This is a genomic window from Bacillus sp. JHAA (assembly GCF_036961585.1).
GTDB lineage: Bacteria > Bacillota > Bacilli > Bacillales > Bacillaceae > Bacillus > Bacillus velezensis.
Map to the genome: position 1 here is coordinate 1 of NZ_JBAMDE010000010.1, position 57,671 is coordinate 57,671.

Annotated in this window: 57 protein-coding genes, 2 tRNA genes and 2 riboswitches (1 of these 61 running past the window's edge); of the genes, 47 read left to right on the forward strand and 12 right to left on the reverse strand. The window is 46.8% G+C overall.

The annotated features are described in order from the left end of the window. Positions 1 to 19 precede the first annotated feature (19 nt). From V7728_RS18655 to tsaD, 7 genes are all read left to right on the forward strand, one after another. Positions 20 to 96: transfer RNA gene (locus V7728_RS18655), tRNA-Met, on the forward strand. Between the two features lie 11 nt (positions 97 to 107). Then, positions 108 to 184: transfer RNA gene (locus V7728_RS18660), tRNA-Asp, on the forward strand. Between the two features lie 182 nt (positions 185 to 366). Next, positions 367 to 1,344 carry a thiamine-phosphate kinase gene (thiL, locus tag V7728_RS18665; RefSeq protein WP_099566455.1) on the forward strand — a complete coding sequence of 326 codons (978 nt, stop codon included), beginning with the start codon at positions 367 to 369 and terminating at the stop codon, positions 1,342 to 1,344. Between the two features lie 15 nt (positions 1,345 to 1,359). Then, entirely contained in the window at positions 1,360 to 1,836 is a 477-nt protein-coding gene (gene tsaE, locus V7728_RS18670) for a tRNA (adenosine(37)-N6)-threonylcarbamoyltransferase complex ATPase subunit type 1 TsaE (RefSeq protein ID WP_007408853.1), read from the forward strand. Further along, entirely contained in the window at positions 1,817 to 2,506 is a 690-nt protein-coding gene (tsaB, locus tag V7728_RS18675; RefSeq protein ID WP_007408854.1) for a tRNA (adenosine(37)-N6)-threonylcarbamoyltransferase complex dimerization subunit type 1 TsaB, read from the forward strand. The genes tsaE and tsaB overlap by 20 nt, the downstream gene beginning before the upstream one ends. A 10-nt stretch (positions 2,507 to 2,516) precedes the next feature. After that, positions 2,517 to 2,972, forward strand: coding sequence for a ribosomal protein S18-alanine N-acetyltransferase (gene rimI / locus V7728_RS18680; RefSeq protein WP_003155993.1), 456 nt, complete (start codon positions 2,517 to 2,519; stop codon positions 2,970 to 2,972). Next, on the forward strand, positions 2,965 to 4,005 hold the full coding sequence (tsaD, locus tag V7728_RS18685; RefSeq protein ID WP_020955419.1) for a tRNA (adenosine(37)-N6)-threonylcarbamoyltransferase complex transferase subunit TsaD: 1,041 nt from the start codon (positions 2,965 to 2,967) through the stop codon (positions 4,003 to 4,005). The genes rimI and tsaD overlap by 8 nt, the downstream gene beginning before the upstream one ends. A gap of 222 nt (positions 4,006 to 4,227) precedes the next feature. On the opposite strand, the gene V7728_RS18690 is transcribed toward tsaD, so the two are convergent. Further along, entirely contained in the window at positions 4,228 to 6,156 is a 1,929-nt protein-coding gene (locus V7728_RS18690; protein WP_043021609.1) for an ABC-F family ATP-binding cassette domain-containing protein, read from the reverse strand. 139 nt (positions 6,157 to 6,295) lie between these two features. Here V7728_RS18690 and moaC point away from each other — a divergent pair, with 139 nt between their 5' ends. The 4 genes from moaC to tatC are packed head-to-tail and all read left to right on the forward strand — an operon-like array spanning position 6,296 to position 8,406. Continuing rightward, positions 6,296 to 6,808 carry a cyclic pyranopterin monophosphate synthase MoaC gene (gene moaC, locus V7728_RS18695; RefSeq protein WP_003155986.1) on the forward strand — a complete coding sequence of 171 codons (513 nt, stop codon included), beginning with the start codon at positions 6,296 to 6,298 and terminating at the stop codon, positions 6,806 to 6,808. Beyond that, positions 6,805 to 7,452, forward strand: a complete 648-nt coding sequence (locus tag V7728_RS18700) for a redox-sensing transcriptional repressor Rex (protein WP_003155984.1) — start codon at positions 6,805 to 6,807, stop codon at positions 7,450 to 7,452. The genes moaC and V7728_RS18700 overlap by 4 nt, the downstream gene beginning before the upstream one ends. A gap of 18 nt (positions 7,453 to 7,470) precedes the next feature. Then, on the forward strand, positions 7,471 to 7,641 hold the full coding sequence (locus V7728_RS18705) for a twin-arginine translocase TatA/TatE family subunit (protein ID WP_003155981.1): 171 nt from the start codon (positions 7,471 to 7,473) through the stop codon (positions 7,639 to 7,641). Positions 7,642 to 7,647: 6 nt separating this feature from the next. Next, positions 7,648 to 8,406 carry a twin-arginine translocase subunit TatC gene (gene tatC / locus V7728_RS18710; RefSeq protein WP_095352346.1) on the forward strand — a complete coding sequence of 253 codons (759 nt, stop codon included), beginning with the start codon at positions 7,648 to 7,650 and terminating at the stop codon, positions 8,404 to 8,406. A gap of 38 nt (positions 8,407 to 8,444) precedes the next feature. Here tatC and V7728_RS18715 read toward each other — a convergent pair whose 3' ends face one another. Both V7728_RS18715 and V7728_RS18720 read right to left on the reverse strand, forming a co-directional pair. Further along, a complete protein-coding gene (locus tag V7728_RS18715; RefSeq protein ID WP_003155975.1) occupies positions 8,445 to 8,636 on the reverse strand; it encodes a YdiK family protein in 192 nt (63 codons plus the stop codon). Further along, positions 8,633 to 9,367 carry a CPBP family intramembrane glutamic endopeptidase gene (locus tag V7728_RS18720; protein WP_099566456.1) on the reverse strand — a complete coding sequence of 245 codons (735 nt, stop codon included), beginning with the start codon at positions 9,365 to 9,367 and terminating at the stop codon, positions 8,633 to 8,635. Before V7728_RS18720 ends, V7728_RS18715 begins: the two co-directional genes overlap by 4 nt. Positions 9,368 to 9,603: 236 nt before the next feature. Between V7728_RS18720 and groES the strand changes: the two genes are divergently transcribed. The 4 genes from groES to V7728_RS18740 all read left to right on the forward strand — a co-directional run bounded on the left by groES (position 9,604) and on the right by V7728_RS18740 (position 13,407). Next, the gene (groES, locus tag V7728_RS18725) at positions 9,604 to 9,888 is read left to right on the forward strand and encodes a co-chaperone GroES (RefSeq protein ID WP_003155970.1); all 285 of its coding nucleotides are present in this window, start codon (positions 9,604 to 9,606) and stop codon (positions 9,886 to 9,888) included. Between the two features lie 41 nt (positions 9,889 to 9,929). Beyond that, positions 9,930 to 11,564 (forward strand): chaperonin GroEL, encoded by a 1,635-nt coding sequence (gene groL / locus V7728_RS18730; RefSeq protein ID WP_003155941.1) that lies wholly within the window; start codon positions 9,930 to 9,932, stop codon positions 11,562 to 11,564. Positions 11,565 to 11,981: 417 nt separating this feature from the next. Next, positions 11,982 to 12,554: a hypothetical protein gene (locus tag V7728_RS18735; protein WP_025284352.1), complete on the forward strand. Its 573-nt coding sequence runs from the start codon at positions 11,982 to 11,984 to the stop codon at positions 12,552 to 12,554. A gap of 463 nt (positions 12,555 to 13,017) precedes the next feature. Next, positions 13,018 to 13,407: a hypothetical protein gene (locus V7728_RS18740; protein ID WP_025284353.1), complete on the forward strand. Its 390-nt coding sequence runs from the start codon at positions 13,018 to 13,020 to the stop codon at positions 13,405 to 13,407. 197 nt (positions 13,408 to 13,604) lie between these two features. Here V7728_RS18740 and V7728_RS18745 read toward each other — a convergent pair whose 3' ends face one another. After that, positions 13,605 to 16,082, reverse strand: coding sequence for a tetratricopeptide repeat protein (locus V7728_RS18745; protein WP_099566457.1), 2,478 nt, complete (start codon positions 16,080 to 16,082; stop codon positions 13,605 to 13,607). Between the two features lie 200 nt (positions 16,083 to 16,282). Between V7728_RS18745 and gutB the strand changes: the two genes are divergently transcribed. From gutB to V7728_RS18785, 8 genes are all read left to right on the forward strand, one after another. Next, positions 16,283 to 17,344: a sorbitol dehydrogenase gene (gene gutB / locus V7728_RS18750; RefSeq protein ID WP_099566458.1), complete on the forward strand. Its 1,062-nt coding sequence runs from the start codon at positions 16,283 to 16,285 to the stop codon at positions 17,342 to 17,344. A gap of 73 nt (positions 17,345 to 17,417) precedes the next feature. Continuing rightward, the gene (locus tag V7728_RS18755) at positions 17,418 to 18,794 is read left to right on the forward strand and encodes an MFS transporter (protein WP_099567259.1); all 1,377 of its coding nucleotides are present in this window, start codon (positions 17,418 to 17,420) and stop codon (positions 18,792 to 18,794) included. A gap of 101 nt (positions 18,795 to 18,895) precedes the next feature. Further along, entirely contained in the window at positions 18,896 to 19,858 is a 963-nt protein-coding gene (locus tag V7728_RS18760) for a carbohydrate kinase family protein (RefSeq protein ID WP_099566459.1), read from the forward strand. Between the two features lie 232 nt (positions 19,859 to 20,090). Then, positions 20,091 to 20,408 (forward strand): YjdJ family protein, encoded by a 318-nt coding sequence (locus tag V7728_RS18765; protein ID WP_025284358.1) that lies wholly within the window; start codon positions 20,091 to 20,093, stop codon positions 20,406 to 20,408. A 113-nt stretch (positions 20,409 to 20,521) separates the two neighbouring features. Then, complete coding sequence (locus V7728_RS18770) at positions 20,522 to 21,208, forward strand: PspA/IM30 family protein (RefSeq protein ID WP_015239300.1); 687 nt, start codon at positions 20,522 to 20,524, stop codon at positions 21,206 to 21,208. Between the two features lie 50 nt (positions 21,209 to 21,258). After that, positions 21,259 to 22,284: a TFIIB-type zinc ribbon-containing protein gene (locus V7728_RS18775; RefSeq protein WP_007609808.1), complete on the forward strand. Its 1,026-nt coding sequence runs from the start codon at positions 21,259 to 21,261 to the stop codon at positions 22,282 to 22,284. Then, positions 22,284 to 23,045 (forward strand): TPM domain-containing protein, encoded by a 762-nt coding sequence (locus V7728_RS18780; protein ID WP_099566460.1) that lies wholly within the window; start codon positions 22,284 to 22,286, stop codon positions 23,043 to 23,045. Before V7728_RS18775 ends, V7728_RS18780 begins: the two co-directional genes overlap by 1 nt. Before the next feature lie 26 nt (positions 23,046 to 23,071). Next, a complete protein-coding gene (locus V7728_RS18785) occupies positions 23,072 to 24,076 on the forward strand; it encodes an SPFH domain-containing protein (protein ID WP_020955434.1) in 1,005 nt (334 codons plus the stop codon). Positions 24,077 to 24,117: 41 nt separating this feature from the next. Here V7728_RS18785 and V7728_RS18790 read toward each other — a convergent pair whose 3' ends face one another. The 4 genes from V7728_RS18790 to V7728_RS18805 all read right to left on the reverse strand — a co-directional run bounded on the left by V7728_RS18790 (position 24,118) and on the right by V7728_RS18805 (position 28,907). Next, a complete protein-coding gene (locus V7728_RS18790; RefSeq protein WP_099566461.1) occupies positions 24,118 to 26,049 on the reverse strand; it encodes an acyltransferase family protein in 1,932 nt (643 codons plus the stop codon). Between the two features lie 271 nt (positions 26,050 to 26,320). Continuing rightward, the gene (gene rsiV / locus V7728_RS18795) at positions 26,321 to 27,181 is read right to left on the reverse strand and encodes an anti-sigma-V factor RsiV (protein ID WP_012116981.1); all 861 of its coding nucleotides are present in this window, start codon (positions 27,179 to 27,181) and stop codon (positions 26,321 to 26,323) included. Continuing rightward, on the reverse strand, positions 27,181 to 27,678 hold the full coding sequence (locus V7728_RS18800) for an RNA polymerase sigma factor (RefSeq protein WP_003155802.1): 498 nt from the start codon (positions 27,676 to 27,678) through the stop codon (positions 27,181 to 27,183). Before V7728_RS18800 ends, rsiV begins: the two co-directional genes overlap by 1 nt. Before the next feature lie 188 nt (positions 27,679 to 27,866). Continuing rightward, positions 27,867 to 28,907: a 2,3-butanediol dehydrogenase gene (locus V7728_RS18805; protein ID WP_007408876.1), complete on the reverse strand. Its 1,041-nt coding sequence runs from the start codon at positions 28,905 to 28,907 to the stop codon at positions 27,867 to 27,869. A 363-nt stretch (positions 28,908 to 29,270) separates the two neighbouring features. Between V7728_RS18805 and V7728_RS18810 the strand changes: the two genes are divergently transcribed. Both V7728_RS18810 and V7728_RS18815 read left to right on the forward strand, forming a co-directional pair. After that, entirely contained in the window at positions 29,271 to 29,639 is a 369-nt protein-coding gene (locus tag V7728_RS18810; protein ID WP_007408877.1) for an RlpA-like double-psi beta-barrel domain-containing protein, read from the forward strand. Positions 29,640 to 29,704: 65 nt separating this feature from the next. After that, positions 29,705 to 30,751, forward strand: a complete 1,047-nt coding sequence (locus tag V7728_RS18815; protein WP_043021619.1) for a TolB family protein — start codon at positions 29,705 to 29,707, stop codon at positions 30,749 to 30,751. Between the two features lie 30 nt (positions 30,752 to 30,781). On the opposite strand, the gene V7728_RS18820 is transcribed toward V7728_RS18815, so the two are convergent. The 4 genes from V7728_RS18820 to gabP all read right to left on the reverse strand — a co-directional run bounded on the left by V7728_RS18820 (position 30,782) and on the right by gabP (position 34,484). Further along, entirely contained in the window at positions 30,782 to 30,940 is a 159-nt protein-coding gene (locus V7728_RS18820; protein WP_003155794.1) for a hypothetical protein, read from the reverse strand. Between the two features lie 98 nt (positions 30,941 to 31,038). Next, entirely contained in the window at positions 31,039 to 31,248 is a 210-nt protein-coding gene (locus tag V7728_RS18825; RefSeq protein WP_007408879.1) for a cold-shock protein, read from the reverse strand. A gap of 204 nt (positions 31,249 to 31,452) precedes the next feature. After that, positions 31,453 to 32,991: an outer spore coat copper-dependent laccase CotA gene (cotA, locus tag V7728_RS18830; RefSeq protein ID WP_025284363.1), complete on the reverse strand. Its 1,539-nt coding sequence runs from the start codon at positions 32,989 to 32,991 to the stop codon at positions 31,453 to 31,455. Between the two features lie 107 nt (positions 32,992 to 33,098). Then, complete coding sequence (gene gabP / locus V7728_RS18835) at positions 33,099 to 34,484, reverse strand: GABA permease (protein WP_007408881.1); 1,386 nt, start codon at positions 34,482 to 34,484, stop codon at positions 33,099 to 33,101. A gap of 386 nt (positions 34,485 to 34,870) precedes the next feature. Between gabP and V7728_RS18840 the strand changes: the two genes are divergently transcribed. The 22 genes from V7728_RS18840 to purN all read left to right on the forward strand — a co-directional run. Further along, positions 34,871 to 35,743 (forward strand): cation diffusion facilitator family transporter, encoded by an 873-nt coding sequence (locus V7728_RS18840; protein WP_099566462.1) that lies wholly within the window; start codon positions 34,871 to 34,873, stop codon positions 35,741 to 35,743. A 138-nt stretch (positions 35,744 to 35,881) separates the two neighbouring features. Continuing rightward, the gene (locus V7728_RS18845) at positions 35,882 to 36,844 is read left to right on the forward strand and encodes an AAA family ATPase (protein WP_007408884.1); all 963 of its coding nucleotides are present in this window, start codon (positions 35,882 to 35,884) and stop codon (positions 36,842 to 36,844) included. After that, positions 36,844 to 38,028 (forward strand): DUF58 domain-containing protein, encoded by a 1,185-nt coding sequence (locus tag V7728_RS18850; protein WP_099566463.1) that lies wholly within the window; start codon positions 36,844 to 36,846, stop codon positions 38,026 to 38,028. The genes V7728_RS18845 and V7728_RS18850 overlap by 1 nt, the downstream gene beginning before the upstream one ends. A gap of 18 nt (positions 38,029 to 38,046) precedes the next feature. Further along, positions 38,047 to 40,254, forward strand: a complete 2,208-nt coding sequence (locus V7728_RS18855) for a DUF4129 domain-containing transglutaminase family protein (protein WP_099566464.1) — start codon at positions 38,047 to 38,049, stop codon at positions 40,252 to 40,254. A gap of 163 nt (positions 40,255 to 40,417) precedes the next feature. Beyond that, entirely contained in the window at positions 40,418 to 41,959 is a 1,542-nt protein-coding gene (gene guaA, locus V7728_RS18860; protein ID WP_007408887.1) for a glutamine-hydrolyzing GMP synthase, read from the forward strand. Between the two features lie 104 nt (positions 41,960 to 42,063). Continuing rightward, a complete protein-coding gene (locus V7728_RS18865; RefSeq protein WP_099566465.1) occupies positions 42,064 to 42,597 on the forward strand; it encodes a sigma-70 family RNA polymerase sigma factor in 534 nt (177 codons plus the stop codon). Continuing rightward, positions 42,579 to 44,018, forward strand: coding sequence for a DUF4179 domain-containing protein (locus V7728_RS18870; RefSeq protein WP_099566466.1), 1,440 nt, complete (start codon positions 42,579 to 42,581; stop codon positions 44,016 to 44,018). The genes V7728_RS18865 and V7728_RS18870 overlap by 19 nt, the downstream gene beginning before the upstream one ends. Before the next feature lie 122 nt (positions 44,019 to 44,140). Then, positions 44,141 to 44,242: riboswitch (purine riboswitch) on the forward strand. Between the two features lie 131 nt (positions 44,243 to 44,373). Continuing rightward, positions 44,374 to 45,696 carry an NCS2 family permease gene (locus V7728_RS18875; protein WP_007408891.1) on the forward strand — a complete coding sequence of 441 codons (1,323 nt, stop codon included), beginning with the start codon at positions 44,374 to 44,376 and terminating at the stop codon, positions 45,694 to 45,696. 197 nt (positions 45,697 to 45,893) lie between these two features. Continuing rightward, positions 45,894 to 46,676, forward strand: coding sequence for a hypothetical protein (locus V7728_RS18880; RefSeq protein ID WP_099566467.1), 783 nt, complete (start codon positions 45,894 to 45,896; stop codon positions 46,674 to 46,676). A 138-nt stretch (positions 46,677 to 46,814) separates the two neighbouring features. Continuing rightward, the gene (locus V7728_RS18885; protein ID WP_012116994.1) at positions 46,815 to 46,988 is read left to right on the forward strand and encodes a Fur-regulated basic protein FbpA; all 174 of its coding nucleotides are present in this window, start codon (positions 46,815 to 46,817) and stop codon (positions 46,986 to 46,988) included. Between the two features lie 121 nt (positions 46,989 to 47,109). Continuing rightward, positions 47,110 to 47,664 carry a DUF2179 domain-containing protein gene (locus V7728_RS18890; RefSeq protein ID WP_007609840.1) on the forward strand — a complete coding sequence of 185 codons (555 nt, stop codon included), beginning with the start codon at positions 47,110 to 47,112 and terminating at the stop codon, positions 47,662 to 47,664. Continuing rightward, positions 47,661 to 47,858 (forward strand): NETI motif-containing protein, encoded by a 198-nt coding sequence (locus V7728_RS18895; protein WP_003155772.1) that lies wholly within the window; start codon positions 47,661 to 47,663, stop codon positions 47,856 to 47,858. Before V7728_RS18890 ends, V7728_RS18895 begins: the two co-directional genes overlap by 4 nt. A 78-nt stretch (positions 47,859 to 47,936) precedes the next feature. Further along, positions 47,937 to 48,038: riboswitch (purine riboswitch) on the forward strand. Positions 48,039 to 48,170: 132 nt separating this feature from the next. Beyond that, a complete protein-coding gene (gene purE / locus V7728_RS18900; protein ID WP_007609846.1) occupies positions 48,171 to 48,659 on the forward strand; it encodes a 5-(carboxyamino)imidazole ribonucleotide mutase in 489 nt (162 codons plus the stop codon). Then, positions 48,613 to 49,794: a 5-(carboxyamino)imidazole ribonucleotide synthase gene (gene purK, locus V7728_RS18905; RefSeq protein WP_059366750.1), complete on the forward strand. Its 1,182-nt coding sequence runs from the start codon at positions 48,613 to 48,615 to the stop codon at positions 49,792 to 49,794. The genes purE and purK overlap by 47 nt, the downstream gene beginning before the upstream one ends. Further along, entirely contained in the window at positions 49,794 to 51,086 is a 1,293-nt protein-coding gene (gene purB / locus V7728_RS18910) for an adenylosuccinate lyase (RefSeq protein ID WP_007408896.1), read from the forward strand. The genes purK and purB overlap by 1 nt, the downstream gene beginning before the upstream one ends. Before the next feature lie 75 nt (positions 51,087 to 51,161). Beyond that, complete coding sequence (purC, locus tag V7728_RS18915) at positions 51,162 to 51,881, forward strand: phosphoribosylaminoimidazolesuccinocarboxamide synthase (RefSeq protein WP_007408897.1); 720 nt, start codon at positions 51,162 to 51,164, stop codon at positions 51,879 to 51,881. Continuing rightward, entirely contained in the window at positions 51,881 to 52,135 is a 255-nt protein-coding gene (purS, locus tag V7728_RS18920; RefSeq protein ID WP_003155758.1) for a phosphoribosylformylglycinamidine synthase subunit PurS, read from the forward strand. Before purC ends, purS begins: the two co-directional genes overlap by 1 nt. Continuing rightward, the gene (gene purQ / locus V7728_RS18925; RefSeq protein WP_007408898.1) at positions 52,132 to 52,815 is read left to right on the forward strand and encodes a phosphoribosylformylglycinamidine synthase subunit PurQ; all 684 of its coding nucleotides are present in this window, start codon (positions 52,132 to 52,134) and stop codon (positions 52,813 to 52,815) included. The genes purS and purQ overlap by 4 nt, the downstream gene beginning before the upstream one ends. Beyond that, entirely contained in the window at positions 52,799 to 55,027 is a 2,229-nt protein-coding gene (gene purL, locus V7728_RS18930; RefSeq protein ID WP_099566468.1) for a phosphoribosylformylglycinamidine synthase subunit PurL, read from the forward strand. Before purQ ends, purL begins: the two co-directional genes overlap by 17 nt. Further along, complete coding sequence (gene purF / locus V7728_RS18935; RefSeq protein WP_007609856.1) at positions 55,003 to 56,433, forward strand: amidophosphoribosyltransferase; 1,431 nt, start codon at positions 55,003 to 55,005, stop codon at positions 56,431 to 56,433. Before purL ends, purF begins: the two co-directional genes overlap by 25 nt. Before the next feature lie 91 nt (positions 56,434 to 56,524). Beyond that, positions 56,525 to 57,565 (forward strand): phosphoribosylformylglycinamidine cyclo-ligase, encoded by a 1,041-nt coding sequence (purM, locus tag V7728_RS18940; RefSeq protein ID WP_015239317.1) that lies wholly within the window; start codon positions 56,525 to 56,527, stop codon positions 57,563 to 57,565. Further along, on the forward strand, positions 57,562 to 57,671 hold the start of the coding sequence (purN, locus tag V7728_RS18945; RefSeq protein WP_007408902.1) for a phosphoribosylglycinamide formyltransferase. Its footprint extends 478 nt past the window's final position; the window shows 110 of its 588 coding nt (coding positions 1-110); the start codon lies at positions 57,562 to 57,564; the stop codon falls past the right edge of the window. The genes purM and purN overlap by 4 nt, the downstream gene beginning before the upstream one ends.

Here is a 57,671-nt window from a genome sequence, read left to right on the forward strand (position 1 = left end):
TTTTCTAAAATTTTATCATCGCGGGGTGGAGCAGTTCGGTAGCTCGTCGGGCTCATAACCCGAAGGTCGCAGGTTCAAATCCTGCCCCCGCAACCAAAAAAATAAATGGTCCGGTAGTTCAGTTGGTTAGAATGCCTGCCTGTCACGCAGGAGGTCGCGGGTTCGAGTCCCGTCCGGACCGCCATTTTTATTGTAAACGAAACGATCATGTTTTCGTTTTTTTTGTGTTTTCTTTTAAATGCTGGCAGCTTGGTATCTAACCAAGCTTTCTTTTATATCGTTAAAGTCTTGGATATTGAAACATAATCCGATACACTAGAAAGAGCTGTATTTCACAAGAGCGTCAGAAAGGGAGACGGGAGATATATGGATGAGTTTGATTTGATTCACAGTATTACGCCGCATTCGCATTATCATCCTTCCGTCGATGTAGGGATCGGTGATGATGGTGCGGTTTATACAGCATCACCCCATATGCAGCAAATTGTCTGCCTTGATACAATGGTGGAGAATGTCCATTTTAAATTAGAGTATTCCTCTCCTCATGATATCGGTTATAAGGCGCTTGCTGTTAACATTAGTGACGTGGCGGCGATGGGAGGCATTCCGAAGTTTTATTTGGTGTCTCTGGCGGTTCCTTCTTGCTGGCAGAAAGCGGACGTCCAGGCAATGTATGAAGGAATGGCGGAACTGGCGAAACTATATCAAATGGATTTGATCGGGGGAGATACCGTCTCCGCTTCCGGTCAAGCTGTTATTACCGTTACTGTCATCGGAGAAATTGAGAAGGATCGCGCTTGTCTGCGAAGCTCGGCAAGACCCGGGGATGTTGTGTTTGTTACGGGGGATATCGGTTCGTCTGCAGCAGGACTGTCTCTTTTGTTGGGAGAAACACTTCCTTCTGCTTTTCACACGAGTGATTATTTTATCCGAAAACATAAACGGCCCGTTCCGAGAGTTCAGGTCGGCCGCTTCTGCTCTCAGCTTCAGCGCACGGCTCTGAATGATATCAGTGACGGATTGGCCAGTGAGCTGCATGAAATAGCTGCGGCAAGTTCAGTTACGATAGAAATTGAAGAACAACTTCTGCCGGTGCATCCGGATTTGCCTGAGGGAGATTCTGAGTGGAAGAAATGGGTGTTATTTGGCGGTGAAGATTTTGAATTGGTTGGAACGGTTTCTCAGCAAGAGTGGACCTCTCTGCTTGATTACTGCACTCAATCGGGCATTCCGATTGCGAAGATAGGAGCGGTAACTGAACGGAAGGAAGCATGGGTTCTTTTGACAGCCAATGATCAGAGACAAATCGTCCTTGAGAAAAAAGGATACAATCATTTTAAATAAGACGGGTGACTCACTTTGAAGACATTACAATGGAGAACGAAAAACCCCGAAGAAACGAAAGCCGTAGCCAAGCTTGCCGCTTCTTTGGCAAAGCCGGGAGACATTTTGACACTGGAAGGCGACTTAGGCGCGGGAAAAACGACTTTTACAAAGGGTTTTGCCGAAGGACTGGGAATCACGAGGGTGGTAAACAGCCCGACTTTTACAATTATAAAAGAATACCATGACGGTTCGCTTCCTCTATATCATATGGATGTGTATCGTATGGAGGATGAAAGCGAAGACTTAGGGCTTGAAGAATATTTTGAGGGACAAGGCGTCTGCTTAATTGAATGGGCTCATTTAATTCAGGATCAGCTGCCTGCTGAACGGCTGCAGATCGTTATCACAAGAGCCGGTGATGAGGCAAGGGACATTACCTTTACGGCTTGCGGAACACGGTATGAAACGCTTTGTGAGGAGATAAATAAACATGACAATACTGGCAATTGATACGTCAAATTACACGTTGGGTGCCGCGCTCGTTCGTGACAAAACGGTGATGGCGGAGTATATTACATATTTAAAAAAGAATCATTCCGTGCGGGCCATGCCTGCTGTCAATTCATTGCTGAAGGATTGCGGCCTAACACCGCAGGACCTTACGAAAATAGCGGTGGCGAAAGGACCGGGTTCGTACACAGGTGTCAGAATCGGTGTGACGCTGGCAAAAACATTGGCATGGTCGCTGAAGCTTCCGGTTTCCGCTGTCTCGAGTCTGGAGGTGCTGGCGGCTAACGGACGGCACTTTCAAGGACTGATCTGCCCGTTATTTGATGCCCGGCGCGGACAGGTATATACGGGACTTTATGAATATCAGGACGGCCGATTACAATCCGTTCTTCCTGATCAGAATGTCCTTTTGACTGATTGGCTCGGCATGCTGAAAGAAAAAGCGTCTCCGGTTTTATTTTTAGGGCACGATACAGCCATTCATGAAGAAACCATTCTGCATGAGCTGACATCTCAAGCAGTGATTGGAACGGCTGCACAGCATAATCCGCGGCCGTCAGAGCTGGCGTTTTTAGGCTTGGAAAAAGAGGAAGCGGATGTCCACAGCCTTGTTCCGGATTATTTGCGTCTGGCAGAGGCTGAAGCGAAATGGATGGAATCTCAAAAATAGGGTGATAGGGATGAAAACGAAAACGGCGATTCGAAGCATGCGTCCGGAAGATATTGATCAAATTTATGAAATTGAAACAGCATCCTTTACTTCTCCGTGGACGAAGGATTCATTTTATCATGAGCTTTTGGAAAATCCGTATGCTCACTATCTTGTCATTGAAAAGGACGGCTGTCTGGCGGGGTATTGCGGAATCTGGATTATTATAGATGACGCGCAGATCACGAACATAGCCATTAAGCCGGAATATCGGGGCCAATCATTGGGAGAAGCGCTGTTTCGCTCTGCGATAGAATTGTGCAGAGAAAAAAAGGCAAGAAGGCTCTCTCTCGAAGTCAGGGTCTCAAATCATCCCGCCCAATCCTTATATAAAAAATTCGGTCTTCAGGCCGGAGGAATCAGAAAACAATACTATACAGATAACGGAGAAGATGCGTTATTAATGTGGGTGACATTACATGAGTGAAAAACAAGATATTTATGTACTAGGAATCGAAACAAGCTGTGATGAAACAGCAGCCTCAGTCGTAAAAAACGGGAATGAAATTATTTCAAACGTTGTCGCTTCTCAAATTGAAAGCCATAAACGTTTCGGCGGGGTCGTGCCTGAAATAGCGTCCAGACATCATGTGGAGCAGATTACCCTTGTGATTGAGGAAGCTCTTTCAAAAGCGGAGATGGGCTTTGATGACCTTGATGCGATTGCCGTAACGGAAGGACCCGGACTTGTCGGAGCCCTGTTAATCGGAGTCAATGCGGCAAAGGCGTTAAGCTTTGCCCATCAAATACCGTTAGTCGGCGTCCATCACATCGCGGGCCATATTTATGCAAACAGGCTGATAGGAGAGCTTCAATTCCCGGCGCTTGCTTTGGTTGTGTCAGGCGGACATACGGAATTGGTTTATATGAAAGAGCACGGTTCATTCGAGGTTATCGGTGAAACGCTGGATGATGCCGCAGGCGAAGCTTACGACAAAGTGGCAAGAACGATGGGGCTTCCTTATCCGGGAGGGCCGCAGATTGATAAGCTGGCTGCTGTGGGAACGGATTCCATTCCGCTTCCGCGTGCGTGGCTGGAAGAAGGGTCTTACAATTTCAGCTTCAGCGGCCTGAAGTCAGCCGTGATTAACACGCTTCATAACGCCTCGCAAAAAAATGAGGTGATTCCTCCGGAGGATCTTGCCGCAAGCTTTCAGCAGAGTGTCATTGATGTACTGACGGCAAAAACCTCTAAGGCCGCGAAAGAATACGGGGTTAAACAAGTGCTGCTGGCAGGGGGCGTAGCCGCTAACAAAGGGCTGAGAGCCGCACTGCAGCAGGAATTCAGCCATTCGGGAGATCCCGAGCTTGTCATCCCGCCGCTTTCCTTATGTACGGACAATGCAGCGATGATTGCGGCTGCCGGAACCGTTGCTTTTGAAAAGGGGATTCGGGGCTCATATGATATGAACGGACAGCCCGGTTTGGAATTAACATCCTTTGATCGTCTCACGTTGTAAAACGTGAGGCTTTTTTTACTTATTAACAGATAATTCTAACATATCCACAGCATTGTGAATATATTCAGAAATCCAGGCTGGATAAGGGGCTGTAAGTTGTTAGTAAAGTGGATAAAGTCAGAAAATTTTGTGGATAGTGTGTATAACACGCTTACTTACATGGCTGACAAGGAGGATAGCTGTGGATAAAAAAGCACCCCTTAAAGAGGTGCTTGACTTTTTCTATTCTTCTGAGGAGAGTTCCTCCCATTCTGCTAATAAGTTTTCGAGCTCATGATTCAGAGCTTCATTCTCCGCGTGAATGGTCTGTACCTTTTCATGATCCTGATACACGTCAGGATCGCACAGCAGCTCCTCATTGGCGCTGATTTTCTCTTCGGCGGATGAGACGGCTGCTTCAATTTCTTCAATGCGTCTCAGGCGCTGCCGTTCTTTCTTCTTCCATTCTTTTTCTTCCTCGTAAGTTCTTTTCGTATCCTGTTTGACCTTGCCGGCAGGCTGAGCCTGCTCCTTTTCCTGCCGCTTCATTTCTTCCAGTTCCAGCTGCTGGGCTTTTTTCTCGGTGTAATAGTCATAGTCACCCAAATATTCTTCTGCATGATCCGGAGACAGCTCCAGCACCCTTGTGGCGATCCTGTTAATAAAGTAGCGGTCATGCGATACAAATAACAGGGTTCCCGGATAGTCGATCAGGGCGTTTTCCAGCACTTCTTTACTGTCCAGATCAAGGTGGTTTGTCGGTTCATCTAGGATGAGAAAGTTTGCTTTTTGCAGCATCAGCTTGGCAAGCGCGACTCTTGCTTTCTCACCGCCGCTTAGAGAACGGACAGGTTTCAGGACATCGTCTCCGCTGAACAGGAAGTTGCCGAGGCATGTCCTGATCTCTTTTTCCGGCATGTCCGGATATTCATCCCACAGCTCGTCCAGCACGCGTTTGGACGAGGTCAGTTCAGCCTGCTCCTGATCATAATAGCCGATTGTGACATTGGAACCGTACGTGATCGATCCGGATTCGGGGCTGAGCGTGTTCATAATGGTTTTCAGCAAGGTTGATTTGCCGATTCCGTTCGGTCCGACGAGGGCGGCGCTTTCGCCTCTTGTGATGCCGAAGGTCAGGTTTTTCAAGAGCGGCGGCTGGCCGTCATAGCTGATGGAAACATCCTGTACGCGCAGGACGTCGTTTCCGCTCTGTTTTGTAATGTCAAAACGGAAGGCGGCTGATTTTTCATCCCCGAGCGGCTTTGCCATGACGTCCATCCGTTCAAGCTGTTTTCGTCTGCTTTGGGCTCTTTTCGTTGTAGAAGCTCTGGCCAGATTGCGGTCGACAAAATCTTGAAGCTTGGCGATTTCGTCCTGCTGTTTTTCATACAGCTTCAGGTCTTTCTCGTACTGCTCGGCTTTTTGTTCTAAATAGGCGCTGTAGTTGCCGAGGTATTTTTTGCTTTCTGTCCGTGAGACCTCGTACACTTGGCTGACGACTTTATCAAGAAAGTATCTGTCGTGGGAAACGATCAGGATGGCGCCTGAATATCCCTGTAAATAATGCTCAAGCCATGTAAGCGTATCGATGTCGAGATGGTTCGTCGGTTCATCCAGAATAAGCAGATCAGGCTGGGTCAGCAGCAGCTTTCCGAGCGCAAGCCTTGTTTTTTGACCGCCGCTCAGGCTTTGCACTTTCACGGAATCGTCAAATTTTCCGAAGCCGAGGCCGTGAAGGATAGATCGGACATCCGCTTCATATTGATAGCCGCCTTTATCCTTGAAATCCTGCTGAAGCCTGTCATAGGTTTTCATCAGCGTCTCAAGCTCCGCGGGGGCGGCCGTGGCCATCTTTTCTTCAATAGAGCGCATTTCTTTTTCCATTGCTTTCAGGAAATCAAAAACGCTCAGCAGTTCTTCTTTTATGGTAAGCTGGGATTCCAAGCCTGTGTGCTGGGCAAGATAACCCATCGTTAATTCTTTCGGTTTGATTAATTCACCCTTTTCATATGAAAGGTGACCTGCGATAATTTTAAGGAGAGTTGATTTGCCGGCTCCGTTTCTGCCTACTATGGCGATGCGATCCCGAGATCTGACTTCAAGCTTTATATTGTTTAAAATAGGATCAGCGCCAAAAGATTTGGATAGCTGATTAATTTGTAAGATCATCATATTATTTCACCTCTGTTATAATAAGTTAAGTGTAGCTTATCAACCTGCTGTCAGCAAACAATACATCAGAATTGGAACATTATAGGATAAGACATCAGGGAGAAAATAGTGTATGATCAGAAGTAAGGAGAGTTTAAATATGAATGGATTTTCTCATTTTAATGAAGAAGGCCGTGCCCGCATGGTGGATATAAGCGATAAATCTTCAACAGTCCGTACTGCCGCTGCGATATCCAGCGTACACATGAAGCATGACGTGTACAGCAGAATCAAAAACCGCGAGATCGGAAAAGGAGACGTGCTGGCTGTCGCACAGGTGGCAGGAATTATGGCCGCAAAGCAGACGTCAGCGATTATCCCGATGTGCCACCCGCTTTCTTTAAGCAGCGTCGACATTTCATTCGGCTGGGAGGAAAAGGATTCCGAAGCCGTTCTTCATATACAGGCAAGCGTAAAAACGAAAGGGAGTACAGGTGTGGAAATGGAAGCGCTAACTTCCGCTTCAGTCTGCGCTTTGACCGTTTATGATATGTGCAAGGCGCTGGATAAAGGAATGGTCATCGGCCCGACCTGCCTCATGGAAAAGACAGGAGGCAAAAACGGTGATTTTAAAAGAGATGCATCTGAGTATAAAGTGGAGGACCAATCATGAACAAGGATCAATCAAAAATTCCACAGGCGACGGCAAAACGGCTGCCGCTTTATTATCGCTTTTTAAAGAATTTACACGCGTCAGGAAAACAGCGCGTTTCATCAGCTGAACTGAGCGACGCGGTAAAAGTCGATTCGGCCACGATCCGCCGGGATTTTTCCTATTTCGGGGCGCTCGGCAAAAAAGGATACGGCTATAATGTGGATTACCTGCTGTCATTTTTCAGAAAAACACTGGATCAGGATGAAACGACGAACGTCATTTTGATCGGTGTCGGGAATTTAGGGACGGCGTTTCTTCACTATAATTTCACAAAAAATAATAACACAAAAATATCTATGGCTTTTGATGTGAATCAGAGTAAAATAGGAACTGAGGTAGGCGGTGTGCCTGTCTTTGATCTTAATGATTTAGAGCTTCACATTAAGGATGAACCCGTGGCGATTCTTACCGTTCCTGCGGTTGCCGCCCAGTCAATCACCGACCGGCTCGTGTCGCTCGGAATCAAGGGGATCCTTAACTTTACGCCGGCCCGTTTGAATGTGCCGGATCACATTCGAATTCATCATATAGATTTAGCTGTAGAGCTTCAATCATTGGTTTATTTCTTGAAGCATTATTCTGTTTTGGAAGAAATTGAATAGCGAAAGGAGGAGCTGCACATGATCGGTCCTGGAAGCCTGGCGGTTATCGGTGTGGTAGCGGTGATTATTTTCGGTCCGAAGAAGCTTCCCGAATTAGGAAAAGCGGCGGGGGACACGCTTCGTGAATTTAAGAACGCTACTAAGGGATTAGCCGGTGAAGAAGAGGAAAAAAAGAAAGAAGAACAGTAAGATAGGATGACGCGTATGAGAGTGAATCAAATGACGCTTGTGGAGCATATTGCCGAACTTCGGAAACGATTGCTGATTGTGGCGTTATCCTTTACGGTTTTCTTTATTGCCGGCTTTTTTCTGGCAAAACCTATCATTGTGTATCTTCAAAAAGCCGATGAAGTAAAAGAGCTCACCCTTAATGCTTTTAACCTGACGGATCCGCTGTTTATCTTTTTGCAGTTCGCGTTTATCATCGGCATCATTTTGACTTCGCCGATTATTCTCTATCAGATTTGGGCGTTTGTCAGCCCGGGTCTGTATGAGAAGGAGCGCAAAGTAACACTCAGCTATATTCCGATTTCGATCGTGCTGTTTGTCGGTGGTGTGTCGTTTTCTTATTATATTTTATTTCCGCTGGTCGTTGATTTTATGAAGCGGGTCTCGAATGACCTCGATGTCAACCAGGTGATCGGGATCACCGAGTACTTTCATTTTCTGCTGCAGCTGACGATTCCGTTCGGACTGCTGTTTCAGATGCCGGTGCTGATCATGTTTTTAACGAGACTCGGTGTGATCACGCCGATGTTTTTATCGAAGATCAGGAAGTACGCGTATTTTGTGCTGCTTGTGATCGCCGCGATGATTGCGCCGCCTGAGCTGCTGTCTCACTTGATGATTACCATTCCGCTTTGCATTTTATACGAGGTCAGTATCCTGATTTCAAAAGCGGCGTATCGGAAAAGGCAGACCAGCAGTGAATCCGATCAGGACGTATCAGCATAAAAAAAGCCATTTCTCAATGATGAGAAATGGCTTTTCTTTTATTTTTGATTTTTTTTCACTTTAAATGAGAAAGCGAACATTTTAAACGAGATGCTGATATTATAAGCGGCGAAAACCATCAGCAGTATGGAATAAAAAGACCACATGCTTCCCGGAGAGCTTGCGGCCAAATACGTAAAGATACAGCCGACTGCGAAATAAATCAAGCCCCAAGTCATTGGGTTCCTCATACAAACAATCCTCCAATAATTAATTGCATTTGCTCACTATGCTGTTCAATATATTTTTGGGCGGGGCCGAGCTGCATGACCACGACAATGGTATTCATCATGACATGGGCGAATATCGGCACAATAATCCGTTTCGTCTGCACATACAAGAACGCAAAGGTAAAGCCCATGGCCGTATACAGCAGCAGGTGCGTGAGGTCTTGATGCACAATGCCGAAAATGACGGAACTGATCAGTCCGGCGATAATGAAATTCGTTTTTTCATATAATACACCGAAAATGATCTTCCGGAAAATGATTTCTTCAAGAATCGGCCCGACGATAGAAGAAACGATAATCATGAGCGGCATGGCTTTAATAATGCTGAGAATGGTTTTCGTGTTTTCGGAACCGCTGCCCACATGAAAGACATACTGCTCAATCATCCCGGCGATTCCCTGAGAAAATAAAGCGAGCCATATTCCCGCGACCGCCCAGAGAACGGACATGCCGGCGGATGCTTTCTTCCCGTTTCTTAATGTCTGCTTCGGCGCGGTTCTCAAAATCAAGAGAACGATAATCAGGCAGATAAAAAAGCTTACGACGGAATAAATCCCCTGAGCCATGGTGAGATTCGCATTCGTAGGGTGCCCGCCCGCATAGCCGAATTTGTACATTAAAGGAATGCCGATCAATGCGGAAAGCTGCATGATAACATATGTCAAAATGATATACCAATACTGTTTTCTCAAATGATATGTACTCCTTTATCCTATAAAATCAACTTATTTGTTCTTATTGTAACACAAGTGAACTTGACGTGAAAAAAGGAGAAAATCAGTGCGAGAGAGAATCATGTAAGCGTGAAAATTTTTTATTCTTATGACTTGAAATTGGAAGTGAGATTCTTTATTATAATAACTGTGTTAGCACTCTTTAGAGCTGAGTGCTAAAATTACATATTCATACTATTGAGGAGGTTATTACATTGTTAAAGCCATTAGGTGATCGCGTTGTCATTGAACTCGTAGAATCTGAAGAAAAAACTGCCAGCGGAATCGTATTACCGGATTCTGCAAAAGAAAAGCCGCAAGAAGGCAAAATCGTGGCAGCCGGTTCAGGTCGCGTGTTGGAAAGCGGAGAGCGCGTTGCTTTAGAAGTAAAAGAGGGCGACCGCATTATCTTCTCAAAATACGCCGGTACTGAAGTGAAATACGAAGGTACTGAATACTTAATCTTACGTGAAAGCGACATTTTAGCTGTAATCGGCTAAGCAAATAAATATTTTTAAAAATTCGAGGAGGTTTCGTTAACATGGCAAAAGATATTAAGTTTAGTGAAGAAGCACGCCGCGCTATGCTTCGCGGTGTCGATGCGCTTGCTGACGCTGTAAAAGTAACTTTAGGGCCAAAAGGACGCAACGTGGTTCTGGAGAAAAAATTCGGTTCTCCGTTAATTACAAATGACGGTGTGACAATCGCAAAAGAAATTGAACTTGAAGACGCGTTTGAAAACATGGGTGCGAAGCTTGTAGCTGAAGTAGCCAGCAAAACAAACGACGTTGCCGGTGACGGTACAACGACTGCAACAGTTCTTGCGCAGGCTATGATCCGTGAAGGCCTGAAAAACGTAACTGCGGGAGCTAACCCTGTCGGCGTGCGTAAAGGTATGGAACAAGCCGTAACCGTTGCAATCGAAAACTTAAAAGAAATTTCTAAGCCGATCGAAGGCAAAGAGTCTATCGCTCAGGTTGCTGCGATCTCTGCTGCTGATGAGGAAGTCGGAAGCCTTATCGCTGAAGCAATGGAGCGCGTAGGAAACGATGGCGTCATCACAATCGAAGAGTCTAAAGGCTTCACAACTGAGCTTGAAGTTGTGGAAGGTATGCAATTCGACCGCGGATATGCATCTCCTTACATGGTGACTGACTCTGATAAGATGGAAGCGGTTCTTGATAATCCTTACATCTTAATCACAGACAAAAAAATCACAAACATTCAAGAAATCCTTCCTGTGCTTGAGCAAGTTGTACAGCAAGGCAAACCATTGCTTCTGATCGCTGAAGATGTTGAAGGTGAAGCTCTTGCTACACTCGTTGTCAACAAACTTCGCGGCACATTCAACGCTGTTGCCGTTAAAGCTCCTGGCTTCGGTGACCGCCGTAAAGCAATGCTTGAAGACATTTCCGTTCTTACAGGCGGAGAAGTGATCACAGAAGATTTAGGTCTTGACCTGAAATCTACTGAAATCGGACAATTGGGACGCGCTTCTAAAGTTGTGGTAACGAAAGAAAACACAACAATCGTAGAAGGCGCCGGCGATACTGAAAAAATCGCTGCACGCGTTAACCAAATCCGCGCTCAAGTGGAAGAAACAACTTCTGAATTCGACAGAGAAAAATTACAAGAGCGTCTTGCGAAACTTGCCGGCGGCGTAGCTGTCATCAAAGTCGGCGCTGCGACTGAAACTGAGCTGAAAGAGCGTAAACTTCGCATCGAAGACGCCCTCAACTCAACTCGCGCAGCTGTTGAAGAAGGTATCGTTTCCGGCGGTGGTACAGCGCTTGTCAACGTATACAACAAAGTCGCTGCAGTTGAAGCAGAAGGCGATGCGCAAACAGGTATCAACATCGTGCTTCGCGCGCTTGAAGAGCCGATCCGTCAAATCGCGCACAATGCTGGTCTTGAAGGATCTGTCATCGTTGAGCGCCTCAAAAACGAAAAAATCGGCGTAGGCTTCAACGCTGCAACTGGCGAATGGGTAAACATGATCGAAAAAGGTATCGTTGACCCGACAAAAGTGACGCGTTCTGCTCTGCAAAACGCAGCTTCTGTAGCAGCAATGCTCTTAACAACTGAAGCGGTTGTCGCTGACAAACCGGAAGAAAACGCCGGCGGCGCAGGAATGCCTGACATGGGCGGCATGGGCGGTATGGGCGGAATGATGTAAAAAATTATGATCCCTGTTTGGACATAAGGGGTTGCCAGATGTAATGCCATACGAGGTCTCTCACAAGTTCAATGAATTTGTGAGGGGCTTTTTTTATTTCTATCATTCATCTCAAATTACGAATGAATGATGCTAATTTATTTAAGTTAGCATCGGCTATAGTACAAGATACTCTCAATTTTCCAAAAACAGATTTAATAATTCATTTGAAGCAGTTACTAAGGATGCAGAGTGCTATTTAAACACCAACAATCCTGTCTATCTGAAATTTAAACATCATTTTACTGTTAATAATTATACCCAAGAGGATGGTCAAACAATTGCACAAGCATTTGCAGATTGCCTTAAAGAAAAATAAAATCTGAATAATTAATTCTTCCCAAAAGTAATGCACATTATGAGGGGGCGCATATCATTGTGATACAGTTAAAGATTATATATAAGGCAGTATTAGTAATTTTAATAAGTGCCTGTTTATTATTGTTTAATGGATGGTATTTTCATAAATGTATTATTGATCCGCATTACTACCAATTAACAGATTTTTCGGAAGAAGATATTCAAATTTTTGAGCATTTTTATAATATTGATCTACCTTCAAACACGAAGTTTATTAAAGCAGAGCAATTTGAAACAGGGGTAGGTAATTATTCTGCGATTTTGTACGTAGCATTACCTGCCAAAAAGGTAAAGCCTTTAGTTTCTGACTATTCTTATATGCCTATCTTTTATAACAATAGGTATACAGTATTTTATGGTGTTAATATTACAAGCAGCAATAAGGAAACAGCACAAATTACATTTGGAGCAGACGATAGTTCGCTGAATGGTTCTTTATGGAGTAAGCAAGTAAGGAATCTCTTAGAATCGAAAGGGAAGTATATTGGCGTTTCAGATGAAACTTATGTTATTTCTGCGTTTTTAATTAACGTCGTTTTTATTGCATTACTTGTTTGGATCTTGAAAAAGAGCAGAAGAACTAGAGTTTGAATTAAGAAATATTTGAACTCACCAGCATAATGTAGATTAGGAATACTTAAGGGTATATCGGACAGAAAGAGTTTTCATTGCACAGATCTTTATTAAATAATAACACTAAACCAATTTTAAATGCAGTTCAAGGGTATTAGAATAGTCTTGTTTAATAGTATGGAAGGAAAGAGAAAGGGGAAACATGAGGAACTTATCATGCTGTTATTCACATTGTGTTTTCTACCCCATATCCATTGGGCGCTTGGAAGGACACCTTGGCAAAGGTTTTATAGATGATACTATACTTCAAATTTTAAGCTTCATTTCACAAAAATCTTAAATTTGCATTAATATTATAAATTTCTATCATACTTATTCATTTCTCGGAAGAAAGATATGGAAAAACCTCTGTTTTTTTTAGGAAAATATGTTATTATAATTTTGGATTTAAAATATTAAAAAGAAAAGAGGAATTCTAAAGATGAAAAAGTTAGTAATGACCCTGTTTACAGCAGTACTTTTGGGAGTTGCTATTTTCGCAGGTGGGTCAGAAGCCTTAGCTATGGATTCGAAAGGTACAATCAAATTTAAAACAGATGCTAATACATATACGAAAAGTGCTACTTCCATTGTAGTTACGGGTACTTTGGCTAGGGATTTAGATAATGGCTTTTCAGTAATTATCTTAAATAATAAAGGTAAAGTATTTGCCAGAAAAGATATTTCGCATAGTATTGGTTCACGTAATTTTCGTGTGAGTTTTTCAACGAAAAATCTTCCTGCAGGTAAGTATGATGTGCAAGTTGGACAGGATTGGGGAGGAAGATATTGGTCAGGTGAACTAAAACATTATATTACAGTACAGCATTAATACGGCTGTATAAGTATTAACCTCTTGTTGTTAAAAAGTTTAACTTTAGAAATTTGTTTTCTGTGAAAAATTAATTTTTCAATCAAGGTATCTTAATCAATTTACTGTACTGATAAAGATACCTTTTTATCTTTAAAAACAACAAGGTCATGAGTGTTTTTCAAAGCTCTTACCGCTAGCCGCAATGTATTTGTCTTTTAAATGAGAATATCCATTTGCTCCACCTCACCCCGAATCCCAATCCCAGGCTCCCACGAATCAATCAGACGAATCGCCTTTTGATTAGCTTCTATCGCTTTCGTAGTTTCTCCTTTTCGATACAACAGCTGTGCCATTCCGTAATGATAGTAAATCAGTTCAACTTGATTGGCGTTGTGTTTGTCATAGAGCATTTGTTCAAAGGCTTTTTCCGCTTTTTCGAGTTGATCACACTTTACGTAAGCCATGCCGAGGTTGAAATAGGCTTCTATCGTTTTTTCGCCGCCGTATGCGGCGCTGGTTGTGTTTGCTGCTTCGTATAATGTGATGGCTTCTTCGTAGTGAGAGCGGGCGAAACTCAGGTCGCCGCGGACCAGAAGAACCCTGTGCCGGATAATGGGCGAGACGGGCTGATCTTTGATGCCGTCCAGCATTGCTGCCGCTTTGTCCGGTTCTCCGATTTTTAACAGCAGCCTCGATTGCAGGGCGGTTCCCCATACTTTCAAGTCGTCGTGATCCGGCGCGCCTGATTGTTCGAGTATCTTCAGGCCGGCTTCTATTTGCCCGAGAGCTCCGTCTGAATCGTTGACTTCCATCAGCGCCCAGCCTGCCGTGTCGATCCGAAAGTAAGCTTCCCGCGTGTGTTCGCCTGATTGACGGGCGGCATCGGCAGCTTTTAATCCGTATTCGATTCGCAGGGGCAGGTTGATTCTGCTTAGAAAATGGCTGATGCGGATGATGAGTTTAATCAGGATGTCATGTTGTCCGGTTTCGCCCGACCATTCGATGACCTTTAGGATGTTCGGCCATTCCTTTTTCATTTGCTCTAAATTCCGTCCCAGCAAGTAGCTCCAATAGACAGAATTGGGCTGTTCCCGCTTTATATGGGTTTCCGCATAATCAATATAATAATGCGCCCAGCGGCTGCGGGCTTCTTTTGCAAATTCGTGATTTTCGGATAAGTGCTGTTCTCCGTAAGCGACAACGGTTTGATGGGCTGCGTATTGAATTCTACCTTCGTTTCGTTCCGGCTGTATTAAAGCATATGACCGCATTTGCTCAATCGCGTAATGAAACCGCCGGACGTCTAATCCGGCCGCTTGAGCCAAGCTTTTCTCATCAGGGGGCTTAGCGAAAAAGCAAAGCGTCTGCCATAGTTTTCGTGTGTCTTCATGACATCTGTCCCATGTGCGGCCAAAGAGAACCTCAAACAATTCCAATAATGAGTAGCCTGCTTGTTTAAGTTCTTGAATGAGCTGGGGAGCGGGGATATCGTCGTCTGACATGTAAGCGATGCTCAGTGCCATGGCCTTCGGGTTGCCGGCGGCTGCCGAGACGAATTCATTCTTAAGGTCAGGTGATAGCTCCAACAGCTGCTCCAGCTTTTCCCGTTTTTGCGGGAGGTTGCATGTTTGCAGACAGCGGTGCACTTCTTGATGGAAAAATTCAAGGGCATCTGTTTGTTCAAGGCCGCCCAGCTGGATGGCCGCCAGTTCCCCGAGGCCGTCCCGGTATGTCTGTTTTACGTTTTCCCGTGCCGTAAGGAGGACTTTTACGCCTTGCGGAAGGCCGATGATAAATTCGTGAATGTTACGTTCCGCTGTATCAATGCCGTCAACGATCAGCAATACCGGTGTTTCATTTGAATGAGCGGCTAATGCATTGCGGACGACAAACCGTTTTTCGTTGATGGATTTGTCGATTTGTTCTGCGCGTCCGAGCTGATAGGCGATCGTGTTTAAAAAATCGCTGAAGCTCAATCCTTTCCAGTCCGCGCTGATCCAGATGATGCTGTTGAATGCCGGCCAATCTGGTGAACCGCCGGCACAAAGGTAGGCTGCTTCAAGAGCGATCGTTGTTTTCCCCATGCCGGCCCAGCCTGTGATTAAACAGACCGGTGACTGGGACAGCATCCATTGCCGGATTGCTTCCATATCAAAGTTGCGTCCGATAAAGTTTCCGGTCCGGCGTGACGGTAAGTTATGCGTGACGGAGTTTCTTGTAAGCGCATTCGTTTCGTGGCTTAGTCTGTCATGAAACAGCCGCTTTACTGCTTTTTCAACATCGTCATCACTCGGTGCTCCGAATGATCCGTCTTTCCGGAGTATTTTTGCTTTTTTTAGACAAGACGCCGTCCAAACGGGCAATGCGGGCTTGATAACGGGAATCGTGGTGTTTTCCAGAAGGCCGGTCAGCCATTCAGGATCCATGTCAGTCTTTTCTATAATGATCCAGATCATGCCGAACAGCTTTCCGTCGTCAATTCGTCCGGGAATGTAGTTTGCGCCCATCTGTCCGATCCAGCTTTTGATCGTGTTAGAGGAAACGCCTAATCGGAGTGCGATTTGATCTATATAAGACTGCCCTGTTTTTTCGTTCTTTTTCCTTCTGACTTTATAATCAGGATGAAGTTTCAGCGATTTGACGGCAGGTGCCAGCAGTTCTGCAAATTGTGTCCGGTTTTCAAGTTCAGCCATTAGCCTGCACCTCCTATTAGTACTATTTTATCAATTCAGTGTTTTTTGTATATGAAAAAATAAAAAGTACAGTGCCGCTGTCCTTTTATACAGCAGGAAAGGCTGTTGAACGTATGGAAAAGCAGATAAAATAGGGGCAGTAATAGAGAAAACAAAAATGTATGCACTTACATTTCAGAGCAGAGAAAGGATTTTGCCAAATGACTCACACAGTGCCTCAAAACATGAAAGCGGCGGTTATGCACAACACGAGAGAAATCAAAATCGAAACAGTGCCCGTGCCTGAAATCAATCATGATGAAGTGTTGATTAAGGTGATGGCTGTCGGAATTTGCGGATCTGATCTGCATTACTATACAAATGGCAGAATAGGCAATTATGTAGTGGAAAAACCATTTATCCTCGGTCATGAATGCGCGGGAGAAATTGCCGCCGTCGGATTGTCTGTCGATCAATTCAAGGTGGGAGACCGTGTCGCCGTCGAACCCGGTGTCACATGCGGACGCTGTGAGGCGTGCAAGGAGGGGCGTTATAATCTTTGCCCGGATGTACAGTTTTTGGCGACACCGCCGGTTGACGGCGCGTTTGTCCAATATATCAAAATGCGCCAGGACTTTGTTTTTTCGATTCCGGATTCACTATCCTATGAAGATGCGGCTTTGATTGAACCGTTTTCTGTCGGCATTCATGCGGCCTCGAGAACGAAGCTTCAGCCCGGTTCAACGGTTGCGATTATGGGAATGGGGCCTGTAGGATTAATGGCCGTTGCGGCAGCGAAAGCATACGGGGCAGGCACAATCATTGTGACCGACTTGGAGCCGCTGCGGTTAGAAGCTGCGAAAAAAATGGGAGCGACTCATGTCATCAATGTCCGGGAACAGGATGCCGGTGAAGAAATCAAAACGATCACGAATGGCAGAGGCGTTGATGCTGCCTGGGAAACAGCGGGGAATCCGGCGGCATTGCAATCCGCACTGGCTTCCGTGCGCCGGGGCGGAAAACTGGCGATTGTCGGTTTGCCTTCTCAGAACGAGATTCCGCTCAATGTGCCGTTTATTGCAGATAACGAGATTGATATATACGGAATCTTCCGTTATGCGAATACGTATCCGAGGGGAATTGAATTTCTCGCTTCCGGCTTAGTTGACACGAAGCATCTTGTAACGGACCAATATCCGCTGGAGAAGACGCAAGAGGCGATGGAACGGGCCTTTCAATACAAAAATGAATGCTTAAAAGTGATGGTGTATCCAAATCGCTGAGTGAACGGGGAGGATCTTTGCATTCTCCCTCTTGCCTATCAAAAATGAAAACGGATTCTTGGGGTGGGAAATGATGATTGAAACAGAAAAAGCAGCGGCAGTAAAGACGAAATATCGCGGCCTGTCCTGGATGGAACGGATCGGCTACGGATTCGGCGATATGTCGTACAATATTATCTTTCAGTTTGTAAACGCATACTTGTTATTCTACTATACAGACGTCGGCGGCATTAAGCCTGCGGTCATCGCAGCTTTGTTTCTTATCGTAAGGGTGCTGGACGCTGTTTTTGACCCGATTATGGGCGTGATTTTAGACAAGACGAATACAAGATGGGGAAAGGCAAGGCCGTATCTTTTGTGGGTGGCGTTTCCTTTTGCGCTATTTACGTTCTTATGCTTCACGACCCCTCATTTCGGCGAAACGGGGAATATGGTTTATGCGTACATCACTTATATTCTGCTTGGGATGTCCTTCAGCATGCAGACGATTCCGGTCAACAGCTTAACGGGGCGGATGACGAATTCCGTGGAGGAACGGACGGTTCTGACGACGACCCGGATGATTTTAGTTTATATCGGAATTCTGTTATCGATTTCCTGTGCGACACCGCTTGCGGACGCCATCGGCGGGAAAGATCAGGCGTTTGGATTTCAGATGACGGCGCTTATCTATGCGGCGGTGAGCATCGCATTGAATCTGTTCAGTTTCTTTACTGTGCGGGAACGGATTCAGCCTGAAAAAAGAAAAAAACAAGGAGTGAAAAAGACGTTGTCTGTTTTGTTCCGAAACAAGCCTTTGCTCATTTTGGTTTCTGCATTTTTGGCGTTTGCGATTGGGTTTAACATTAAGCTCAGTACGATGGTGTACTATTTTACGTATAACGTCAGCCATAAGGAATTTGTGTTTTTAGGAACCGTGTTGTTTTTCGGCGCAGCGCTGATCAGCAATCTGTTTATTCCTTTCTTTTCTGAGAAGCGGGGCCGGAAGCAGGTTATGATCATCACGGCGGTGCTATCGCTGATTTCTTATGCGGGCCTTCAGTTTACATCGTATTCTTCGCTGCCGCTTATTTTCTTTTGGCTTTTCGTTTCGGGATTTTTCACGACGCCTTTAAATACGCTTGCTTGGGGAATGGTTGCCGATTGTGTCGATTATGCGGAATGGAAAACCGGAGTCCGGGCTGATGGCGTGGTGATCTCGAGCATGAGTTTCATCAATAAGCTCGGAGTTGCGTTAGCCGGGTCATTTTCGGCCGTTTATCTCGGAATCGCCGGATATGCCGCGAATACCGATCAGACGGCCTCGTCATTGAATGCGATTAAAAATATGAATGCGCTCATTCCGGGATTGTTCATTCTGCTGTCTATTATTCTTATTTCTTTTTATCCTTTAACTGAAAAAAAATATCAGCAGATGATGTCTGATCTGGAGCAAAGGGCTGCCAGATAAGTATACGTAAAATTTAAAATATTCTATGTAAACGGTTGTATTTATGACAGAAAGCACTATACTGAAACTATAATCGAGAATTGATAAATGAGTGTGATGATGTGAGAAGCCAATCTGTTATTTGTATTGGAGAATTGTTAATTGATTTCTTTTGTACCGATGTGGATGTTGATTTGACGAAAGGGCGCAACTTCTTAAAAAGTGCCGGCGGCGCACCGGCGAATGTGTCGGCAGCGATTGCTAAGCTGGGCGGAGACGCGGCTTTCAGCGGGAAAACAGGCAAAGATCCGTTCGGGTATTTTCTGAAGCAGACATTGGACGCCGTACACGTCGATACCTCTATGCTCGTCATGGATGAGAAAGCGCCTACAACGCTTGCGTTTGTTTCATTAAAACAAAATGGGGAGCGCGACTTTGTGTTTAACAGAGGAGCGGACGCTTTGTTTACGCTGGATGATATTGATCTGGAAAAGGTAAACGATGCCAAAATCCTTCATTTCGGATCAGCGACGGCATTGTTATCTGATCCGTTTTGCTCAGCCTATTTACGGCTGATGTCGATTGCGAAAGACAATGGACAGTTTATTTCCTTCGATCCTAACTACCGTGAGGATTTATGGAAGGGAAGAGTTTCAGAGTTTATAAATACCGCAAAAAAAGCTATTGCCATAAGTGATTTTGTGAAAGTCAGTGACGAAGAGCTTGAGATCATCAGCGGTGCGAAGGATCATAAAGAAGGTGTTGCGGTTCTTCATGAGCTCGGGGCCGGTATTGTGGCGGTGACACTCGGGAAAAGCGGGACCCTTCTTTCAAATGGGAAGGATATTGACATCATTCCGAGCATTCCGGTGACATCAATAGACTCAACGGGAGCGGGAGATGCGTTTGTCGGCGCGGCGCTGTATCAGCTGGCGCGCACGGATGAGATTCAGACGGCAGCCGATGATTTTGCGAAGCTGCGTGATATTGTCTCATTTGCCAATAAGGTGGGGGCGCTCGTGTGCACCAAAATCGGTGCGATCGATGCTTTGCCGAGTTTAAAAGAGGTTGAAGTATCACTGTAAAATATCGAGGATGCTTCTTGAAAGTCATCGGACTTCGGGAAGCATCCTCTTTATTTAGGTCTGAAACCCTTTTCGATATACGGTATACTTTAGAAAGGCATCCAGTAAATTGAACCGCTGTGAAGTTCATACAATAACTTTTTTATCAGTTCTGAGTAAAACCAAGTTTCTGCTGCTGCCGTCATGTATAGTGTGACGGCCTGTGATATTGAACCGCGGAGGAATGTTTTTCATGAAACATGTTTTTCTTATTGTGCAATGCGCGTTTTCTGTTTTTTGTTTTCTTTGTCTCGCCGCTGTCAATTGGTATCAGGGGAGTGAGCTTGTTTCTGATTCGTTTGATTGGAATTATACGGCTAAATTTTCAAAGCTTTTGAATGGGACGGATACGATTACAAGTCCGGAACAGATTTCGCAGCTGGATTTCTTTGTGTATGCGGCGAAGCATTACCCGTTAGTGAGCGGGTTGATGATCGCGCTTTTTATTTATTTTTTGTTCTCACTGTATCTGGTCGTAAAGAATTTCCGCCGGCACAAATGGGCTGAATGAGACTATTTTCATATAAAATACATAAATTTATGAGAAAATGAAACTTTTTTCGAAAAAAACAGTATAGATAACTATGAACTTGTTACTATTTAATTTTGGGAGGAAAATGAAAAATGAGTATTTTAGGAAGATTTAAAGACATCATGTCAAGCAATATCAATGCGCTGCTGGACAAAGCTGAAAACCCTGAAAAAATGGTTGATCAATATTTGCGGAATCTGAACAGTGATTTAGGAAAAGTGAAAGCGGAGACGGCTTCTGTCATGGCTGAGGAACAGCGGGCGAAAAGAGCGTTAACAGAATGCCAGGCTGATGCCGAAAAGATGGAAAGTTATGCGATGAAAGCGTTGCAGGCCGGCAATGAAGCCGATGCGCGGACGTTTTTGGAAAGGAAAGCGGCTGTTGAATCAAGACTGACTGAGCTGCAGACGGCTTATCAGCTCGCTTCTTCCAACGCGTCTCAAATGCGCAAAATGCATGACAAGCTTGTCGCTGATATCGGAGAGCTTGAGTCGCGCCGAAATGCCATCAAAGCGAAGTGGTCTGTGGCAAAGACGCAGGAGAGAATGAACAAATTGGGGTCCTCTGTGTCAAATGCGGGCCAATCGATGACAGCTTTCGGCAGAATGGAAGACAAGGTCAACCAAGCGCTTGATCATGCCAATGCGATGGCTGAGCTGAACGCGTCTCCGAAAGACGATATTGACGATCTGACGGCTAAATATGACAGCAATCAAAGCAGTGTCGATGATGAATTGGCGGCGCTTAAGCAGAAAATGCTTTTCAGTAAAGATCAATAGACAGCGGGCTGCAGCTTTGTCCGATATAAAGAGAAAGTGAGAGAAACAGAATGATCATTTCTTATAAATGCCCGAACTGCGGCGATGATATGGTCTTTGACAGTTCATCCGGCATGCTGACATGTCACAGCTGCGGGCGGCAGGATCAGATTGAGAGCCTGCCAAAAGAGTATATAACGACGAGATTTTCTGAAAATGAGGCGAACGAGTACCGGTGTGAGAATTGCGGTGCGGTATTAATGACTGAGGCGGAAACGACGGCCACGACGTGCGGGTTTTGCGGAGGAGCCGCCGTTCTCGCCGACCGATTATCGGGAAATCTCGCGCCTTCGATGGTGATTCCTTTTACGATCAGTAAAGAAGAAGCCATGAGCGCTTTTAAAAAGTGGTGCCGAAACGGCCGTCTGACACCGAAAGGATTTATGTCTGCTGATCGGGTGAAGAGCATAACGGGCATGTACGTGCCGTTTTGGATGTTTGATTTAAACAGCAAGGTTCAGGTCAATGCCGTTTGTACGAGAGTGCATCACTATGATGATGGAGAATACCGGGTGACGGAGACCGAGTATTACAACGCGTACCGCGATATCAATCTTGATTATCTCAAAATTCCGGTCGACGCTTCAGAAAAAATGAGTGATGAATTAATGGACAAATTGGAGCCTTACTCATACAGTGAGCTGAAGGAGTTTAATACGGCCTATTTAGCGGGATATATAGCGGAAAAGTACAATTATACCGATGACGATCTCTTTCCGCGGGCGAAGGATAAAATCAGCCATTATATTGATTCTTATATCAGATCCACCTTCTCCGGATATACGACGGCTGACATTACGGATGAGCAGATTCAGACCGATAAAATCAGCAGCTTTTACGTACTGCTTCCGGTCTGGATGGTCAGCTACGACTATGAGCGGGCTGAGCACATTTTTGCGATGAACGGGCAGACGGGCAAGGTTGTCGGCAAACCGCCGATCAGTGCCGGAAAAGTGGCCGCGTGGTTCGGCGGCATAACCGCCGGTGCGTTTTTAGCATTAAGACTCGTCTCACTTATGATAGGAGGCGGTTTTTGATGAAAGTATCGATAAAAAAAGCGTGTCTCTTCTGCTTCGTCCTTTTTCTGATGCTGTCTTTTGGTTTACATACATCGGCGTCTGCCGCGGAACAGAAGCAATATGTTTATGACAATGCTCATTTATTAACGAAGGATGAAACGAAGAAACTTGAGGAATTGGCCGGGAAGCTCGGGGCAAAGCGCCATACCGATTTTATCATTCTTACCGCAAACGGAACGGGCGGTAAGGACATCGAGCAGTACGCCGGTGATTTTTATGACAGTCATTTTAGCGGAAACACGGCGATTTTGACCATTGATATGAAAAAGCGGGAAGTATTTATCTCCGGATATAAAAAGGCGGAGACGTATTTGAATAACAGCCGGCTGAATACGATCAGAAATACGATCTCGTCAGATATTTCCGCAGGCCATTATGAAAAGGCGTTTCAGACCTACATCAAGTTGGCTTATAAAGATATGGGGAAAAGCCCGGACGACAAGTCTGACAATCTGCTGCTCACATGGTGGTTTCAGCTCATTATTGCCGCAGCCGCGGCCGGCATCGCCGTCACTGTGATGGTGTACAATTCCGGCGGCAAGGTCACCGTCACCGGCAGCACGTATATGGATCACGATACGTCTGAAGTGCTGAGCCAGCACGACACATATATCCGAACCGACGTTACAAGAGAAAAAAAGCCTGATAAAGATAATGACAATGACGGCGGAGTCACGAGGGGCGGCACGAGTTACAGCGGAAGCAAGGGAAGTTTTTAAATTATATGTAAAGGATTTGAGCATACATGGGTTTTTTCAGAAATCAGTTAGCAAATGTGGTGGAATGGGAAGAATTCAGAGATGACATGGTTTTCTATAAATGGAACAACCGTGAAATTAAAAAAGGCAGCCGTCTGATCATCCGGCCGGGACAGGATGCCATCTTTTTATACAACGGGAAGATTGAAGGGATTTTCCGTGATGACGGCGATTATGATATCGAATCAGAAATCATTCCGTTTCTATCTACACTAAAAGGGTTTAAGTTTGGCTTTAACAGCGGCATGCGGGCTGAAGTGCTGTTTGTGAATACGAAGGAGTTCACCGTGAAGTGGGGCACAAAAAACGCTATCAACATTCCGGCGGCAGGTATGCCGGGCGGTATGCCGATCCGCGCAAACGGCACATTTAACTTCAAGGTCATTGACTACATCGGATTGATTGATAAGATTGCGGGTGTCAAAGACAGCTATTTAGTGGAGGACATTAAAATCCGGATTACGTCTATTCTCGATCAGCTTTTGATGAAATGGATCACCAGAGAAGGAAAAGACATGTTCAATCTGCAGTCGAATTCCTTTGAAATCGGAAAAGGGATTCAAGAAGATCTTGATATGCAGCTGATCGGAGACGGCATGTCGATTACGGGCTTCAATATTATGAGCTTTAATTATCCGCAGGAAGTTCAGGATATGATTACGAAAAACGCTTCTTACGGCATGGTGGGCGATGTGAACCGCTATCAGCAGATTTCCATGACGGACGGAATGTCATCCGGCAAAATGAGCGGAAGCGGCGCCGCCTCAGACATGGCGGGCATGATGATGGGAATGAATGCGGCAAATCAAATGATGAACCAAATGAACCAAAATCAGCAGAACCAGCCGCAGCAAAATCAAAGTCAGCAGAATCAGGGGACGGCACCGGCGAACGGCTCGGAAGGAGCGGCTAAGCCGAAATTTTGTCCGAACTGCGGAACGAAAACGGAAGGCGCGAATTTTTGCCCGAATTGCGGACAGAAGCTTGCCTGACGATATACGAAAAAGAGGCCTTTTTGGGGCCTCTTTTTTTGTCATGATTTCATTGTTTGAACGATGAGGGATGTCAGCGCTTTAGACCCCTCAGGTATGAGATGGACGCCGTCCGGTGTGAAGTATTCAGGGTGCTGCAATGCTTTTGCGTGCCAATCGACAAGCGTCACATTTTTGCGAGACTCGGCCTGCCGGCGCAATGATTCGTTTACTTTGCTTTCCCACTGCCGCGGCACACGCGTGTTGACAAGATAGATATCGGCTTTTGAAAAAGAGCTGATCAGTGATTCAATTTGGCTGTTTGTGAAATAGCCGTTCGTCCCTAACTCGATGATGACCGCTTTGTTCGGCTGATTAAATGACGCATATTCCGAAGTGAGCTGGAGTGCTTGAGAGACTTGTCTTCCTACCTTTCCGTCGATGGTGACATGAGGGAGGGACTGCCGCAGGTATGACGCAATGTCCAGCATCACCGAGTCACCGATGGCCAGCACGTCTTGCTGAGGCTGTGTTTGTTTTGGATCAGCCGTTTTTTGGGATGACTGTTCCTTTTTCTCTTCGTTTTTCTTTGTGTTTGATTTGTCTGTTGGTTCTTTCTTGTTTTTGTTTGACGCGGTGTCCGTTTTTTCGCCGCCGTGTTTTTTCTTGCTGTCATCTTCTTTTGCCGGTTGATCGTGATCGGCCGTTTTGTGCGAAGAGGCGGCGGTTTCTTGCTGATCATTTTGCGCGTACGTCCATTGCGGCTGTTTTTTCTCTTCGGCTATCCCTGACAGCCCGCCCGCAAATACGAGAATGGCGGCAAGAATGAGGCCGAGCGACATTCTGCTGATGACAGAGGATGTCTTCCATTCCAGAAAGCGATTCAGAAACACGCGGCGTAAAAATGGCCGGAAGCCCGCAGTGCGGATCGGCTGTTCAATGAAATGGTAAGAAAGCTCGGCAAGAATGAAAGTGGCACCGATTCTGACGGCGCAGTGCCAATAAACCGGATTTCCGATTTCCTGCACGGGTGTGCTCAGTACGATAACCGGGTAATGCCAAAGATAGATTCCGTATGATCTCGTTCCGATCCAGCGAAGCGGCTTCCATGAAAGAACATGTCCCAAAAAGCTGCTCGGATGGCATAAACATGCGACAAGAACCGCTGCGGTGATGCTGATCAAAAGCATGCCGCCCTTGTACAGGAAGGGTTCATATTCATCCGTGTAAAAGACGCAAAGCAGCAGCGCGGCAAAAGCGGCAAGCTCCGTCCCGTGAAGCAGGTGTTTCATGCTGCTCGGCAGCCGTTTGGAAGATAATCGTTTCATCGGCCACACTAAAGCTAAAGCGCAGCCGATCAGCAATTCAAATGAGCGGGTATCCGTCCCGTAATAAATGCGGCTCGGATCTCCGCCGGGCACATACATCATACTCATTACGACTGCCGAACATAACGCGAGAAACATGACCGCGGCCGCAAGCCGGGCCCGTGTTTTACATATGTACATTCCCGCAAGCAGCAGGAAGGGCCATATGATATAAAACTGTTCTTCAATCGCCAGTGACCAAAGGTTTTTTAATGGCGAAGGGGAGCCGAAGCTGTCGAAATAAGAAAGCTGATGAAAGATAAACCACCAATTGCTTATGTAAAAAAGTGAGGAGACCGCATCCCCGCGTACGGTATGCAGGAGCTCGCTGTTAAACAATACGACCCAAATGACCGTCGTGATAATCATGAGATAAGCCGCCGGCAGAAGCCGCCTGATCCGGCGCACCCAAAAATCACGCAAATCAAGGGTGATGGCATTGCCTTGGGCAGGCAATATAATAGATGTAATTAAATACCCCGATAAAACAAAAAAGATATCAACACCGATGAAACCGCCGTCGGCCCAGTTAAAATTCAGATGATATGCGATAACTGCGAGGACGGCAAAGGCGCGAAGTCCATCCAGTCCGGGAATATAGCGGTGATGCAGTGACTTGTCTGACATGGTATTCCTCCAATAATGTGTGCGGAAATTCTCGCTGTTTTGCGGATGGCTATGGCAGATTTCTGTACAGTCTTCCATTTGTTCCGTTAATTAGACGCATTCGGAAGGGGATTTTGTTTCAGAAAAAATGAATGAAATGCTGTGATTTTCTTAAACTTTTCAGCCCCCGTCCGGTGTCTGTTATATGAAAAGGGTCCCATATGCATCTTGGCTGTTGCGGGACGAAAGAAAAAATCCATGATCTGCGGATATCATGGATTTTTTTCTTTCTTTATCTGATGTAGCGGTCTCCGACAAGCAGCTTGGAGATGACGGAGGTCGGTATTGTAAACTCTGTAACGCCCATATATCCGGGTGCCGCTTCATATTCGTCAAATGAAATAACAAGTTTGTGCTTATCTGTAATATAAAAATTCTGGTCGGCGCGGATGGCTTTAAAAGGCTCCGTCATATCATCATCTTCGACCCAGTATATTTTATTCGGATCTTCTTTCATCTGTTTTTTCATTTGTTCTTTAATATTTTCGCTGATGACTTTAATATAACGGTCATCTTTAAATAAACTCTTTAACGTAAGCACGGCCTCATTCTTTTTATCAATCGTGATGTAACGGCTTTGCGTATAAGATGAAGCTTGTGTTTTTTCGATATCACGGCGGATTGAGATCAAATCCGCTGTGTCAGTAACGGTTTCATAATCGCTGTAAATACTGAGGTGGCCTTTTTTGCTTTTTGAGGTCGCCTTCATAAATTCCTGATACAGCTCTTTGCTTTCTTTCATATAATGCCGATTGATGCTGTCTTCGAGTTTATGATCGGAAAGTCCGGACAGAGCGGGCGTTTTCACATCAATGCTTGATTGGTTCTTTTCTTCCTTCATCTCCGTGAATGTGATGGCTTGGACGACTTTGCCGATGACGGGGATTTTAGACATGGCTTGTGCGGCATCCGGATTGATATTGACAACGGCGGTAAATAAGACGGCCGCAGCGACTGCCGCGGATGTCGGCCACATCACGATTCGTTTTTTCTTCGGTTTCTGCTGAAGGGCTTTTTCGACAATGCTGTCCAGTTCCTTAGGAATGGGCACACTTTTATACTCTTCTCTTAATTGTTCTAATCTCTTTTCCATTAAGAAAGATCCTCCTTCGTCAGCTGAATGCGCATGAGCTTCAGCCCCCTGTAAAGGCGTGTTTTGACGGTGTTGATGTTTTCCCCCGTGATGTCCGCGATTTCTTCTAATTTCAGGTCTTCAAAGAAACGCAGAATGATAATGGTTTTATATTGATGCGGCAGGTCATCAAGCGCTTCGTGAAGGTCTGTGTCTTTGTAGTGATCTTCCTTTCCGCGGCTTAAAAACTCGATCGTTTCATCGTCCATCACTTTCAGTTTTTTCTGTTTGCGGAGAAAATCAATGGCCGTGCGCACTAAAATTTTATAAAACCAGCTTTTGATCACATCGGGGTTTTTGACGGATTCGACCGATGTCAGCGCTTTTTGAATTGATTCTTGAACAATATCTAACGCGTCATCCTTGTTCTTTACGTAACTGTACGCCAGCCGGTAAAAGTCTTCCTTGCGCTCAGTTATGCACGTCACAAGCGACGCTTTGGCTGTTTCGTTCTTCATTGCTTCAAAGGGCTCCTTTTTTAAAAATACGTATCATAGGCTGCTGCCTAAGGATAGACGGGACAGGGTGAAAAATAGTTTGCGCAGAGGGGATCATTTTTAAAAGGAAAAGGAAGGAAAGACGATGAGATGAAAAAAAGAGCCGGAACGGCTCTTTTTCGGATGTGTCTGTTATTCAGCTAAACGATTTAGTTCGGTTTGACTAAGATTTTCACTTGGTTTTTCTCTTTGATTAGAGCGCCGAAGCCTTCTTCAATCAGATCGTCGAGCACGATTTTTTTCGTGACGAGCTTATCTGCTGAGAAGTAGCCCTCTTTCATCAGTGCAAGAACGGAAGGGAAGATGTCACGGTATCCGATAATGCCTTTTACGGTCCGTTCTTTGATAACGATATCGTTCGGATGAATTTCCGCTCCTTTTTCCCAAATGCTGACGATAACCGTTTCACCGGCAATGTTTGTTGACTGGATCGCCTGGCGGAGAACGACAGGAACGCCTGTTACTTCATAAGAAACATCAACGCCTCCGTTTGTGCGTTTAGCGATTTCTTCAACGACATCGTCCGTTTTTGACGGATCAATGATGATAGCGCCGAGTTCTTTCGCTTTTTCCTGACGTTCCGGTGAAAGTTCAACCGCGTAAATATCTGTGGCGCCGGCCGCTTTCAAGGCTTCAATCACAAGCAGCCCGATCGGTCCGCAGCCAAAAACTGCCGCCTTGTCGCCCGCTTTTAATTTGCTTTGGCGGACGGCGTAAAGCGCTACCGCTGACGGCTCAACAAGTGCGCCCTGTTCGTAAGAAAGCTCTTCAGGAAGCTTAAACAGCAATTCTTCGTCAACGGATACATATTCAGAAAATCCGCCGCCGCCTCCGGCTAAGCCTAAGAATCCCATTTGTTCATCAAGGTTATAGGCTCCCTGATGTCCGTGTGTGGCAAAAATCGGTTCCACGACGACACGGTCGCCGACGCTGTAATTTTTGACGCCTTCGCCCACTTCAACGACTTCTCCTGAGAATTCGTGACCCATCGTGACGGGCGCCATTTCGTTTGTTAACGGATGAGGTTTGCCGACCGGAATAAAGATCGGGCCTCCCAAATATTCATGAAGGTCGCTTCCGCAAATCCCGCACCATTTGACTTTAATTTTGACTTTACCCGGTTCTGCTTTAGGTTCATCAATGTTTTCGATTCGAATGTCTTTTTGATTGTGCCATCTTGCCGCTTTCATTGATTATCACTCCTAGTCTGATTGAAACGAGTATAGGTACATGATCAATATGAACCACGGTTAAAAGGAATAAAGTGCCTGCTTCCTAAAGCCTGATTTCTCAAAATATATCATATTATGCAACTATCAATAGGCCTTATAAAAAGTCCATATTGAATGCAGAAATACTCTATGAATATTATAACGCTAATGAATTAAATTTTGTAGTATAATTTACCATGGAATTATATAGAACGGGAAATTGTGCCATCGTTATGTGCATGTCTCATCACGTTGTAATGAACATGTAAAGTGATTGAAATATTATAATCGTCTTCTTGGTGTATAATTTTGCCTAGAATAAAGAATCAGGAGGACGAAAGCTTGAAGAAGTTATTCTTAGCCTTATTGATTTTAGCAGGAAGCACGCTGGGAGCGATCAGTTACTCTTCTGATGCAAGCGCTAAAAAAGTGAACGGAAATATTACATGGTATAATGGAGTCGGTAAAAAAGGATCTTCCGGTAAAAAACTGGGACACTGGGATTGCGCGACAAAATTAGGATTTGACGTTCCGAGAAACGGAACGAAAATCAGAGCTTATGCGAAAGCAAAACCGAAAAAGGTTATCACCGTATACAAAAATGATGTAGGCCGTCTGCCGAATGCCGTATTGGATGTCAGCCCGAAAGCGTTCAAAGCGCTCGGATATCCATTAAGCAAAGGAAGAGTATCCGGACACTACAGCTATTAAAATAGACCATCTTAAAAAGCAAGGACACTGATTCTTGCTTTTTCTGATTGACGGAGAGATTGATAATGAAGAAGAAACGATGGATCTGGATGTTGCTGGCTGCCGTTTTGGCGGCGGCGGTCATCGCGTCCGTTTTACTGATTAAAGGAAAAAGCGACGGCGGCGGGAAAGCCGTTGTCTCCGGCGGCCATGACAAGCTGCTTGTTTCCATTACAGACAAAGATCTGATGACGAAATATTACAAGGACGGCCGCGTGCTGTACGAGGAAAAGCTTTCGGCATATCCGGCGTTTGCGCTGGATGACGCCCATCAGGTGCTCTATTTTGTCGGGAATAATGACCAAAATGAGATGCGTCTCTATAAGCTTGATCTGAAGACGAAAAAGAAGACGGTGCTTTATAAAGGAACGGCAAGCGCTGACAGTCTGTTTTTATCAAAGGATCTGACGCACATTTATTTCCGTCTCGGAAAAGCGGATGAAGATATTTTCCGTCTCGCATCTTTTGATTTGAAAACGAAACGTTATGAAAATCTGTATCCCGCCGCCGATGAGAAAGATGACAGTGTAAGCAGCTTCTTTTATAACCGGAGCCAAAACGATTTTGCGCTTCTGCATTATTCCGTAAAAGAGGATTATCAAAAAACGGATGAGGCAAATGAGAAGGGGATTGACCCTGAACCGACGAATATCCGGTTTGCAGCAGGAGCGGGCGAACACCTTCAGGATTTGACAAACCTTGAACAGTTTATCAGCGACGTGGCGGTGTCACCGGACGGAAAGAACCTTGTCTTTACATCTTATACCCAAAAAGGGACGGAACAAAAAGCGTCCATCCGTCTGATGAATGTCAAAACGAAAAAAGATGAAACGATTATCTCAAACGGGAAGGACTTCGCTCCGCTGATTGATGCCCAGCCTCAGTTTTCTAAAGACGGCAGCATCATTTATTTCATGGCGGAAGCAAAAGGCGCTAAGCGCCTGAAGGATGAAACGGGGCGGAATGCGAAGGTCCGGACCATTTATGCTTATCATTTGGATACGAAAAAATGCGAAAAAGTCTGGGAAAATGACAACGGCATTATCAACAGTTTTTCCGTCATCCAATCATGAAAAAAACACTCAGCGCCCGCTGGGTGTTTTTTAATGAACAAAGCTGGCTGCGGCTGAGGCGAGCCATTTGAAAAAACGGAGAATCGGAACGGCAAAATGAAGCGTTTCGATGAATGACTGTGCGGCAAGGTTCATTTTCCGCCGTTTTGCCATTTCCTTCAGATCTTTCTGCTGCCGATCGTTTTTCATGTTCATTGCTCCTTTGCATCATAAAAGGACATGATATCGCAAAGGCCTCTCATGAGACATGGAGGCCTTCTCTATGTTGAGACTCGTAAAAGGGAGGTCTAACTTGATGCCGTTTGATTATTGTTTTGGAGATTTACCAACGAACGGACGCCGTCGATCATTTTACTGCCGCAAAGGGGGCAAGTCGGGGTATCACTGCCGGCAAAATTCTTTCTGCTCCAGCCGATACAGTCCTCTTTTGTGCATTCCCACGTACTGACATCTTCTTTAGGCAGCGGTTCCTGATTACGTTTGTTGTAGTAAGACATAAAGTCACTTCTTCCCTTATGAATTTTCGTGCACTCCTTCATTGTCTCATACTTTTCCCTAATCTCCTAATTCCTTTTTCTATCCAGATTTCCAATGAGGGTGCATCGTCTTCCTGTTATTACAGTATATGCAAATAAGTGTCTTCTTATTTTTTCTTTTTGGATAAATAAAAAAGCCCCTTCTCTAAAAGGGGTGATATTTGTTTACTGCTTATCCGTGACGTCCATCGGTCTCATCATGTCGTAATCTTCATGTTCTAAAATATGGCAGTGCCATACGTAGCGTCCGCTGTAAGGAGCGAAGGTCGCCGCGATTCTGATGACCTCTCCCGAGTGCGCCTGCACGGTATCTTTCCAGCCTTTCTCACTTGGAGGAGGCGGGACGGCGGGGCCTGTATACACAATGTCGCCGAATTTGTTATAACGCTCTAAGTCAAAAGGACGCCGGTCAAGGATTTGGAAGGAAACAAGGTGCAAGTGTATCGGATGGGTTCCCCCCATCGGATTAATAATCGACCAGATTTCCGTTGTGCCGAGCTTCGGCGCTTCTGTCACAGGATCATGCCATCGCTTGTTATTCAGCGTCAAAACGGGCCGGCCGTATTTGTCTTGCGTATTTGTAAGTTTAAGCGTCCTGATATTGTGTATTCTCTTTGATGTCACATTAGGCATTGTTGAAAGATATTTAGGCTTCCGGCTTGTGTCTGCTCCCTTCAGCGCTTTTGTGACGCGGAATTGCATCACATTGGCGTCTGTATCCGGATCGGCGTCGCCCCCGCAGCCGGTGCCGTTCGTTAAAATGATATGTTCTCCGTCAAAGGCGGAGAAATCGATGAGCACATCATACCGCTCTGCCGGGGCTAAGCTGATAGATTGTGTTTTGACAGAGCGGGGAAGCAACCCGCCGTCAGAACCGATTTGGATAAACTTCCCGCCGTTATTGAGCGAGAGAGAAAATGTTCTCGTATTGGAGGCATTAAGGATGCGGAAACGATATGTCCGCGGTTCAACTTCCATATACGGCCACGCTTTACCATTGACGAGAATGGTATTTCCGCAAAAAAACGGGACGATGGAAGGGTCGGGCAGCGTTTCAGAAGGGGTAGCAGGCCCGCTCGGATAAGACAAGGAACCGTCGTCATTTAACGTGCGGTCCAAAATCATAAGCGGTACGTCGTACTCTCCGGAGGGAAGCTTCAGCTGCTTTTCTTTTCGCTCGCGGATGATATACATCCCGGCAAGCCCGGCGTACACATTGAGCCTCGTAATCGCCATGGCGTGATCGTGATACCATAACAGAGCCCCGCGCTGTTTGTTTGGATAATGGTATACCTCTCTCTCAAAATAAGGACCCGTTTCCTTAAAATCCTTTGTGAACCATGCTTCCGGGTAGCCGTCGCTGTCCGGCGGCGTTGCTCCTCCGTGTAAATGGACGACGGTTTTGACATCGGGTTCCTGATGGCCGCTTTCTGAATGGTGAATGGTATGATCCACGGGCAGAAAATGCTTATCCGGAAGGTCATTCATCCATTTAATATAGACGTTTTCATCTTGGTTCACGTCGATCGTCGGGCCGGGAAATAAACCGTTATACCCCCACAGCCGGGTCGGCGGGAGATCGCGGTGCAGCTTGTGAAAGCATTCCTTCATGGTGACTTCATAATACGTGCTGCCGTCTGATTTCTTCTGCGGCTGGAGTGTTTCGATAATCGGCAGTTCATCTGCAAATTTTTCTAGTGCCATTTTTCATCCTGTCCTTATCATTTATTGAAATCCTGTACTACAGTTAATGCTGCCTGGAACAGGTTGGTTAAAAAAACACCCGCCCTTTTTGAGGGGGGTGTTTGCGGTTATTGCGCAATCCGGCTTTCGGAGGCGCTCTCTTTCGGTTTTTGTTTTTTGCGGAATACATAGGAGGCAAGTACCAGCAGAGTAATAAATCCTGTCAGCAGAAATTCAGACCGCATTGAACTGATAAACAGCATAGATAACAAGATGGCGCAAATGGCGATGATCGTCAGGTAGGTTAAGTACGGATAGAACCACATTTTGATTTTAAGAGATTCAGGGTTTGTCCGTTCGATTTTCTTTCTCATTCTCAGATGTGAGACGGCGATGACGAGATAGACGAGCAGTGCGATCGCCCCTGATGAATTGACCAGGAACAAAAATACGGAGTCGGGAGAAAAGTAGTTCATAACAACGGCAATATAGGAGAAAAAGGTGCCGGCGATAATGGCTTGAACCGGTACGCCTCTTTTACTCAGTTTCATAAAACGCCGCGGCGCTTCATTTCGCTCTGCCAGTGAATACAGCATCCGTGACGTCGTATAAAGCCCGGAGTTCAGGCAGGACAGAACGGCTGTCAGGACGATGAAATTCATGATTTGAGCGGCTGCGGGAACCCCGATATGGCTCAAAACGGCAACGAAGGGGCTTTCCAAAATATTGGCTGAATCCCACGGCAGCAGTGTGACCACAACCGCAATGGAACCGACGTAAAAAATAATGATCCGCCAAACGACTGAGCGGGTCGCCTTCGTGACGGATTCGACCGGATTTGACGTTTCTCCCGCTGCGATTGCGACGATTTCAGATCCCATGAAAGAAAAAATGACAACGACGATGCCGAGCAGAACGGAACTTGGACCTTTAGGGAAAAATCCGCCGCTGCCCGCCAGATTTTCCAGCCCGACCGGTTTGCTGCCGGGGACGATTCCGAAAATGAACGCAAATCCCGCGATTAAGAAGACAACGATCGTCGCTACCTTCACTAAGGAAAGCCAGTATTCAAATTCGCCGAACGATTTAACTGAATAAATATTCGTCAGTGTTAACAGCACGGTCAGAAGCAGACTCGTCAGCCATAACGGAATGCCCGGGAACCAGTACTGTATGATTCCGGCGCCTGCAATGGCTTCAATGGCAATGACGATGACCCAGAAAAACCAATACAGCCATCCGATCGTAAAACCGGCCCAAGGACCGATGGCGTCATGCGCGTACTGTGAAAACGAACCGCTTGTCGGGTTGACGGAGGACATTTCCCCCAGCATTCTCATAATAAAAATCACTAATAATCCTGCTAAAGCGTAGGAGACAATCGCTCCGGGTCCGGTGGAATGAATGACGGATCCGCTTCCGACAAATAATCCGGCGCCGATCACGCCGGCAATTGAAATCATAGTCATATGCCGGGTTTTTAATCCCTTTGATAAAGAGTTAGGCTGATTCATTCTTTGCCTCCTTTTGGTTTGTTTATGCTGAATATTCCGACAAGTATTATTCTATCATAAATGCCACAGGCAGTTGAAAATGATGTAAGAAAATATGACATTTTTTCTCGTCCGTACAGCAGAAGGTGCCGGAAGGAAAAGAAATAATTTTCTGTTATTTCTGTGTTTTAATGGTTTTGAAAATAATTCCATGAACATGGGTTGGCGAGAATCCTTGATACGATTGGGATGAGAGGGGTTTTGTGAATGAAAATAAGTTTCCTGAGCGCATAAATGTTCCATGCTTACTATTTTTCTGTGGAAAGTGAATCATGTTTCTATAGACCCACTGTGTCCTCGCTTTGTATGATAATGAAGGAAAAATTGAACGGGAAGGAGGATTTTCAGTGGAGAGATATCATGAATTGAAAAAAGGCGAAACCGGAGCGATTGTCAGTATTGGCGCATATGCGGCATTGTCGGCTGTGAAGCTTGTGATCGGTTATTTGTTTCACTCAGAAGCGCTTCAGGCCGACGGTTTAAATAATGCGACTGATATCGTGGCATCCGCGGCTGTTTTCATCGGTTTGCGCATCTCTCAGAAACCTCCTGACGAAGATCATCCTTACGGCCATTTTCGGGCGGAGACCGTCGCGTCACTCATTGCTTCCATTATTATGATGCTTGTCGGAATGCAAGTGCTGTTCAGCGCCGCGCAATCTATTTTTTCCGTTAAAGAGGAAACACCGGATATGATAGCCGCCTGGACGGCCGCGGGGAGCGCCGTGGTGATGCTGATGGTCTGCCGCTATACGAAAGGGCTTGCGAAAAAGGTAAACAGCCAGGCCCTTTCAGCTGCGGCCGCTGATAATAAATCAGATGCGCTCGTCAGTATCGGCACGTTTATCGGAATTTTTGCTTCACAGTTCCATTTGGCTTGGGTGGATACGGTTACCGCGTTTATCATCGGGCTGATCATCTGCAAAACCGCGTGGGATATTTTTAAGGAATCCTCTCATTCGCTGACTGACGGTTTTGATGTCAAACATATTTCTGATTATAAAAAGACGATTGAACAGATTGCGGGCGTCAGCCGTTTAAAAGATATTAAAGCGAGATATCTGGGCAGCTCCGTTCATATTGATGTCGTCATTGAAGTGCCGTCAGATCTGAACATTAAAGAGAGTCATGAGATCGCAAATGAGGTAGAACGCAAGATGAAAGAGGAACATGCCATTGACCATTCACACGTTCATATGGAGCCTCTCCAGCTGAAATAAAGCTTCCTTTCTAAAGGGAGCTTTTTCCTTTTTCAGACTGGAAACAATTCGCTGGAAACGTTTTTTTATACTGTTTATATTTTGTGGTAAAGTTAGGTTACGATAATTGAAATTTGAGAGATGACTAGGAGGAGAAGAATGGCTTATAAAGAAGAGCTGCATCCGCTGCTGGAGAAAGCCGTTGAGCATATTGAAAACATCATCATAGGAAAACGGGATATCGCCATACTCAGTCTGGCCGCCATTCTCGCAAAAGGGCATGTGCTGCTGGAAGACGTGCCGGGAGTCGGAAAAACGATGATGGTCCGCGCTTTGGCCAAGCTGATCGGAGCTGACTTTAAGAGGATTCAGTTCACGCCGGATCTTCTGCCGTCAGATGTGACGGGTGTCTCTATTTATAATACGAAAACGATGGAATTTGAATACCGCCCTGGACCGATCATGGGGAATATCGTGCTGGCTGATGAAATTAACAGAACCTCTCCGAAAACGCAGTCTTCCCTGCTTGAGGCAATGGAGGAAGGGAATGTTACGATTGACGGAAAGACAATGCGGCTGGCTGAGCCGTTTTTCGTCATGGCCACACAAAACCCGGTTGAATATGAAGGAACGTATCCGCTTCCCGAAGCCCAGCTTGACCGGTTTTTATTTAAGCTGCGCATGGGCTATCCGACTGCCGAGGAAGAGCTTCAAGTTCTGTCTTTGCAGGAAGGGCGCAATCCGCTTGAAACAATCGAGCCCGTCATTTCTAAAGAACAGTTTATCAGCCTTCAGCAAAAATTGGAGCAGGTGCGGGTGGATGATGGAATTAAAGCGTATATCGTCGGCATTACTCAGCATACCCGCCGGCATCCGTCCGTACATCTGGGCGTAAGTCCGCGCGGTTCAATCTCATTAATGAAAGCCGCGCAGGCGTACGCGCTGCTTCATGACCGCGATTACGTCATTCCTGATGACGTCCAGTATTTGGCTCCGTATACGCTGCCGCACAGAATGATCTTGACCGCCGAGGCGAAATTTAACGATGTGACCCCGGAAGCGGTTATAGAAGACATCATGCAAACGGAAAAAGTCCCCGTTCAAAGGATGTCGGTCCGCTAATGAGAAAGAAGATGCATTGGCTTCTATATGGCTGGAAGCTGCTTATGTTGGCCGTACTGACGGCGGCTGTCTTTTCTTATGCCATGTTTCAGGGCGGATTTGTGAGCTGGTTTTTATTTTATGCGTTTTTGCCGTTTACCGTTTACGCCGGGCTGGTCGCTGTGTACCCGCTGCGGGCGTTTCAGGTGACGCGTGACGTGTCCTCTGCCCAGTTAACCTCAGGCGACAGGCTGTCTGTCACCATCAGGCTGACGAGGCGCCTGCCGTTTCCGCTGACATATATGGTCATTGAAGATGTGATGCCGGAAACGCTTGGCGAGAGGCGCAGTGCGAAACAGCTCGTGTTTCCGTGGTTTCAAAGGAAGCTGACGTTACAATATGAGCTGCCGCAGGTGCCGCGCGGAGAGCATCATTTACATACGATAAGAGTGCGGACGGGAGATGTTCTCGGGCTTTTGGACAAGACGGCGTCGTTTTCCGTTACGGATACGGTTCTGGTTTTCCCGGCGTACGGGTCTGTTCACTATAAGCCGCAGGTCTCATCCGGAGAAGAGGGTGCGGCTGCCGGCGCTCCGTTTCAGGTACACCGCTCCGCAATGGCTGCGAGCGTCAGAAATTATCAGCCGGGCGACCGGTTTTCCGCACTTGACTGGAAAACATCGGCGCGGCGAAATGAGCTGATGACGAAGGAATTTGACCCGCTGCAGAGTGTGAATATGATTCTCCTTTTGGACTGCAGGCCGTCCCCATCGTTTGAAGCCGCGGTATCAGCTTCGGCATCCCTGCTTTACACGGCGCTTGTGAAGGGCTCTCCCGCAGGATTTATTTCATTGGGGAGCGACCGGACCGTATTTCCCGTCCGGGAGGGAGACCGGCATTTCAGAAAGATGCTGCGTTACCTGGCATCAGCTTCAGAATCGGAAGAAGCCGATGCAGGCGGGCGTTTAGGAAAAGAGCTGGCGGATCCGCGCGTCCGCAAAGCTTCCATTGCCGTCGTGACGGGCAGTCTTACAGAAGACCTTCTCAAACAGGCTGAGCCCGGCCGTGCTGACATGACGGTGTTTTTGGCGAAAGAAACGAATGCCGCGCTTTCGGAGAAAGAACGGAAACTCGCTCTCATCTTCGCTCAAAAAAATATTAAGGTGCAAATGATCAGGGACAAACGGGTGTCCCATGTTGTTTAGAAAGAGAGGTGGCGCGCCATGCCGCATGACGAGAACCAGGGAAGCAGGCTGAGTCTGCTGCTGTTTTATTTTCTCGCTTTTTTATTGTTATGGGAATGGCTCAGGCCGCTGCACAATTTTACAGATACAAAACATACCGGTTTTTTCATCGTTTTTATCGGTTTGGCATTTCTGCTGTCATTCTTCCGGATGAGGTGGTACGTCACCGTGCCGTCCTGCATTCTGTTTACGTTGATCAGTATTCACATCCTGTTTTATAAAGGTTCGGTTTTTCAGCCGGAATGGCTCGTTTCTTTTTTGCGGGACGTGATGCAAAATGCCCGCCACATCGGGACCGGAAGATGGAATGATATGAATCCGTCATTCCGCACATTGCTGTTTTTTGTGCTTTTATGGCTGCTCGTGTATTTGCTGCATTACTGGGTGATCTATCAGCGGAAAATATTATTCTTTTTTATCATGACGGTGGCGTATATCACCGTGCTTGATACGTTTACTCCTTATGATGCCGCGTACGCCGTCATCCGGATCGTCTTTATCGGCTTTTTGATGATGGGGCTTTTGTATATGGAGCGCATCCGGCTTACGGAACACATAGCGTTTAAAAAAAGATTGATACTCAAATGGTTTCTGCCGCTGATGCTGTTTATCTGCGCTTCCGTCGTGTTCGGTCTGGCGGCTCCGAAATCAGACCCGAACTGGCCGGACCCCGTGCCGTTTCTTAAAAAAATAACAAACCACAAAGAAGTGCCCGCCGCCGAAAGCAAAATCGGCTACGGCAATCATGATGAAACATTGGGCGGCCCTTTTCAGCAGGATGATACGCCGGTTTTCACATGGAAGGGAAAAGAACGGGCGTACTTCCGGGTGGAAACGAAGGATACATACACGGGGAAAGGCTGGGTGGAGACCGATCAGGGCATGTCCTATAAACTGAACGGCGGCAACGTGGAAGATATATGGTTTGACCGGAGTGTGCAGACGAGACGGTATACGGCACAGGTGTCCATTGATGAGAATTATCTCTATAATCACGTCATGTATCCGATCGGCGTCTCCAATATTAAACCGAAGCACTCGATTCAGCTTGAAATGAACGGAAACACCGAGCAAATTACGCCGGTCAGTGAACAAGTGGGCAACATCCGCAATATGGGACGGTACACGGTGACTTTTCAGGCGCCCGTCTTTAAGCTGAATGATCTCAGAAAAGTGAAAGTGAAACGATACCGTGAGCAGAATCAATTCAATGACCGGTATTTACAGGTCCCCGACAGCCTTCCGAAAAGAGTGAGACAGCTTGCGGACAGACTGACGCGGGATCATCATAATATGTTCGATAAAGCGAAGGCGATCGAGGATTATCTCGGATCTTCCGCATTTTCGTATAATACACAGGATGTCGCGGTTCCGGAGCACAATCAGGATTATGTCGATCAATTTCTGTTTGAAACGAAAACAGGATATTGTGATAACTTTTCATCGGCAATGGCCGTGCTGCTCCGCTCTGCGGGAATTCCCGCCCGTTGGGTGAAGGGCTATACATCCGGCGAATATAAAGGGGCAGGCGACCATAACGGCCACATTTATGAAGTCACAAACAACAACGCCCATTCGTGGGTAGAAGTGTATTTTCCCGATCAGGGCTGGGTGACGTTTGAGCCGACGAAAGGCTTCACCAATCCGACGGAGTTTACGTCAGAGCAAAATCATACCGCGGCAAAAGACAGCGGAGGCTCAGCGGGAAATTCGGATGAACCGTCTGACAAGCAGCGTCAGGAAACAAAGCCGGAAAAAGAGGAAACACCGAAAAAGCGGGATCACAGCGCGGCACCGCAGCCTGTGATCCGCAACAAAACCGCGGCACAGCTATGGTCGTATGCAGCCATCGTCATCGTGATTTCAGCCGCGGCGGCACTCGCCTGGCTGCTCCGGACGCGCTGGATTCCGCACGTTACAGCAGCCAGATTGAAGCGGCGTACGGATGAAGACGTCTTTTTCGACGCATATGCCGCGCTGCTCCGCCAGCTGAAACGAAAAGGATTCAGCAGGGGAGACGGAGAAACACTGCGCGATTTTGCTGCGAGGATTGACGAGGCGCACCATACAAACGACATGTCCGAGCTGACGCTGCTCTATGAGCGGGCCTTATACCGCAGGGATAATGCCGCAAAGCTTTGGAATGAATCGGGACAGTTGTGGGAAAATATAATTAAAACAAGATAGTCTTGACCGCATATCGTCCTGTTGTTAGAATAAATGAATGTTAAATGGGAGCCCGGGAGCGTTAAAAAGCCGGGCTTCCGTACAAGTCTTGCGCGACAGAGGGCTGAACGTTTGTCCTCCGTTTTTTCTGTGTCAAAAACTTAGAGGAGATTAGGTGACAACCATGACGAAGTTAGTGAATGAAATGATTCTTGTTCTTGATTTCGGCAGTCAGTATAACCAGCTGATTACCCGCCGGATCCGTGAATTTGGCGTATATAGCGAGCTGCACCCCCATACGTTGACAGCTGAGGAAATCAAAGAAATGAATCCAAAAGGAATTATCCTTTCAGGCGGACCGAACAGTGTATATGATGAAGGATCTTTCCGCTGTGACGAAAAAATCTTTGAACTCGATATTCCTGTATTAGGCATCTGCTACGGCATGCAGCTGATGACTCATTATCTCGGAGGAAAAGTCGAGGCGGCAAGCCAGCGCGAATACGGAAAAGCGAACATTCAGATTCAAGGAACTCCTGACTTGTTCAAAGATCTTCCGGAAGAACAGGTTGTGTGGATGAGCCACGGCGATTTGGTTGTAGAAGTTCCTGAAGGCTTCACTGTTGACGCAACAAGCCATCACTGCCCGAATTCAGCGATGAGCAAAGCGGACAAGAATTGGTACGGCGTTCAGTTCCACCCGGAAGTGCGCCACTCTGAATACGGCAATGATCTTCTGAAAAACTTTGTATTCGGCGTTTGCGATTGTGAAGGCAAATGGTCAATGGAAAACTTTATCGAAATCGAAATGCAAAAAATCCGCGAAACAGTCGGAGACAAGCAGGTTCTATGCGCGCTAAGCGGCGGTGTTGATTCCTCTGTTGTGGCTGCTTTGATTCATAAAGCGATCGGCGACCAGCTGACTTGTATTTTCGTAGATCACGGCCTTCTCCGTAAAGGCGAAGCGGAAGGCGTCATGAAAACGTTCAGCGAAGGCTTTAATATGAATGTCATTAAAGTTGATGCGAAAGACAGATTCTTAAACAAGCTGAAAGGTGTTTCTGATCCAGAGCAAAAACGCAAAATCATCGGCAACGAATTCATTTACGTGTTTGATGATGAAGCGGACAAGCTGAAAGGCATCGATTATCTTGCGCAAGGAACGCTTTACACGGATATTATCGAGAGCGGTACTGCAACGGCGCAAACGATCAAATCGCATCACAATGTCGGCGGACTTCCTGAAGATATGCAGTTTGAACTGATCGAGCCGCTGAACACCCTTTTCAAAGACGAAGTGCGCGCGCTCGGCACAGAGCTCGGCCTTCCGGATGATATCGTATGGCGTCAGCCGTTCCCGGGCCCTGGACTTGGCATCCGCGTACTCGGCGAAGTAACGGAAGAAAAACTTGAGATCGTTCGTGAATCAGACGCGATTCTTCGTGAAGAAGTGGCGAACCACGGCCTAGAGCGCGACATCTGGCAGTACTTCACGGTTCTTCCTGATATCCGCAGCGTAGGCGTCATGGGAGATGCGAGAACGTATGATTACACAATCGGTATCCGTGCCGTAACATCAATTGACGGCATGACATCTGACTGGGCGCGTATCCCTTGGGATGTGCTTGAAGTGATTTCGACACGGATCGTCAATGAAGTGAAACACATCAACCGCGTCGTGTATGACATTACGAGCAAGCCGCCTGCAACGATTGAGTGGGAATAAATGAAGATAAAAAAACGTCTCTTTTAAAAAAGAGGCGTTTTTTTTTCATCTTTTTGAAACCGTTTTGCCCTGATTCATATCTAACAGCATAGGAGGTGGATAAGGTGAAGGAAGAACGATTGATCAAAAAGGCGAAAAAAGGTGATGCCGCAGCCTTTGAAAAACTGATCACAGCTCATCAGGAGACTTTATATAAAACAGCTTATCTCTATTTGCATCATAAGGAAGATACACTGGACGCTGTTCAGGAAACGGCTTACAAGGCTTTTCTTCATATCGCGCAGCTGAAGGAGCCGAAATATTTTAAAACGTGGCTGATCCGGATTTTGCTTCATACGATTTTTGCGATGAGGAAAAAGCACGGAGACGTCATCCCGTTTGAGCAGCAACACGATACACGCGCGGAGAATAAGAACATTGAAGAATACATAGATCTTCGGAATGCCCTGGAAACCCTTGACGAACATATACAGCTGACCATTCAGCTTTATTATTTTCAAGATTTCTCGATTGCTATGATCGCTGAACAGACCGGTATGGCGGAAGGCACTGTAAAAACGCATCTGCACAGGGCGAGAAAAGCATTGAAGCAGGAGCTGGAAAAGGAGGATAAACATATATGGAAAAGCATCAAATGAAGCAATTGTATCAGGACATTGACGTGCCGAAAGCTGAATTGAAAAACGTGATACACAGCGCCGCTGTCCGTGCCGGAAAAGAAGGGGCCGTCAGACGGAGATGGGGACGAAAAGTGATAAACGGACTCGCGGTTGCTGCTGCTTTGTTTATTCTGTATCTGTCCTCAGGTTTATTCATGCCCTCCGTTAATACGGCTATGGGAAACATCCCTGTTGCCGGGCAGATTTACAGGGTATTTCAGGATAAGGCAGGTTCTGCGCTGTTTAAAAGCAATTTGGTGACAAAACTGAATGAGAAAGCGGAATCACGCGGAATCACGGTGACAGTGAAAAGTGTGTATTACGACAGCGGACAGCTCGTTTACAATTTTACCGTTGACAATTTGAAATCTAATGAGGAGGATATTCCTTTTGAAGTAGATTATAAAGACAGCCGGAATATATTATCTTTGGATTATGACAGTCAGGGCATGAAAAAAGTGAAAGACGGGCAGTACGGGGGGCAGCTTCGCTTTTTTGCGGACGGCCCAAAGATGAAAGACGGTGATAAGCTTCCGCTTGTCATTACACAAATCAAGGATATTCCCGGAAACTGGCGCTTTACACTCCCGATTAAAAAACAAAAGTCCGTTTCTCTTGAAGGAACGAAAGCTGTGAATGTAAACGGGTTATACCGCTTTTTCGATATCCGGGCGGAAAACGGAACGACGGGATCGGCTCTCCTGTATTCAGTCGACTTTCAAGATGCAGCTAAAAATGATGCCATCTCGATTTACGAGGCATCAGATGATGCCGGAAACCATTATGAAATGACGATGTCGAATATTGAACTTGGCAGCAGAAAGAACCTTCCCGGCGGCGGGAAAAGAATACGCGGCCAAACTCAATTCAGCAAACCGATAGACCCGAAAGCGAAAACACTTTTCATAACGGGCGATGTAAAATCAGAATCAGAGCCTGGAGAAATCGTCCCTCTGAAAACAAAACTGCCCGTCAGTTATAAAACGAAACATCATCATGTCGGCATCACCATCAAAAAGATCAAACAGCAAGGCAGACGGGTAATTGTCGATTATCAATTCAGCGGAATTGATGTAAGCAAAACGGATAAAGATCAGCTGATGAATGTCGGTGAATCAATCGGTCTCGGCAATACGAAAAAAATGAAAACCTGGCCATCGCTTAATGAGTATAAAAAAGGCTATTATCTGAAAGGAAATAAGGCGAAAGTCACGAATCTTAAAACGGGTGAAATGGAATCCGTTTTTGAATTAGATGATTCATCCGATAAAGACTATTCGTTGCGCGATTTTTCATTCGATTCATACGCTTTGTACGTCAATCAAACGGTTATGAACTTGCTGGCGGATGATAAGGGGATCACATTCGCGGTGCCGGTTCGGCCTGCTGACGGAAAATGATGTCGGGAAGGCGGCTTTTGCCGTCTTCCATTTTTGGTCAATTAACGAATAAACCAAATTTTTTTAACGGGATTGTTCGTTTTTTTATTGAGTTTTCAAAATTGAATTGATACAATAGACTCAGAAATCAAATATGCAGATATCGTATAATGGCGGGGATATGGCCCGCAAGTTTCTACCAAGCTACCGTAAATGGCTTGACTACGGATCAATCTCAATCGTTTGATATAAATAATCCATTCTTATTTATTCAGACTGAACGTATGTAGTCAAGCGTCCCAAATGTATTTGGGGCGTTTTTTATTTGGCGGATAACGGGCAGAATAAATGGGAGAGAATGAAGGAGGCAATTGGCTTGAAGCAATTTTTTCAGTTTGATGAGCTGGGGACAAGCTATCGTAATGAAATCATCGGCGGTTTAACGACCTTTTTGTCAATGGCGTACATTCTGTTCGTCAATCCGCTGACATTGTCTTTAAACGGTGTGAAAGGATTTCCCGAAGCATTAAAAATTGATCAGGGCGCGGTGTTCACCGCTACAGCCTTGGCGTCTGCGGCCGGCTGTATTTTAATGGGGCTCATTGCAAAGTATCCGATCGCGATTGCGCCGGGTATGGGATTAAATGCGTTTTTTGCTTTCTCTGTCGTACTCGGCATGGGGATTTCATGGCAGGCTGCGCTTTCCGGCGTCTTGATTTCCGGAATTATCTTCGTGGCGCTTTCGCTGACGGGACTGCGGGAAAAAATCATTAATGCGATTCCGCCTGAGCTGAAATTGGCGGTCGGCGCGGGTATCGGTTTGTTTATCACATTTGTCGGTTTGCAGGGTTCGGGCATTATTGAAGCGAACTCATCGACTTTGGTGTCTATCGGCAATATTCACAGCGGCCCTGTGCTGCTGACGGTTTTCGGTGTTATTGTGACGGTCATTCTGATGGTGCTTCGCGTAAACGGCGGCGTATTTATCGGAATGCTTCTGACGGCGGTTGCCGGCATGGTCTGCGGACTGATTCCGGTTCCGACGCACATTGTCGGCAGCGTGCCGAGTCTTGCGCCGACTTTCGGACAGGCGTGGATGCATCTTCCGGATATCTTCTCCGTCCAAATGCTGATTGTCATTTTAACGTTCCTGTTCGTCGGGTTTTTCGATACGGCCGGAACGCTGGTGGCTGTAGCGACACAGGCCGGGCTGATGAAGGAAAACAAACTTCCGCGTGCGGGAAGAGCGCTTCTGGCGGATTCAACATCAATCGTTATCGGAGCCGTACTCGGTACGTCCACAACGACTTCTTATGTTGAATCCAGCTCAGGCGTTGCGGCGGGGGCGCGCTCCGGCTTCGCGGCTGTTGTGACGGGCATTCTCTTTTTGCTGGCGATGTTTTTCTCGCCGCTTCTGTCAGTTGTCACCACGAATGTGACGGCTCCGGCTTTAATTATTGTCGGCGCGCTGATGGTGGCGCCGCTCGGGAAGATCGCCTGGGATAAATTCGAGGTGGCTGTGCCGGCATTCTTAACGATGATTATGATGCCGCTGACGTACAGCATTGCGACGGGGATTGCGATCGGTTTTATATTCTACCCGATTACAATGATCTGCAAAGGAAAAGGAAAAAGCGTTCACCCGATTATGTACGGGCTGTTCGTCATCTTTATCCTGTATTTCATCTTCTTGAAATAACGGAAAAACCGGCTGAGTTAAGCCGGTTTTTTGTTTTTGTCCTATTCCGTAAAACCAATACATACTATAAAACGTCATGTGGGTGTCCGGGTGAAGAAAACCGCTTGACTGTTTAAGGACGCTTCGGTACCTTATATAAGTGTTTTATTTTCTTGTTTAACAAATTCCGCCGTATTTTTTTGATAGGAGTTGCTGACATGACGGAAGAAAGAAAAGAAACGTTGGAAGAAGAAAAACAGCATCAGGGGACTGATGAAGAACCGCTGTCGAGAATGTCCAGAAATGCGGGACGTTATCAAAAGCAAAAGAAAAAAGATAAGGAACGGCGCCCGGCTCCGGCTTTTACGGAAAAACTCGCTTCTGCATGGGCCGCGGTCAAACGCTATTGCCGTTTCGCGCTGCGCATTTTGACATCACCGGTGAAGGTCGTTGGGGAAGACGGCTTTTCCCGCTTTAAATATGCTCTTATTTCAATGCTTGTATTCAGTATCTTTTTCTCAATCGGAAATTGGTTTCAGCTGAGGGCAAGCCAGCAAAGGCCTCTCGGATACGGGGAGCGGCATCATACGTTTTTTGACGGCTTTACCGTCGTTCTCGTGTATACGCTCGTCTTTTTTGCCGCTGCGGCCGGCGCGGTCTGGCTTGTATCACGCTATATGATGAAACAGAAAATCACGATGCGGGATGCGGCCGCGGGGGTCGGATCGCTTTTGGTTCCGGCTGTCGCCAGCTCTATCGTGTGGATGATTTTCGCGATATTGAATCTGCCGGTCATCACCGTGGTGTTTACGGCGCTGACCTTGTTTCTGGCCGCCTCGGCGATGGTGCAGTTTGTGCAGATTCTTTACAAATCGGCTGAAAAGCCTGCGGCTGACGTGATGTACTGTATTTCCGCGGCGGTCATCATCATGCTCATTTTTACGGCTGTGACATGGCCGCTCATTTCAGAGTACTTTACTGCTTCGCTGATCCCTTTATAAGTCGAAATTTGTCTTTCACAATGTTTACAAATTTTTCTAATAAAGCGTGTTGTTTTGAAGACCCGGCCGAGATATGATGAGAGCAACAGCAATTCGAAAGCGGCACTACTCTTTATGATTCGGAAAGGGATGATGAAGATGGCCCCGTTGTTGCGAGAAGCCATTAATCGGAAAAAACAGCATCTGAGGACAAAGCTGATCCGCTCAGGGTTTTACCAAAACCATGTTCAGGAACTGTCCGGATACACGCTGAGTGAGCTTGAGAAGGAATATGAAGCCGTCAAACGATTGAAAAAAGCCGAGCTTCACTGATAAGAGCTTGAAAGTCTGCCTTGCGGGGCGGGCTTTTTTTTCTTTTGAAAATGATCAAAAGAGGGTAAACTATCCTTAATTGAAAGATTGGCTTTTCAAATTATCAGAGGAGGGGGAATCAATGATGCAGACGATTTTATCCAACAGTATAGGTATGGTTCTCATTATTCTCATCATTAACATTATATATGTCTCTTTCTTTACGATCAGGATGATTCTGACATTAAAGGGACAGCGCTATTTCGCCGCGGGCATCAGTACGATTGAAATCCTTGTGTATGTGACCGGCCTGAGTCTCGTGCTCGGCAATCTGAATCAAATTCAAAACGTCATTGCCTATGCACTCGGCTACGGCCTCGGCGTCATAGTGGGAATGAAAATTGAAGAAAAACTGGCGCTCGGCTATATTACAGTCAACGTCATTACGAAGGAGCTCGATCTGGACCTGCCGAAACAGCTCCGGGAAAAAGGATACGGGGTTACAAGCTGGGTTGCGGGCGGACTTGAAGGAGACCGGACCGCCATGCAGATACTGACACCGCGCAAATATGAGCTTCAGCTTTATGATACGATTAAAACGCTTGATGAAAAAGCGTTTATGATCGCCTTTGAGCCGAAAACGATCCATGGCGGATTCTGGGTGAAAGCAGTGAAGAAGAGGAGAATTAAGGAATGACAAAGCCAAAAAAGAAACGGTTTGAAGTAACGGAACATGAAACGATTGACACCATTCTCACTTTAATGAAGGAAGAGGGCTATATGCCCGTCCGGCGGATGGAAGAGCCGATCTTTACAGAAAAGAAAGAAAATGGATCAATTCAAGTCGTTCCTTGCGGGAAAAAAATCGTATTTGAAGGGAAATTGATCTAAACACGAACATTAAAAGAAAGAATTTTTATATCGTTCGATAATGTCGTTGACATTATCCAAGTCCGTTGTTAAGATAAACATGAAATCAAAACACGACCTCATATAATCTTGGGAATATGGCCCATAAGTTTCTACCCGGCTGCCGTAAACGGCCGGACTATGCAGGAAAGTGATAAACAGCTGACATGGATATCGCAGAAGCGAACGACTGACGATACGCGCGCCATGCCCGGTTTGTATTGCTTCCTCATAGTTGCAATATAAGCCGGGCTTTTTTTTCTGAAAAACAAAGCATGAGAAGGTGGGAACAGAATGCAGCCGCTAGCAGGAATCATCATGGGAAGCACCTCCGATTGGGAGACAATGAAACATGCATGCGACATACTTGACGAACTTCACATTCCTTATGAAAAACAGGTGGTATCCGCGCACCGGACGCCTGATTTGATGTTTGAATATGCAGAAAGCGCCAGAGACAGGGGTTTAAAAGTCATTATTGCCGGAGCCGGAGGAGCGGCGCATCTGCCGGGAATGACGGCGGCCAAAACGACGCTGCCGGTGATCGGCGTACCGGTTCAGACAAAATCGCTTAACGGGCTTGATTCTCTTCTGTCTATCGTACAGATGCCCGGCGGCGTGCCGGTCGCGACGACGGCGATCGGGAAAGCGGGCGCAGTGAACGCGGGTCTGTTAGCCGCGCAAATTTTGTCGGCATTTGACGATGACATTGCGGATAAACTAGAGGCGAGAAGAAATGCGACAAAACAAACGGTGCTGGAAAGCAGTGATCAGCTTGTCTGATAAAAAAACGATTTACCCCGGCGCCGTCATCGGCATTATCGGAGGCGGACAGCTCGGAAAAATGATGGCTGTCGCCGCAAAACAGATGGGCTATAAAGTCGCTGTCGTCGATCCCGTGAAAGACTCGCCATGCGGACAGATCGCCGATATTGAGATTACCGCCCAGTACAATGACCGTGAAGCGATTCATAAATTGGCCGGAGTCAGTGACATCATTACCTACGAATTTGAAAATATCGATTACGAGGCGCTTAACTGGCTCAAAGAACATGCATATCTTCCCCAGGGAAGTGAGCTGCTGCTCATCACCCAAAACAGGGAAACGGAAAAAAAGGCGATCCAGTCAGCAGGCTGTCAAGTCGCGCCGTATCGTATCGTAAACAGCGGACGGGAGCTTGAGGAAGCCGTTCAGGCACTGGGGCTCCCGGCGGTGCTGAAAACATGCCGCGGCGGATATGACGGCAAAGGCCAATTTGTCATTAAGGAAGAAGGACAGACAGATGAAGCGGCTGCGCTGTTAGAAAACGGCACGTGCATACTTGAAAGCTGGGTATCGTTCCGGATGGAGCTTTCCGTTATCGTGACGAGATCGGTGCACGGTGAGATTTCAACCTTTCCGGCTGCTGAAAATATCCACAAAAATAATATTCTGTTCCAAAGCATCGTACCCGCGAGAGCGGAGGAAACGGTTCAAAAGCGGGCAGAGGCGCTTGCCGTTCAGCTCGCGGAGAAATTGGAACTTGTCGGGCCCCTTGCGGTGGAAATGTTCGTCACGGAAGACGGAGACCTTTTGATTAATGAACTGGCTCCGCGTCCTCACAATTCAGGGCATTATACGCTCGACCTTTGTGAAACGAGCCAATTCGAACAGCATATCAGAGCGGTCTGCGGACTTCCTCTCGGCAGAACCGATCTTCTCAAACCGGGAATGATGGTGAATCTGCTCGGTGATGAAGTGAAGCTTGCGGAGGAGCATACGGAGCTTTTAAAGGAAGCCAAACTGTACCTGTACGGAAAACATGAGATTAAAAAAGGCCGCAAAATGGGGCATATGACATTTTTGCGGAAGCCTGATGAAACATGGATTCAGGACATCACGAACATATGGATGAAAAGAGACGGAGGACGAGCATAATGATCGAACGTTATTCAAGACCTGAAATGTCCGCGATCTGGACGGACGAAAACAGATACCAGGCATGGCTGGAAGTCGAGATTTTAGCCTGTGAAGCCTGGGCTGAGCTTGGCGTCATTCCGAAAGAAGACGTCAAAGTCATGCGCGAAAACGCGTCTTTCGACATCAACCGCATTTTGGAAATCGAGCAGGATACGCGCCATGACGTCGTTGCATTCACCCGCGCGGTTTCAGAATCATTAGGCGAAGAAAGAAAATGGGTTCACTACGGCCTGACGTCAACAGATGTCGTGGATACCGCTCTTTCCTATCTATTAAAACAGGCGAATGAGATCTTGCTCAAGGACATTGAGAGATTTGTTGACATTATAAAAGAAAAAGCGAAAGAACATAAATACACGGTCATGATGGGCCGCACGCACGGCGTACACGCGGAACCGACGACATTCGGCCTGAAACTCGCGCTTTGGCACGAAGAAATGAAACGCAACCTTGAACGTTTCAAGCAGGCAAAAGAAGGGATCGAAGTCGGGAAGCTTTCCGGCGCGGTCGGCACATATGCAAATATTGATCCGTTCGTAGAACAGTATGTCTGTGAAAAACTCGGCCTGAAAGCGGCGCCGATTTCCACTCAGACATTACAGCGCGACCGACATGCGGATTACATGGCGGCACTGGCTTTGATCGCGACGAGCATTGAAAAATTCGCAGTGGAAATCCGCGGTCTGCAAAAGAGTGAAACACGTGAAGTGGAAGAGTTTTTTGCAAAAGGACAAAAAGGCTCATCGGCTATGCCTCATAAACGCAATCCGATCGGGTCGGAAAATATGACGGGCATGGCGCGCGTGATCCGCGGGTACATGCTGACGGCATACGAAAATGTACCGTTATGGCATGAGCGTGATATTTCTCATTCATCAGCTGAGCGCATCATTCTTCCTGACGCGACAATCGCGCTGAATTACATGCTGAACCGATTCAGCAATATCGTCAAAAACTTAACGGTATTCCCGGAAAATATGAAACGCAACATGGACCGCACACTCGGTTTGATCTATTCTCAGCGCGTGCTGCTTGCTTTAATCGACACGGGTCTGCCTCGTGAAGAAGCATATGACACGGTTCAGCCGAAAGCGATGGAAGCATGGGAAAAACAAGTGCCGTTCCGCCAGCTTGTCGAAGCGGAGGAAAAAATCACGTCCCGTCTCACACCGGAACAGATTGCCGATTGCTTTGACTACAATTATCATTTGAAAAACGTCGACTTGATCTTTGAGCGTTTAGGTTTATAGAAGAAGCCAGCCGGAGGCGGCTTCTTCAGCTGCCATAGATTGAATATTCCCAACATTCGGGTTAGGAGGCCTTCCGTGAATATTGTGAACAATAATCTTCTTTATGAAGGAAAAGCGAAACGGATTTATCAAACTGAAGACGAACAGATTCTCCGCGTGGTCTACAAGGATTCCGCAACAGCCTTTAACGGTGAGAAAAAAGCGGAGATCAGCGGAAAGGGCCGTCTGAACAATGAAATTTCAAGCCTGATTTTCAAACATCTGCACGCCAAAGGAATTGACAACCACTTTGTGGAGCGTGTTTCAGAATCAGAGCAGCTTATCAAAAAAGTGAGCATCATTCCGCTTGAAGTCGTGGTCAGAAACATTGCCGCCGGAAGCATGTCGAAACGTCTCGGCATCCCGGAAGGAACTGAGCTTCCGCAGCCGATTATCGAATTTTACTACAAGGATGACGCGCTGGGTGATCCGCTCATCACAGAAGATCATATCTGGCTCTTGAAAGCAGCGGCTCCTGAGCAGGTGGAAACGATCAAATCGATTACAAAACAGGTGAATCAAGAGCTGCAGCATATTTTTGAAGACTGCGGCGTCAGATTAATAGATTTTAAGCTGGAATTCGGCTTAGACGCAGAGGGACGGGTTCTTTTAGCGGATGAAATTTCTCCTGACACGTGCCGTCTGTGGGACAAAGACACAAACGAAAAGCTCGATAAAGATTTGTTCAGACGGAACCTGGGAAGCTTAACCGACGCATATGAAGAGATTTTCAAAAGACTGGGAGGCATTTCATAATGTATAAAGTGAAAGTTTATGTCAGCTTAAAAGAAAGTGTGCTCGATCCTCAAGGAAGCGCGGTGCAGCATGCATTGCACAGTATGACCTACAATGAAGTGCAGGATGTGCGCATCGGAAAATACATGGAGCTGACGATTGAAAAATCTGACCGCGATCTTGACGCGCTCGTGAAAGAAATGTGTGAAAAGCTTCTTGCCAATACAGTCATTGAAGACTACCGATATGAAGTTGAGGAGGTTGTCGCACAGTGAAATTTGCGGTGATTGTGTTACCCGGCTCCAACTGTGATATTGATATGTTCCACGCCGTAAAAGACGAACTCGGCGAAGAAGTCGAGTATGTCTGGCACGAGGAAACAAGCCTTGACGGATTTGACGGCGTGCTCATCCCCGGCGGGTTTTCATACGGCGACTACTTGAGATGCGGCGCCATCGCCAGATTCGCAAACATCATGCCGGCTGTGAAAAAAGCGGCTGCCGAAGGAAAACCGGTTCTCGGCGTCTGCAACGGATTCCAGATTCTGCAGGAGCTCGGACTTCTGCCCGGCGCGATGAGACGCAACAAAGATTTAAAGTTCATCTGCCGACCGGTTGAATTAATCGTGCAGAACGGCGGCACGTTATTCACATCTTCCTATGAAAAAGGACAATCGATTACGATTCCGGTTGCCCACGGCGAAGGCAATTTCTACTGTGATGACGAAACGCTTGAAAGATTAAAAGAAAACAATCAAATCGCCTTCACATACGGCGGCGATATTAACGGAAGCGTCAGCGGCATTGCCGGCGTCGTGAATGAGAAAGGCAACGTATTAGGCATGATGCCTCACCCTGAGCGCGCAGTCGATGAACTGCTCGGCAGCGCAGACGGTCTTACATTGTTCCGGTCTATCGTGAAAAATTGGAGGGAAACTCATGTCGCTACTGCTTGAACCAAGTAAAGAACAAATAAAAGAAGAGAAACTCTATCAGCAAATGGGTGTCAGTGATGACGAGTTCGCACTCATTGAATCTATTATCGGAAGATTGCCGAACTACACGGAAATCGGGATTTTTTCCGTCATGTGGTCAGAGCACTGCAGCTATAAAAACTCAAAACCGGTTTTACGTAAATTCCCGACTAGCGGCGAACGCGTGCTGCAGGGTCCCGGAGAAGGCGCGGGAATCGTTGACATCGGTGACAATCAGGCGGTCGTGTTCAAAATTGAATCTCATAACCATCCGTCAGCGATTGAGCCATACCAAGGTGCTGCGACGGGAGTGGGCGGCATCATCCGTGACGTTTTCTCAATGGGCGCCCGTCCGATAGCTGTATTAAACTCTCTTCGATTTGGTGAGCTCACTTCACCTCGTGTGAAGTACTTGTTTGAAGAAGTAGTGGCGGGAATCGCGGGATACGGAAACTGTATCGGAATTCCGACGGTCGGCGGAGAAGTGCAGTTTGACGCAAGCTATGAGGGCAACCCGCTTGTCAATGCAATGTGCGTCGGCTTAATTGATCATAAAGATATTAAAAAAGGCCAGGCGAAAGGTGTCGGCAACACGGTCATGTACGTCGGCGCTAAAACGGGCCGCGACGGCATACACGGCGCTACTTTCGCATCGGAAGAAATGTCAGATTCATCTGAAGAAAAACGTTCCGCGGTGCAGGTCGGCGATCCTTTCATGGAAAAACTTCTCCTGGAAGCATGCCTTGAAGTCATCCAATGCGACGCCTTAGTCGGCATTCAGGATATGGGGGCGGCCGGTCTGACAAGTTCGAGTGCTGAAATGGCAAGCAAAGCCGGCTCAGGCATTGAAATGAACCTTGATCTCATTCCGCAGCGGGAAACAGGTATGACCGCTTACGAAATGATGCTTTCTGAGTCTCAGGAACGCATGCTTCTCGTCATTGAACGCGGACGTGAACAGGAAATTGTCGATATTTTTGATAAATATGATCTTGAAGCGGTTTCCGTAGGTCATGTTACGGATGATAAAATGCTCCGCCTCCGCCATAACGGAGAGGTTGTTTGCGAGCTTCCGGTCGACGCGCTGGCGGAAGAAGCACCTGTATACCACAAGCCGTCAGCAGAACCCGCGTACTACCGCGAGTTTCAGGAAACGGAAGTTCCCGCGCCTGAAGTAAAAGATGCGACAGAGACGCTTTTTGCCCTGCTGCAGCAGCCGACAATCGCCAGCAAAGAGTGGGTGTACGATCAATATGACTACATGGTGCGCACAAATACGGTGGTCGCTCCGGGCTCTGACGCGGGAGTGCTCAGAATCCGCGGCACGAAAAAAGCGCTGGCGATGACGACGGATTGTAACGCCCGTTATTTATATCTTGATCCAGAAGAAGGCGGAAAAATCGCCGTTGCCGAAGCGGCGCGCAACATCGTATGCTCCGGCGCCGAACCGCTTGCGGTCACGGATAATCTGAATTTCGGAAACCCGGAAAAACCTGAAATTTTCTGGCAGATCGAAAAAGCGGCCGACGGCATCAGCGAGGCGTGCAATGTTCTCAGCACACCCGTCATCGGCGGAAACGTATCACTTTATAATGAATCGAACGGAACGGCGATCTACCCGACGCCTGTTATCGGCATGGTCGGCTTAATTGAAGATACCGCTCATATTACGACACAGCATTTCAAACAAGCGGGGGATCTTGTATACGTGATCGGCGAAACAAAACCTGAGTTTGCCGGAAGCGAACTGCAAAAAATGACAGAAGGCCGCATTTACGGCAAAGCGCCGCAAATCGATCTTGATATAGAGCTGTCACGCCAAAAAGCATTGCTTGACGCGATTAAAAAAGGCTTCGTTCAATCCGCGCATGACGTATCAGAAGGCGGCTTAGGCGTAGCGATTGCAGAAAGCGTCATGACGACGGAAAACCTTGGCGCCAACGTGACTGTAGCAGGAGAAGCGGCATTATTATTCTCTGAATCTCAATCCCGCTTCGTCGTTTCAGTGAAAAAAGAACACCAAGAGGCGTTTGAAGCGGCTGCGGCTGATGCGGTTCATATCGGCGAGGTAACGGCTGACGGACTTCTGGCGATTCAAAACCAGGACGGACAACAATTGGTTCACGCGCAAACGAAAGAACTTGAGCGCGCGTGGAAAGGAGCTATTCCATGCTTGCTGAAATCAAAGGCCTGAATGAAGAATGCGGTGTGTTTGGCATCTGGGGACATGAAGAAGCTCCGCAGATCACATATTACGGCCTGCACAGCCTCCAGCACAGAGGACAGGAAGGCGCGGGAATTGTCGCAACTGACGGTGAAAAACTGACGGCGCATAAAGGACAGGGGCTTATTACCGAGGTTTTTCAAAACGGCGAACTGAGCAAAGTGAAGGGAAAAGGCGCGATCGGGCACGTCCGTTATGCGACGGCAGGCGGAGGCGGATATGAAAATGTCCAGCCGCTCCTGTTCCGTTCGCAAAACAACGGCAGCCTCGCGCTCGCCCATAACGGCAACTTGGTCAACGCCACACAGTTGAAGCAGCAGCTTGAAAACCAAGGGAGCATCTTTCAGACTTCCTCCGATACGGAAGTGCTGGCTCATCTGATTAAACGCAGCGGACACTTTTCGCTGAAGGATCAAATCAAAAATTCGCTATCTATGCTGAAAGGCGCTTATGCCTTTTTAATCATGACTGAAACAGAAATGATCGTAGCGCTTGACCCGAACGGACTCAGACCGCTGTCAATCGGCATGATGGGCGATGCTTACGTCGTCGCATCAGAAACGTGCGCATTCGATGTGGTCGGCGCGACATACCTTCGCGAGGTAGAGCCGGGCGAAATGCTGATCATCAATGATGAAGGCATGAAATCAGAGCGTTTCTCCATGAATATCAACCGTTCCATCTGCAGCATGGAGTACATTTATTTCTCAAGACCTGACAGCAATATCGACGGCATTAACGTGCACAGCGCCCGGAAAAACCTCGGGAAAATGCTTGCCCAGGAGTCCGCGGTTGAAGCGGATGTCGTCACAGGCGTACCTGATTCCAGTATTTCTGCAGCCATCGGCTATGCCGAGGCAACGGGCATCCCGTACGAACTCGGTCTCATTAAAAACCGTTATGTCGGCAGAACGTTTATCCAGCCGTCACAGGCTCTCCGTGAGCAAGGCGTGAGAATGAAGCTGTCCGCCGTCCGCGGTGTTGTCGAAGGAAAACGGGTCGTCATGGTTGATGATTCCATCGTGCGCGGGACGACAAGCCGCCGGATTGTCACAATGCTCAGAGAAGCGGGAGCGACAGAGGTGCACGTCAAGATCAGTTCACCGCCGATCGCTCATCCGTGCTTCTACGGCATCGACACATCAACCCATGAGGAGCTGATCGCTTCTTCTCATTCCGTGGAAGAAATCCGCCAGATCATCGGTGCTGACACGCTTTCTTTCTTAAGTGTAGACGGATTGTTAAAAGGAGTCGGCCGAAAATTTGAAGACACCAATTGCGGACAATGCCTCGCTTGTTTTACGGGCAAATATCCGACGGAAATTTATCAGGATACAGTGCTTCCTCACGTAAAAGAAGCGGTGCTGACAAAATAAAATGTGAAAATGACATAAAGGCAGCGGGAATTCAGGCTGCCTTTCTCTTTCTGCCTTTTAAGGAGAAACGAATTGACAAGGAGTGATAGGGATGTCTGATGCTTATAAAAATGCCGGAGTTGACATCGAAGCCGGATACGAAGCCGTCAAACGAATGAAAAAACACGTGGAGCGCACGAAAAGGCTCGGCGTTATGGGAAGCCTGGGCGGTTTTGGCGGAATGTTTGATCTGTCAGAGCTTCCGTATCAAAAGCCTGTTTTAATTTCCGGAACAGACGGTGTCGGCACCAAGCTGAAACTCGCATTTTCAATGGATAAGCATGACACGATCGGCGTCGATGCGGTCGCGATGTGTGTAAACGATGTGCTTGCCCAAGGAGCGGAGCCGCTGTTTTTCCTTGATTATTTGGCGGTCGGCAAGGCTGATCCGGTAAAAATTGAGCAGATCGTTCAGGGCGTGGCGGACGGATGCGAGCAGTCAGGATCAGCGCTTATCGGCGGTGAGACGGCGGAAATGCCGGGGCTGTATACGGCTGATGAATACGATATTGCGGGCTTTTCAGTCGGCGTCGCGGAAAAAGACGAAATCGTCACCGGTGAACATATTGAAGAGGGGCATCTCTTAATCGGACTTACTTCAAGCGGCCTTCACAGCAACGGATTTTCCCTAGTGAGAAAAGTGCTTCTTGATGACGGCGGACTTGATTTGGATACTGTCTATGAACCGTTTGCGCGTCCTCTCGGAGAAGAATTGCTGGAACCGACGAGAATATATGTGAAGCCGGTGCTCAAGGCGGTGAAAAGCGGTAAGGTAGACGGCATGGCGCATGTGACAGGCGGAGGATTCATCGAGAACATCCCGCGGATGCTGCCGGACGGATTGAGCGCGGAAATTGATCACGGATCATGGCCGATCCCGCCGATTTTTCCGTTTCTGCAGGAGCACGGCAAGCTGAAAGAAGAAGAAATGTTCAATGTCTTTAATATGGGCATCGGTTTTGTCCTTGCCGTTAAAGAAGAGGACTTGACAGACGTTATCGACACGCTTGAAGCTCAGGGCGAGAAGGCTTATCTGATCGGCCGGGTCAAGCGGGGCGAAGGCATTTCTTTCGGCGGTGCGGCTCTTTCATGAAAAAGTTTGCGGTATTTGCTTCAGGAAACGGATCGAACTTCGAGGCCATTGCCAAACGCATGAGAGAAGAGAAGTGGGATGCGGAGCTCTCGCTTCTCGTGACGGA

Excerpts from the sequence above, each read along its gene's own strand:
- gabP (WP_007408881.1), bottom strand. The coding sequence starts at position 34,484 with ATGAATCAGCCTAACTCTTTATCAAAGGGATTAAAAACCCGGCATATG.
- V7728_RS18895 (WP_003155772.1), top strand. The coding sequence starts at position 47,661 with ATGACAAAGCCAAAAAAGAAACGGTTTGAAGTAACGGAACATGAAACG.
- V7728_RS18790 (WP_099566461.1), bottom strand. The coding sequence starts at position 26,049 with ATGTCAGACAAGTCACTGCATCACCGCTATATTCCCGGACTGGATGGA.
- V7728_RS18880 (WP_099566467.1), top strand. The coding sequence starts at position 45,894 with ATGACGGAAGAAAGAAAAGAAACGTTGGAAGAAGAAAAACAGCATCAG.
- V7728_RS18740 (WP_025284353.1), top strand. The coding sequence starts at position 13,018 with ATGAAAAAGTTAGTAATGACCCTGTTTACAGCAGTACTTTTGGGAGTT.
- V7728_RS18780 (WP_099566460.1), top strand. The coding sequence starts at position 22,284 with ATGAAAGTATCGATAAAAAAAGCGTGTCTCTTCTGCTTCGTCCTTTTT.
- V7728_RS18715 (WP_003155975.1), bottom strand. The coding sequence starts at position 8,636 with ATGAGGAACCCAATGACTTGGGGCTTGATTTATTTCGCAGTCGGCTGT.
- V7728_RS18825 (WP_007408879.1), bottom strand. The coding sequence starts at position 31,248 with ATGTCTTACTACAACAAACGTAATCAGGAACCGCTGCCTAAAGAAGAT.
- V7728_RS18855 (WP_099566464.1), top strand. The coding sequence starts at position 38,047 with ATGCCGCATGACGAGAACCAGGGAAGCAGGCTGAGTCTGCTGCTGTTT.
- groL (WP_003155941.1), top strand. The coding sequence starts at position 9,930 with ATGGCAAAAGATATTAAGTTTAGTGAAGAAGCACGCCGCGCTATGCTT.
- V7728_RS18775 (WP_007609808.1), top strand. The coding sequence starts at position 21,259 with ATGATCATTTCTTATAAATGCCCGAACTGCGGCGATGATATGGTCTTT.
- V7728_RS18770 (WP_015239300.1), top strand. The coding sequence starts at position 20,522 with ATGAGTATTTTAGGAAGATTTAAAGACATCATGTCAAGCAATATCAAT.
- guaA (WP_007408887.1), top strand. The coding sequence starts at position 40,418 with ATGACGAAGTTAGTGAATGAAATGATTCTTGTTCTTGATTTCGGCAGT.
- purF (WP_007609856.1), top strand. The coding sequence starts at position 55,003 with ATGCTTGCTGAAATCAAAGGCCTGAATGAAGAATGCGGTGTGTTTGGC.
- purL (WP_099566468.1), top strand. The coding sequence starts at position 52,799 with ATGTCGCTACTGCTTGAACCAAGTAAAGAACAAATAAAAGAAGAGAAA.
- V7728_RS18845 (WP_007408884.1), top strand. The coding sequence starts at position 35,882 with ATGGCTTATAAAGAAGAGCTGCATCCGCTGCTGGAGAAAGCCGTTGAG.
- V7728_RS18700 (WP_003155984.1), top strand. The coding sequence starts at position 6,805 with ATGAACAAGGATCAATCAAAAATTCCACAGGCGACGGCAAAACGGCTG.
- V7728_RS18820 (WP_003155794.1), bottom strand. The coding sequence starts at position 30,940 with ATGAAAAACGATCGGCAGCAGAAAGATCTGAAGGAAATGGCAAAACGG.
- V7728_RS18800 (WP_003155802.1), bottom strand. The coding sequence starts at position 27,678 with ATGAAGAACGAAACAGCCAAAGCGTCGCTTGTGACGTGCATAACTGAG.
- tsaD (WP_020955419.1), top strand. The coding sequence starts at position 2,965 with ATGAGTGAAAAACAAGATATTTATGTACTAGGAATCGAAACAAGCTGT.
- V7728_RS18885 (WP_012116994.1), top strand. The coding sequence starts at position 46,815 with ATGGCCCCGTTGTTGCGAGAAGCCATTAATCGGAAAAAACAGCATCTG.
- V7728_RS18785 (WP_020955434.1), top strand. The coding sequence starts at position 23,072 with ATGGGTTTTTTCAGAAATCAGTTAGCAAATGTGGTGGAATGGGAAGAA.
- V7728_RS18765 (WP_025284358.1), top strand. The coding sequence starts at position 20,091 with ATGAAACATGTTTTTCTTATTGTGCAATGCGCGTTTTCTGTTTTTTGT.
- rsiV (WP_012116981.1), bottom strand. The coding sequence starts at position 27,181 with ATGGAAAAGAGATTAGAACAATTAAGAGAAGAGTATAAAAGTGTGCCC.
- purM (WP_015239317.1), top strand. The coding sequence starts at position 56,525 with ATGTCTGATGCTTATAAAAATGCCGGAGTTGACATCGAAGCCGGATAC.
- V7728_RS18850 (WP_099566463.1), top strand. The coding sequence starts at position 36,844 with ATGAGAAAGAAGATGCATTGGCTTCTATATGGCTGGAAGCTGCTTATG.
- V7728_RS18690 (WP_043021609.1), bottom strand. The coding sequence starts at position 6,156 with ATGATGATCTTACAAATTAATCAGCTATCCAAATCTTTTGGCGCTGAT.
- V7728_RS18890 (WP_007609840.1), top strand. The coding sequence starts at position 47,110 with ATGATGCAGACGATTTTATCCAACAGTATAGGTATGGTTCTCATTATT.
- V7728_RS18805 (WP_007408876.1), bottom strand. The coding sequence starts at position 28,907 with ATGAAAGCGGCAAGATGGCACAATCAAAAAGACATTCGAATCGAAAAC.
- purS (WP_003155758.1), top strand. The coding sequence starts at position 51,881 with ATGTATAAAGTGAAAGTTTATGTCAGCTTAAAAGAAAGTGTGCTCGAT.
- moaC (WP_003155986.1), top strand. The coding sequence starts at position 6,296 with ATGAATGGATTTTCTCATTTTAATGAAGAAGGCCGTGCCCGCATGGTG.
- gutB (WP_099566458.1), top strand. The coding sequence starts at position 16,283 with ATGACTCACACAGTGCCTCAAAACATGAAAGCGGCGGTTATGCACAAC.
- V7728_RS18705 (WP_003155981.1), top strand. The coding sequence starts at position 7,471 with ATGATCGGTCCTGGAAGCCTGGCGGTTATCGGTGTGGTAGCGGTGATT.
- purB (WP_007408896.1), top strand. The coding sequence starts at position 49,794 with ATGATCGAACGTTATTCAAGACCTGAAATGTCCGCGATCTGGACGGAC.
- thiL (WP_099566455.1), top strand. The coding sequence starts at position 367 with ATGGATGAGTTTGATTTGATTCACAGTATTACGCCGCATTCGCATTAT.
- V7728_RS18745 (WP_099566457.1), bottom strand. The coding sequence starts at position 16,082 with ATGGCTGAACTTGAAAACCGGACACAATTTGCAGAACTGCTGGCACCT.
- tatC (WP_095352346.1), top strand. The coding sequence starts at position 7,648 with ATGACGCGTATGAGAGTGAATCAAATGACGCTTGTGGAGCATATTGCC.
- purK (WP_059366750.1), top strand. The coding sequence starts at position 48,613 with ATGCGACAAAACAAACGGTGCTGGAAAGCAGTGATCAGCTTGTCTGAT.
- V7728_RS18870 (WP_099566466.1), top strand. The coding sequence starts at position 42,579 with ATGGAAAAGCATCAAATGAAGCAATTGTATCAGGACATTGACGTGCCG.
- tsaB (WP_007408854.1), top strand. The coding sequence starts at position 1,817 with ATGACAATACTGGCAATTGATACGTCAAATTACACGTTGGGTGCCGCG.
- V7728_RS18755 (WP_099567259.1), top strand. The coding sequence starts at position 17,418 with ATGATTGAAACAGAAAAAGCAGCGGCAGTAAAGACGAAATATCGCGGC.
- rimI (WP_003155993.1), top strand. The coding sequence starts at position 2,517 with ATGAAAACGAAAACGGCGATTCGAAGCATGCGTCCGGAAGATATTGAT.
- V7728_RS18815 (WP_043021619.1), top strand. The coding sequence starts at position 29,705 with ATGAAGAAGAAACGATGGATCTGGATGTTGCTGGCTGCCGTTTTGGCG.
- cotA (WP_025284363.1), bottom strand. The coding sequence starts at position 32,991 with ATGGCACTAGAAAAATTTGCAGATGAACTGCCGATTATCGAAACACTC.
- purE (WP_007609846.1), top strand. The coding sequence starts at position 48,171 with ATGCAGCCGCTAGCAGGAATCATCATGGGAAGCACCTCCGATTGGGAG.